Source organism: Paenibacillus sp. ACRSA, from assembly GCF_022346845.1.
GTDB lineage: Bacteria > Bacillota > Bacilli > Paenibacillales > Paenibacillaceae > Paenibacillus.
The window spans coordinates 230,687-288,357 of record NZ_JAKRNP010000002.1; the positions used below are offsets into that span (position 1 = coordinate 230,687).

The 57,671-nt window shown below is 42.8% G+C and carries 47 protein-coding genes and 1 riboswitch (2 of these 48 running past the window's edge); of the genes, 10 read left to right on the plus strand and 37 right to left on the minus strand.

Annotated features, from left to right (window positions below):
- The 16 genes from MH215_RS05930 to MH215_RS06005 all read right to left on the minus strand — a co-directional run.
- Positions 1-715, minus strand: partial view of a LacI family DNA-binding transcriptional regulator gene (locus MH215_RS05930; protein ID WP_239289075.1) — the 5' portion only. It extends 269 nt beyond the left edge of the window; 715 of the gene's 984 nt are visible here — the first part of the coding sequence; the start codon lies at positions 713-715; the stop codon falls past the left edge of the window.
- A 316-nt stretch (positions 716-1,031) separates the two neighbouring features.
- The gene (locus MH215_RS05935; RefSeq protein WP_239289076.1) at positions 1,032-2,705 is read right to left on the minus strand and encodes a ribonuclease J; all 1,674 of its coding nucleotides are present in this window, start codon (positions 2,703-2,705) and stop codon (positions 1,032-1,034) included.
- A 208-nt stretch (positions 2,706-2,913) separates the two neighbouring features.
- Positions 2,914-4,185 (minus strand): L-rhamnose isomerase, encoded by a 1,272-nt coding sequence (gene rhaA, locus MH215_RS05940; RefSeq protein WP_239289077.1) that lies wholly within the window; start codon positions 4,183-4,185, stop codon positions 2,914-2,916.
- An 85-nt stretch (positions 4,186-4,270) separates the two neighbouring features.
- The gene (locus tag MH215_RS05945) at positions 4,271-6,340 is read right to left on the minus strand and encodes a bifunctional aldolase/short-chain dehydrogenase (RefSeq protein ID WP_239289078.1); all 2,070 of its coding nucleotides are present in this window, start codon (positions 6,338-6,340) and stop codon (positions 4,271-4,273) included.
- Between the two features lie 212 nt (positions 6,341-6,552).
- Entirely contained in the window at positions 6,553-8,874 is a 2,322-nt protein-coding gene (locus MH215_RS05950) for a beta-galactosidase (RefSeq protein ID WP_239289079.1), read from the minus strand.
- Positions 8,875-9,241: 367 nt separating this feature from the next.
- Positions 9,242-9,952: a trehalose operon repressor gene (treR, locus tag MH215_RS05955; RefSeq protein ID WP_056692148.1), complete on the minus strand. Its 711-nt coding sequence runs from the start codon at positions 9,950-9,952 to the stop codon at positions 9,242-9,244.
- A 266-nt stretch (positions 9,953-10,218) separates the two neighbouring features.
- A complete protein-coding gene (locus MH215_RS05960; protein ID WP_239289080.1) occupies positions 10,219-10,791 on the minus strand; it encodes an S-layer homology domain-containing protein in 573 nt (190 codons plus the stop codon).
- Between the two features lie 172 nt (positions 10,792-10,963).
- The gene (locus MH215_RS05965; protein ID WP_239289081.1) at positions 10,964-11,614 is read right to left on the minus strand and encodes a carboxylesterase family protein; all 651 of its coding nucleotides are present in this window, start codon (positions 11,612-11,614) and stop codon (positions 10,964-10,966) included.
- 11 nt (positions 11,615-11,625) lie between these two features.
- Positions 11,626-12,648: an SDR family oxidoreductase gene (locus MH215_RS05970; RefSeq protein ID WP_239289083.1), complete on the minus strand. Its 1,023-nt coding sequence runs from the start codon at positions 12,646-12,648 to the stop codon at positions 11,626-11,628.
- A gap of 97 nt (positions 12,649-12,745) precedes the next feature.
- Positions 12,746-13,180: a cupredoxin domain-containing protein gene (locus tag MH215_RS05975; protein WP_239289085.1), complete on the minus strand. Its 435-nt coding sequence runs from the start codon at positions 13,178-13,180 to the stop codon at positions 12,746-12,748.
- Positions 13,181-13,396: 216 nt separating this feature from the next.
- The gene (locus MH215_RS05980) at positions 13,397-14,344 is read right to left on the minus strand and encodes an EamA family transporter (protein WP_239289087.1); all 948 of its coding nucleotides are present in this window, start codon (positions 14,342-14,344) and stop codon (positions 13,397-13,399) included.
- A 179-nt stretch (positions 14,345-14,523) separates the two neighbouring features.
- Positions 14,524-14,634: riboswitch (purine riboswitch) on the minus strand.
- Between the two features lie 117 nt (positions 14,635-14,751).
- Positions 14,752-16,965, minus strand: a complete 2,214-nt coding sequence (locus MH215_RS05985) for a DEAD/DEAH box helicase (protein WP_239289094.1) — start codon at positions 16,963-16,965, stop codon at positions 14,752-14,754.
- Positions 16,962-18,302, minus strand: coding sequence for an ATP-binding protein (locus tag MH215_RS05990; RefSeq protein ID WP_239289111.1), 1,341 nt, complete (start codon positions 18,300-18,302; stop codon positions 16,962-16,964). Before MH215_RS05990 ends, MH215_RS05985 begins: the two co-directional genes overlap by 4 nt.
- Positions 18,303-18,308: 6 nt before the next feature.
- Positions 18,309-19,928 carry a TerB N-terminal domain-containing protein gene (locus tag MH215_RS05995; protein WP_239289113.1) on the minus strand — a complete coding sequence of 540 codons (1,620 nt, stop codon included), beginning with the start codon at positions 19,926-19,928 and terminating at the stop codon, positions 18,309-18,311.
- Between the two features lie 144 nt (positions 19,929-20,072).
- Positions 20,073-22,619, minus strand: a complete 2,547-nt coding sequence (locus tag MH215_RS06000) for a diguanylate cyclase domain-containing protein (RefSeq protein WP_239289115.1) — start codon at positions 22,617-22,619, stop codon at positions 20,073-20,075.
- Positions 22,620-22,668: 49 nt separating this feature from the next.
- Positions 22,669-23,265 (minus strand): biliverdin-producing heme oxygenase, encoded by a 597-nt coding sequence (locus tag MH215_RS06005; protein ID WP_239289118.1) that lies wholly within the window; start codon positions 23,263-23,265, stop codon positions 22,669-22,671.
- 432 nt (positions 23,266-23,697) lie between these two features.
- On the opposite strand from MH215_RS06005, the gene MH215_RS06010 reads away from it, so the two are divergent.
- From MH215_RS06010 to MH215_RS06025, 4 genes are all read left to right on the plus strand, one after another.
- Positions 23,698-24,495 carry a Nif3-like dinuclear metal center hexameric protein gene (locus tag MH215_RS06010; RefSeq protein ID WP_239289120.1) on the plus strand — a complete coding sequence of 266 codons (798 nt, stop codon included), beginning with the start codon at positions 23,698-23,700 and terminating at the stop codon, positions 24,493-24,495.
- A gap of 237 nt (positions 24,496-24,732) precedes the next feature.
- Positions 24,733-25,158, plus strand: coding sequence for a DMT family transporter (locus MH215_RS06015; protein ID WP_145048565.1), 426 nt, complete (start codon positions 24,733-24,735; stop codon positions 25,156-25,158).
- Between the two features lie 34 nt (positions 25,159-25,192).
- Positions 25,193-25,891, plus strand: a complete 699-nt coding sequence (locus MH215_RS06020) for a Crp/Fnr family transcriptional regulator (RefSeq protein WP_239289122.1) — start codon at positions 25,193-25,195, stop codon at positions 25,889-25,891.
- An 18-nt stretch (positions 25,892-25,909) separates the two neighbouring features.
- A complete protein-coding gene (locus MH215_RS06025; protein ID WP_239289861.1) occupies positions 25,910-26,380 on the plus strand; it encodes a DMT family transporter in 471 nt (156 codons plus the stop codon).
- A 90-nt stretch (positions 26,381-26,470) separates the two neighbouring features.
- Here the strand turns inward: MH215_RS06025 and MH215_RS06030 are convergent, their stop codons facing one another.
- The 11 genes from MH215_RS06030 to MH215_RS06080 all read right to left on the minus strand — a co-directional run bounded on the left by MH215_RS06030 (position 26,471) and on the right by MH215_RS06080 (position 42,588).
- The gene (locus MH215_RS06030; RefSeq protein WP_145048685.1) at positions 26,471-27,190 is read right to left on the minus strand and encodes a YebC/PmpR family DNA-binding transcriptional regulator; all 720 of its coding nucleotides are present in this window, start codon (positions 27,188-27,190) and stop codon (positions 26,471-26,473) included.
- Positions 27,191-27,491: 301 nt separating this feature from the next.
- The gene (gene cysI / locus MH215_RS06035; RefSeq protein WP_239289124.1) at positions 27,492-29,213 is read right to left on the minus strand and encodes an assimilatory sulfite reductase (NADPH) hemoprotein subunit; all 1,722 of its coding nucleotides are present in this window, start codon (positions 29,211-29,213) and stop codon (positions 27,492-27,494) included.
- Positions 29,214-29,263: 50 nt separating this feature from the next.
- Positions 29,264-31,099 carry an assimilatory sulfite reductase (NADPH) flavoprotein subunit gene (locus tag MH215_RS06040; RefSeq protein WP_239289862.1) on the minus strand — a complete coding sequence of 612 codons (1,836 nt, stop codon included), beginning with the start codon at positions 31,097-31,099 and terminating at the stop codon, positions 29,264-29,266.
- Between the two features lie 326 nt (positions 31,100-31,425).
- Positions 31,426-32,805 carry a lanthionine synthetase C family protein gene (locus MH215_RS06045; RefSeq protein ID WP_239289126.1) on the minus strand — a complete coding sequence of 460 codons (1,380 nt, stop codon included), beginning with the start codon at positions 32,803-32,805 and terminating at the stop codon, positions 31,426-31,428.
- Complete coding sequence (locus MH215_RS06050) at positions 32,802-34,640, minus strand: ABC transporter ATP-binding protein (RefSeq protein ID WP_239289128.1); 1,839 nt, start codon at positions 34,638-34,640, stop codon at positions 32,802-32,804. The genes MH215_RS06045 and MH215_RS06050 overlap by 4 nt, the downstream gene beginning before the upstream one ends.
- A gap of 41 nt (positions 34,641-34,681) precedes the next feature.
- Positions 34,682-37,900, minus strand: coding sequence for a lantibiotic dehydratase (locus tag MH215_RS06055; protein ID WP_239289130.1), 3,219 nt, complete (start codon positions 37,898-37,900; stop codon positions 34,682-34,684).
- A gap of 33 nt (positions 37,901-37,933) precedes the next feature.
- Positions 37,934-38,704, minus strand: a complete 771-nt coding sequence (locus tag MH215_RS06060) for an ABC transporter permease (protein ID WP_239289132.1) — start codon at positions 38,702-38,704, stop codon at positions 37,934-37,936.
- Positions 38,705-38,714: 10 nt separating this feature from the next.
- Positions 38,715-39,509, minus strand: coding sequence for an ABC transporter permease (locus MH215_RS06065; protein ID WP_239289134.1), 795 nt, complete (start codon positions 39,507-39,509; stop codon positions 38,715-38,717).
- Positions 39,506-40,234: an ABC transporter ATP-binding protein gene (locus tag MH215_RS06070; RefSeq protein WP_239289136.1), complete on the minus strand. Its 729-nt coding sequence runs from the start codon at positions 40,232-40,234 to the stop codon at positions 39,506-39,508. The genes MH215_RS06065 and MH215_RS06070 overlap by 4 nt, the downstream gene beginning before the upstream one ends.
- A 118-nt stretch (positions 40,235-40,352) precedes the next feature.
- A complete protein-coding gene (locus MH215_RS06075) occupies positions 40,353-40,532 on the minus strand; it encodes an FDLD family class I lanthipeptide (protein WP_186380950.1) in 180 nt (59 codons plus the stop codon).
- Positions 40,533-41,031: 499 nt separating this feature from the next.
- Entirely contained in the window at positions 41,032-42,588 is a 1,557-nt protein-coding gene (locus tag MH215_RS06080) for an ABC-F family ATP-binding cassette domain-containing protein (RefSeq protein WP_056692196.1), read from the minus strand.
- Between the two features lie 242 nt (positions 42,589-42,830).
- Here MH215_RS06080 and MH215_RS06085 point away from each other — a divergent pair, with 242 nt between their 5' ends.
- Entirely contained in the window at positions 42,831-43,301 is a 471-nt protein-coding gene (locus tag MH215_RS06085) for an SET domain-containing protein (RefSeq protein WP_239289138.1), read from the plus strand.
- A gap of 129 nt (positions 43,302-43,430) precedes the next feature.
- Here the strand turns inward: MH215_RS06085 and MH215_RS06090 are convergent, their stop codons facing one another.
- On the minus strand, positions 43,431-44,039 hold the full coding sequence (locus tag MH215_RS06090) for a DUF1349 domain-containing protein (protein ID WP_239289140.1): 609 nt from the start codon (positions 44,037-44,039) through the stop codon (positions 43,431-43,433).
- A gap of 225 nt (positions 44,040-44,264) precedes the next feature.
- Here MH215_RS06090 and MH215_RS06095 point away from each other — a divergent pair, with 225 nt between their 5' ends.
- Positions 44,265-44,630 carry an iron-sulfur cluster biosynthesis family protein gene (locus MH215_RS06095; protein ID WP_056692205.1) on the plus strand — a complete coding sequence of 122 codons (366 nt, stop codon included), beginning with the start codon at positions 44,265-44,267 and terminating at the stop codon, positions 44,628-44,630.
- Positions 44,631-44,921: 291 nt separating this feature from the next.
- Complete coding sequence (locus tag MH215_RS06100; RefSeq protein WP_145048541.1) at positions 44,922-45,695, plus strand: M15 family metallopeptidase; 774 nt, start codon at positions 44,922-44,924, stop codon at positions 45,693-45,695.
- Positions 45,696-45,892: 197 nt separating this feature from the next.
- Here the strand turns inward: MH215_RS06100 and MH215_RS06105 are convergent, their stop codons facing one another.
- On the minus strand, positions 45,893-46,132 hold the full coding sequence (locus MH215_RS06105) for a hypothetical protein (RefSeq protein ID WP_239289142.1): 240 nt from the start codon (positions 46,130-46,132) through the stop codon (positions 45,893-45,895).
- A gap of 131 nt (positions 46,133-46,263) precedes the next feature.
- Here MH215_RS06105 and MH215_RS06110 point away from each other — a divergent pair, with 131 nt between their 5' ends.
- Positions 46,264-46,896, plus strand: a complete 633-nt coding sequence (locus tag MH215_RS06110) for a nitroreductase family protein (RefSeq protein WP_239289144.1) — start codon at positions 46,264-46,266, stop codon at positions 46,894-46,896.
- 109 nt (positions 46,897-47,005) lie between these two features.
- On the opposite strand, the gene MH215_RS06115 is transcribed toward MH215_RS06110, so the two are convergent.
- The gene (locus MH215_RS06115; protein ID WP_239289146.1) at positions 47,006-48,166 is read right to left on the minus strand and encodes a leucine-rich repeat domain-containing protein; all 1,161 of its coding nucleotides are present in this window, start codon (positions 48,164-48,166) and stop codon (positions 47,006-47,008) included.
- A gap of 335 nt (positions 48,167-48,501) precedes the next feature.
- Here MH215_RS06115 and MH215_RS06120 point away from each other — a divergent pair, with 335 nt between their 5' ends.
- Complete coding sequence (locus MH215_RS06120) at positions 48,502-48,963, plus strand: AraC family transcriptional regulator (RefSeq protein ID WP_239289148.1); 462 nt, start codon at positions 48,502-48,504, stop codon at positions 48,961-48,963.
- A 205-nt stretch (positions 48,964-49,168) separates the two neighbouring features.
- Here MH215_RS06120 and MH215_RS06125 read toward each other — a convergent pair whose 3' ends face one another.
- The 3 genes from MH215_RS06125 to MH215_RS06135 form a co-directional block, all read right to left on the minus strand.
- Positions 49,169-50,413, minus strand: coding sequence for an aminopeptidase (locus MH215_RS06125; protein ID WP_239289150.1), 1,245 nt, complete (start codon positions 50,411-50,413; stop codon positions 49,169-49,171).
- A gap of 48 nt (positions 50,414-50,461) precedes the next feature.
- Positions 50,462-52,072: an acetate--CoA ligase gene (locus MH215_RS06130; RefSeq protein ID WP_239289152.1), complete on the minus strand. Its 1,611-nt coding sequence runs from the start codon at positions 52,070-52,072 to the stop codon at positions 50,462-50,464.
- Between the two features lie 245 nt (positions 52,073-52,317).
- Positions 52,318-53,322, minus strand: a complete 1,005-nt coding sequence (locus tag MH215_RS06135; RefSeq protein ID WP_239289154.1) for an aldo/keto reductase — start codon at positions 53,320-53,322, stop codon at positions 52,318-52,320.
- Positions 53,323-53,538: 216 nt separating this feature from the next.
- On the opposite strand from MH215_RS06135, the gene MH215_RS06140 reads away from it, so the two are divergent.
- Positions 53,539-54,381 carry an AraC family transcriptional regulator gene (locus tag MH215_RS06140; RefSeq protein ID WP_239289156.1) on the plus strand — a complete coding sequence of 281 codons (843 nt, stop codon included), beginning with the start codon at positions 53,539-53,541 and terminating at the stop codon, positions 54,379-54,381.
- Between the two features lie 82 nt (positions 54,382-54,463).
- Here MH215_RS06140 and MH215_RS06145 read toward each other — a convergent pair whose 3' ends face one another.
- The 4 genes from MH215_RS06145 to MH215_RS06160 all read right to left on the minus strand — a co-directional run.
- Positions 54,464-54,865: an Asp23/Gls24 family envelope stress response protein gene (locus tag MH215_RS06145; protein ID WP_239289158.1), complete on the minus strand. Its 402-nt coding sequence runs from the start codon at positions 54,863-54,865 to the stop codon at positions 54,464-54,466.
- Between the two features lie 50 nt (positions 54,866-54,915).
- Positions 54,916-55,998 carry an AI-2E family transporter gene (locus MH215_RS06150; protein WP_239289160.1) on the minus strand — a complete coding sequence of 361 codons (1,083 nt, stop codon included), beginning with the start codon at positions 55,996-55,998 and terminating at the stop codon, positions 54,916-54,918.
- Between the two features lie 95 nt (positions 55,999-56,093).
- Entirely contained in the window at positions 56,094-57,545 is a 1,452-nt protein-coding gene (locus tag MH215_RS06155) for a sensor histidine kinase (RefSeq protein ID WP_239289162.1), read from the minus strand.
- On the minus strand, positions 57,523-57,671 hold the 3' portion of the coding sequence (locus MH215_RS06160; protein WP_239289164.1) for a response regulator transcription factor. It continues 559 nt past the right edge of the window; 149 of the gene's 708 nt are visible here — the last part of the coding sequence; its start codon lies beyond the right edge, outside the window; its stop codon occupies positions 57,523-57,525. The genes MH215_RS06155 and MH215_RS06160 overlap by 23 nt, the downstream gene beginning before the upstream one ends.

Genomic DNA, 57,671 nt, shown 5'->3' on the forward strand with positions numbered 1-57,671 from the left:
CTACGATGATCGTGGCTTTGCGATCTCGGACAATAGCCTCCGCCGTTACAACCGCCTCCGACATTTTAAAGCTTGTTTCATGATATGTAACCTGACACTCACCACATTCCGCGATAGCACGCTTGAAACCTTGCTTACGATGAATACCTACTGCCTGATCTCTCTCTGTAACGCCCATGTATACAATGTTTCGATGACCTTGTTGAACGATATATCTTCCCATCTCATACCCTGCTTGATCATCATTATGAACTAAACTATGGATATTGGGATGTTGTTGTCCAACTAATAGAACTGGAATACCAATCTCTTCAATAGCTTTGAGATGTGCTTCGGTTACTTCCGCGGCAAGAAGAATAATACCTGACACTTTCTGTCTAGCAAAATCATATATACCATCAATTTCTCGTTTCATGTCCTGACTTGTATTCGCAATTAACATCTGATATTGATTGTTGCGCAATTCTTCATCGATCCCGATTAAGGTCTGTGAAGTTGCAAATGAATCAAGCCTTGGCACAACTGTTCCAATAATACTGGTCTTCTTCGCCTTCAAGCTCTGTGCAAACGTATTGGGGACATAGTTATATTGTTTGATGATCTGCTCAATCTTCTGCCCTGTGTTCTCGCTAACCGACCCTCCGTTAAGGAACCGGGAGACGGTACTCTTCGCAACACCTGCCATCTGAGCAATATCAGAAATGGTTTTGTTCATATTTACCCCTTTGAGTTCATTAAAATGTAAAGTAATATCTGTTCATATTATACTTCGAAGCTTCGCGTATGGCGAATCTGTTCTACAATGTTCAACTGAAGCGGGTAACACTTATCTCTTCTATGACTGAATGACCTTTAAACCTGTTTTAGTTACACATCTGTGTCATCAGGTTAAACACCAAAAGCCCAATCCATGTGAATTCATACCTTGGTATGAGTACGCATCAATTGGGCGTTACTTTACGAACAATATTCAGATGGGAAACATGCTCCAACTAATCATTATAAAGGATTTTGTGAATGTTGTTTACTTCCTATACCTCGATAATGATGGGAAGGATCATCGGTCTACGTTTAGTCTGAGCATAGATGTAATGACCGATCTCGTCTTTAAGCTTTCGTTTGATCACATTCCATTGATTCACACCGGCACCCGTTAGCTCCTCCATTTTCTTAAGAACCAGCTCATGAATCTCATTCATGAATTCCTCCGAATCCTTCACAAAGACAAATCCTCTGGATATGATCTCAGGAGAAGTAACCATATTTTTATCGGTTTTACTTAATGTCGTCACAATAACCAGCATGCCGTCCGAAGAGAGTTGTCTCCGATCTCGAAGCACAATATTACCAACATCGCCCATAATAAGACCGTCCACAAGGCTATTGCCCGAAGCAATCTTAGGTCCGCGTGAAGCAACGCCATCTTTGTACTGAATCATGTCCCCGTTATTAACGATAAATACATGATCCTTCTCGATTCCGACCGATTCTGCCAGCAAACGATGCTGATACAACATACGGAACTCCCCATGGACAGGGATTAAATAATCAGGTTTCATCAATGTCAGCATGAGCTTAAGCTCTTCCTGACTTCCATGTCCAGATACATGCATGCCAGAAGCACCGCTTGATCCATAGATCACGCGTGCACCCAGAACATACAGATTATCAATCACATGGGCAAGATCTCTTTCGTTACCCGGGATTGCCCCAGCCGCAATAATCACCGTATCTCCAGTCGCAACCCTCACATGAGGATGCTTGCCCGCTGCAAGTCTAGACAATGCCGCCATCGGTTCGCCTTGACTTCCTGTACATAACACAACGACTTGCTCAGGAGGGAATTGATCCGAGTCAATCGCTTCAATTAATACTCCATCAGGAACATCTAGATATCCAAGTTCAGTTGCTACAGACACGACATTCACCATACTCCTGCCTAATAGAGCAAGTTTACGACCTGTTTCAAACGTAGCATTTACAATTTGCTGAACTCGGCTCACATTGGAAGCAAAAGTAGAAATAAATATTTTTTGCTTTGCACGGATAAAAGCATCTAAGATGTGGTCACCAACCACACGTTCAGAAGGTGTGAATCCCGGACGCTCAGCATTGGTACTCTCAGATAACAATATATTCACGCCTTGTTTACCGATCTCACTCATGCGATGCAAATCCGGGTAAGGGCCGTTAACGGGTGACATATCAAACTTGAAATCCCCCGTATGAACGACGTTTCCTCCGGGCGTTTGAAAGAAAACACCAAGGCAATCCGGGATACTGTGACTTGTTGCAAAAAAAGAAACATCGATCTGCCCAAGCTTCATACTTGAATGTGCATCGATCGTATGCATATCCGTATTGCGGAACAGTCCGTGTTCCTTAAGCTTTAACTCGATTAGCCCTCGTGTTAAACGCGATGCATACACGGGAATATTCAGTTGTTTTAATAAATAGGGAATGCCCCCAATATGGTCTTCATGTCCATGTGTAACGACCAGTCCTCTCACCTTATCCAAATGTTCTAATAAATACGATACATCCGGAATGATCAGATCAATGCCTAATAGTGTCTCATCCGGAAACTTAGAACCACAATCAATCACGATGATATCCTGGTCATACTGTATGATATACATATTTTTCCCAATTTCATTCACGCCGCCGAGCGCTGCAACGTACAATTTGTTGTGTGCAAGGTTCAAATCAACAGATCCTCCTCTACAATAGCTGTGGTGGTTGGTCTAAACAAAAGATCGAATTCATTACGCTTCTTCCTATTATGGAAGTTCTCCCTTCTCTTATACATGAGATGCTGAATTCGATGTCACAATTAAATATAGAAAAGAGCCCCTGATGAACATTGAAGTTCAACAAAGGCTCTTTCACATCTAACTCGCTAATGCAAACGAACTACACAAGCAAGGTTTGACGTTGAAGCAATACATTTTGCTCATAGTTTTTGATCTCAGTAATCCATTGTTCACGTACCGGCACACCTTGCTGAGCACAGTAATAATCCCAGATCGCGCCGAATGGATAAGATTTGAATTCTTCTGTTAACGCCAGACGCAGCGTGTAGTCCCCTTTAAGTTCAGCATCCTTCAATGCTTCAATCGGTTCTAACATCGCACGAAGCAGTGCTTTGATCGTGTTCCGCGTTCCAACCACCCATGCAGCCACCCGATTGATACTTGCGTCAAAGAAATCCAGACCGATGTGTGTTGTAGATAACAGATCATGACGCACAAGTTCACGTGCAATCTCCAGCAGCTCATCATCCATAATAACGACGTGATCACTGTCCCAGCGCATAGGGCGGCTTACATGAAGCAGAATGCCACTCGTGAACAGAGCTAACGAAGACAATTTATTCGAAATGACTTCTGTTGGATGGAAATGTCCAGCATCCAGACAGATTAATGTATCATTTTGCAAGCCGTATCCCATGTAAAACTCATGTGAACCTACCACATAAGCCTCAGAGCCTAGACCGAACAATTTGCTCTCGACTGCATCCAGATTATGCTTCGGATCAAGCTTCTCAGCAAAAACCTCATCCAGAGCGTCTTTCAACAGTTTGCGCGGAGTCATACGATCTACTGGGTTATCCTTAAAGCCATCAGGAACCCATACATTGGTCACACAGGTCTGACCTAACTGTTCTCCGAAATAGGCTCCGATGCGACGGGAAGCCTTACAATGATCAATCCAGAACTTACGAATTTCCGAATCAGGGTGACTCAAAGTGAATCCATCACTTGATTTTTCATGGGAGAAGCATGTTGGATTAAAGTCTAAACCGAGCCCTTGCTCTTTAGCCCATGTAACCCAATTCTCATAATGCTTTGGCTCAATTTGATCCAACTCAACGCGTTCATCCGTGTCTGCATAGATTGCATGCAAATTCACTTTATGTTTACCAGGAATGAGGGCAAAAGCTTGCTCCAGATCTGTTCGAAGTTCAGTTGGTGTCGTAGCAGCTCCAGGGTATTGACCTGTAACGGAAATTCCCCCTGTTAACTCGCCTTCTTGATTCAAGAAACCTTTAACGTCATCGCCTTGCCAACAGTGCACAGAAACTTTGATCTCTGCGAGCTTCTTCAGAACTTCATCGGTATCAATCCCATGCTGTGCATATAGAGACTTAGCCGCTTCGTACGCTTGTTTGACTTGATTATCCATCAAGAACCCTCCCTATTACTATTTGTCCATGTTCATAAGATATATGGGTTATCCAAAGTGTAGCTATGAGATGATTTCTATCAATTTAACGTGTAAATGCTGCTGGTACACCGCCATCAATAGTCATCATGCATCCAGTTGTTTTCTCCGATTTGGAAGAAGCAAAGAAAGCAATACCTTCTGCGATATCTCTTGGATAGATATTAACAAGTAGCGTGGTGCGCTTACGGTAGTACTCTTCTAATTGATCCGGTTCAATGCCGTACGCTGCCGCACGTTCATTTCTCCAAGAACCGTTCCAGATCGCTGAGCCTTGCAGAATAGCATCTGGTAGAATGGTGTTTACACGAATGCCATACTCTCCGCCCTCAGCCGCAATGCAACGAGCAAGATGCGCTTCAAGTGCTTTAGCAGAACTGTATGCAGATGCGCTTTTCCCAGCATATACCGAGTTTTTGGAACCAATGAAGACCATACTGCCCCCGATTCCTTGCTGCTTCATCAGTTTAAAGGCTTCACGTGCAACGAGGAAGTAACCTGTACCCAGTACGTTCATGTTCAAGTTCCATTCCTTCAAAGATGTCTCGTCAAATGGGCTGGATGTCGCTAGCCCCGCATTGTTTACAATGATGTCTACACCGCCATATTGAACAGCAACTTCCGCATAAGCCGCTTGAACGGCCGCTTCATCGGTTACATCCATTTTAAGTGCATAAGCACGATTGGCGCCATATTGATCATTAATCTCCTGTGCAACCTTCTGTGCACCCTCAAGATTCAGATCAGCAAGGACAACATGCGCTCCTTCAGATACGAGTCTACGTGCTGTTTCACTTCCGATGCCTCCTGCGCCTCCTGTAATAAAGGCAACTTTACGAGAGAATTCCGTTTCCGCTGGTGCAAGAGAGAGTTTGTACAGCTCAAGTGGCCAGTATTCTACATTGTAAGACTCATTGGCACTCAGCGATACGAATTGTCCGAGACTGGTTGCCCCACGCATCACGGCGATAGCTCTATGGTACAACGCTCCACTGACTTGGGAAAGCGCCCAGCTCTTACCTGTGTTAATCATACCTACACCCGGAATCAAAATAACCCGTGGTGCAGCTTCAAACATAACATCGCCTTCATTTTTGTTACTTTCAAAATATTGTTGATACTGCTCTTTATATGCTGCTACGCCATCGACTAGCTTCGCTTGAAGACCTTCAATATCGTCTGCATTAGGCGTCCAATCAATAAACAATGGAACCACTTTGGTATGTACCAAATGATCCGGGCACGCTGCTCCAACTTGGGATAATTGCGGTGAGTCTACCCCGCCGACAAAGGCAAGAACGTCATCTTGATCGTCAAAAGACAAAATCATTTTTTTGCTATCGGATACTGCTCCTCGAATCGTTGGCATCACACGGGATACGATCTCACGACGAACCTCAGCCGCAAGTGCTGGATGCTTCACACCACCAAACAGGCTTGCTTCATCTACCCGTGCTTCAATGAATGCTTCTGCTTCGTTAATGATTTTGATCGTCTGTGCATAACACTCTTCTGACGTTTCTCCCCAAGTAACCAATCCATGCTTCTCCATGAGTACGAGCTCTGCATTGGGATTTGCGAATACGCTTTCAGCAATCATTTTAGATAATGTAAAACCAGGACGTACATACGGTACCCATACGAATCGGTCTCCGTAAATTTCTCTTGCTAATTCTTTTCCGTTATCTGCACAACACAAACTGATTATGGCATCTGGGTGTGTATGGTCAACATGTTTATATGGAAGGAACGCATGCAGTAGTGTCTCAATGGAAGCACGTGGGTGCTTGGAATCAATCATGCAATGTCCCAAATACTCAACCATCTCTTCATCTGTCATCGATTCCCGTTCAATTAATGGACGAATGTCCTCAAGGGCAAGTCCTGTAAAATGCTTCGCTTGCATGGAGCCCAAGTCAGAGCCACTACCTTTAACATACATAACTTCGATCTCACGACCACGGAAATCCTGTACTGTCGTTTTGGTAGATGTGTTACCGCCGAAGATATTGCACACACTGCGATCAGCACCAATGAGGTTGGAGCGGTAAACCAACTGATCTAGTCCTGTTGTTTTCTCTGAAGCCTGCGCTGAATTCCATAAACTCTGTACCATTCGTTTCCCTCCGATAATGTTTGTTTTATTCCTAATCAGAGTTTAACATCTTTGTTTTGTTTTGAAAACAAAAAGATTTTAAATATAAACGGAAAAATTCAAAAACACATAGAAGTGATGATCCTTTCCACCTCGAACGTACTCTGCTCTTCCTCATTTCGCACTTTAACAGGAAAAAGCAGAGCAAGATGTCCTTGCTCTGCCTGCATATCCTACTTCAAATTAAGTGAAACTCGATAATAAGGAATTGCTTCGATCTGATGAAACACACCGATTTCGGTACCTTCGAATTTTTCGATAAACGCTTGATTGACATAAGATGTCGTCGTTCCTTTACGAACAGGGGTTAACATAATGCGCAGTGCATGATCGCTTAGCTTCAGTAGAGATTCCTTAAGGCCGATTCTCCACGGCTCACCATACTGAATATGATCTGTTAACATGCGGTTATGAATATACGCTTCAGCAACATCGCCTTCGTAATCAATCTGGACAAATACATCATCGACATATGTCGGCCAGTCTGTATCGATATTTATTATGGCTGTATGCTCCTTCGGATGCTCGACCTGTAAGGAAGGATCATAGGAAGGAATGTTTAATTGAAATGTTTTAAAGATGCCATGCTGTGTTTGTGAGAGTTGCGCAAGGTTCGATAACACAGTACCGTTAGGCGCCGGATACATGGATACCTCTATCTGTGGCACACCTTCTGAAGTACACACCAGACGGTCATTGCTGATCAAGAGACGACTACGACTTATCAGTATTCGCTCTTCCCCGCCCCAGTTCAGACGATAGGATTGTAGCGCTTGCTCACGAGTTAAGGTGATGATGCGGATTTTCACTCCATCCTGTGAAGTAAGTTGGATATCGCTTTCTAATCCCACAACAGGATGGATCACATATCGTTCTTCGTCTTGGTTTACCACTCCATTGGCCGCATCAATATCTTCCACGGAAGAAGCTGCAAGAACATATTCGGCTTGTATGCCTTCAAGTTCATAAAATACTACTGTAACCTCATCATTTGTGACAAACTGTGTTAAAGGTTGAACCGTTGCACTAATCACTTCTAGTCCACTCAGTGGCATATGAAATGGTAAAATCGCTGCTCTTCGCGAGCGAAGCTTCAGTGAGCCTTCGTTTGGAAAAGAGACGTTTCCCTTCGTCGTAGATAATTCAATCCGTACATCACGATCTGGCATCTGCACATGATCCTGATAATTGTTTAGGAAGAGAAACCCTGATCCGCAATGCTGGCGCACAGCCCAACGTAGGTTTGTTGTATTATCCGATGTGATCTCTGCTTGATCCTCGGGAATCACACTTCCCATTGGAGCCAGCATCTCTCCGTATGCATCCAGGAACATGGATAAGATACGAATTCGATCGTATGATGCGGCAATCCGTCCAAACTCTCCAATGGGAGATTGATAATCATAGGTTATTTTGGGTAAAGCCTGCTCATTCATGTAGCTCTTCTTACCAATGGGGTTAGAACCCCCATGATACATGTAATACCCAACTAAGTTGCTTCCACTTGCAAGCTTCACCACGGTCATGGCTTCTACACTATCTGCATCTACAAGAGGACGTGCGTGGTAACTCACCTGCATACCACCAGCCAATTCACAATAGGCTGCCGGATACTCCTGACTGTTATAGTCCACGGATTCAACAGGATTCACATGTAAATCGCGAAACAAAAACTCTCGGCTCGGCGGCTGATTAGGAATCCAAGGCGTATATGCATATCCTGCTAACATTGGCAGTGTCCCTTCACTTGGCACAGCCGCACCTCCCCAAGCAGTAGCCGTGTAGAACAAGGGCTTAATCCCTACCTGTTCAGCAATGCGCCGTAACTCGGTCAGATGTTCCTTCCCATCTCGTCCTGCGGTTAAGTACTTCCCACTTTTGTATCCCCATGCATCTAGTGGTGCACCAGCATGCATGTACTCATTCTCCAGCTGAACACCAATGATCGGCCCACCCTCTTGGAAGTATGCGCCCTTCAGCTGATGTGCAATTTCGCGATACAATCTCTTCGCATAGTGAAGATAAGCGGGGTCATTTGATCTTACTTCTAGCGGATAGCTAAACAGCCAGTCAGGTATGCCTCCGTTACGGACTTCTCCATGACAGAATGGGCCAATGCGCATGATCAAAGGCATCTTATGTTTACTGCATAAATCCACGAAATGTCGTAAATTCAGATTGCCCGACCAGTTGAATATGCCTTCTTCTTCCTCGTGAAAATTCCAAAAGACATATGAAGCGACGATATTTACACCGCCCGCTTTCATTTTGAGCAATTCCTCTTCCCATTGCAGATAAGCAAACCTTGAGAAATGGAATTCTCCCACCACCGGAATATACGGTTTATCGTTTCGAGTCATATAGAAATTCGTAAAATCATAAGACTCTCCTTGTGGGTTCTGACCTCCATTGCCCGTCATACGACCTGCTTGAATCTCTTTATTCGCTTCATTTAGGCTTAAGTGAATATGGTTCTCGGCTATGCTATTACGCATGAACATTCCTCCATCGTCGTGCAAAATTTAGTTCTACGTATACAAGCAACTCAGATTAATCTCCTGTCTTCGCTTCTTCGTTCAAGTGTCGTCTAGTATCAGCTCGTTGTTCCCGTTGCTCGTAAACTCCAGTTTCCCTCTTCTATATCATTGGATATTTATTACCCTATCTAATGTTCTCATCATACCTACCAATAAGCATGATGCACATTCACATTAAGCGGTTTATGATGGACGATCTTCGGATAACCCCGTCGAGCCACACCATAGTCTCGTCACCACGTTGATTATTAAGTATGACAAAAAAGCACCCATTCACATCCAAAGATGCGAACAGGTACTTCTCAAATCTAGATCTCAACCCTACTCAACGACGTCGGGCAAAATCAACAAATTTAAACTTATCAGGACGATGTCTAGATTCCGTATACTGGAACGGACTTGCATCCTCAAGGTACACTTGGCTCCTCACTACAACTACGTTATGGAACCCATCCAGATCCAGCCATTTCCGATCCTCTTCCGTAGGCTCTTCAACCAATATCTCCTTCTTAGCAAACGAGATGGCGAGACCCAGCTCTCCTTCAATATACTCGTAGATCGAGTTATTGCAGATCTCCTTGCTAAGTCCTGGAACAAGCTTCTGGCTAATATAATCCTTATCCAGTATGACATGCTCCCCGTCTACATTACGTACACGCACGATCTCCCAGACGTTCTCGTTCAGCGCGAAGCCAATCTGCTTGAATAAGTTCTGATCTACTTCTCGATCTTCGAACACGTTCACATACGTCTTCGCACGATGGCCCATTTTTTGGGCTAATTCTTTGAAGCTCACAAGACCCGATATAGGAAAGTCGATTTTGCGAATGTCCAATACAATGGAGCCTTTACCCTGAATCTTCTGAATGTATCCTTCTTCATATAACATTTTCAATGCTTTACGGATGGTCTCTCTGGACGTTTGATATTGCTCAGACAGATCCAGCTCAGATGGGAGCAGCGTTCCTGCCTCAATTTCCCCTGTCCGAATATCCGCTGCGATATCCTCATAAATTCGGATAAATTTGTTATTCATTCGTCATCACCACTGTTCATTACCCTTATTATTAACTTATATAGCAACTCATTATAGCATGAGCGTTTCTGTTAGCAAAGGTAATGAAGGATTATGCACTGAAGCTCTTCCTGCGTTGCCTGATATTCTTCCCCATGCCAGTGGTTATGTTAAGACTCAATTCATCTCAAGCGTACTTAATAGCTTCTGCAATCGATAAATTAACGCAGCGGCTTCTGCTCAGTTTAAATGCTGCAAGGGACGGAAGCTGCCATCTTCATATCCTGTTAGTAAGTATACGCGAGCTCTTTCACTTCCTCTGTCGCCCAATGGGATACATTGACTTGGTCTGTGAAGGCATTCCGACCCGATTTCGGTTCTGTACTCGATTCTGAATTCAGGCTGCGAACTACATTGGCAATGATCTTGGATGCTTGTTCACGGGTCACAAGTGCATGGGGCGCAAATCTTCCGTTACCCATCCCATGAACCATATCTTGTCTGATTGCAGCTTCAATCTCCGGAGCAAACCAATCTTTTTCGTTAACATTAAGAATTTCAGTTCCTTTTTGATGAGTAGTGGTGTTTGGTTGTCCTATTCTTGATTCTTCTCGAAGTCTGTTTCTATAACTATAGGTGCTGTATTTGCTCACACTATTCATCTCCACCTTCACTTTGGAGGACTGACCAGCCTTCATAGAGGTATCTGATTCAATTTGGATCGTCTCTACAGCTTCCACCATCACAGCGGTTGAACCGATCTCATACATCAAGGCATGAGGAGATAATAAAGCAAATGCAAGCACGACTTTGGTAAGCTGTTCTGCTTGTTTCTTCACACGTTTATTCAATTTAGCCAAGCGTCTGCTCTCCTTTGGGTACACGAAAAAAAGGAGGCACTCCAACAAAGGACTACGTCCTCTACTGGGGTGCCTCCCCTAACCAGTGTCATTTTTTCTTGATATAACGATTCACTTAATGAATGTAAATACTTAATCGTTGGGTAGTCAACTCATATATAACTAGGATGGGTTACAACGAATGTCGAAGAAACCACTTGTATAGATCAGGATTGTTGTACGTTTCAGTCCAAGCATCGTGGTCACCTTCAGGGTAAACGGTAAGTTTAACATCAGCGTTCAAAGCAAGTAGTGCATCCACAATTCCTTGTGATTCCGACAGCGGTACCACATCGTCCTTGGCGCCATGAAAAGCCCAGATAGGAAATCCCCGTAATGCTCCCGCTTTAGCTGGATTATATCCTCCACAGATTGGTGCTACAGCCGCAAAAACGCCTGGATAGTCCGCCGGAAGATGCCATGCACCGTATCCTCCCATGCTTAAACCGGTGAGGTATACTCGCTTGGGATCGGCTGCATAATTGGCCAGCACATATTCCACAATGCCTATAACAGCTTCTTTTTCATTTGCCCAGAATTCGTCCTCTGGACATTGAGGTGAGATAACGATAAAGGGGAAACCTTCATCCTGTTCTACAATGTGAGGAAGGCTGTGTTGGCGAAGCTTGTTCAGATCCGTTCCACGCTCACCGGAACCATGGAGAAATAAAATGACGGGCCACAGCTCGTTTGTCTCTGTAACAGAGTGGGGAACATGCAGTAAATAATCCATCGTTACAGTCTTCTTAATTTCTTTGATTAATCGATGGCTATTCTGGGTCATGTCTATCCCCCTCACAATTCGTTTCTGATCTTCAGTAACGCTTCATCCAGTACACCGACAACCTTGTCGCACCATGCATCGAACTCGGGATCTTCCGTTTGAAGCTCAGGATGGGCAAGAATATGCTCAACAGTATCTCTAATGCCTTGATCCGCGCGCGTAGTTGCTACGAACTCGGGAACCAACCTTTTCAGCTTGCTGTTATCAAAGACAACGGTATTCGCCTTATCGCCAAGTAATCCTCCTCGAAGATCCTGATCACTGCAGGCAGCCAAGAACTCAGAGGATATATGAACGGCATGAAGCTTAACGCCCAGCGCATTCGCAATGATCTCATAAATCTGATTCCAGGTGACGGATTCGTCTGACGTAATATGTACCGACTCTCCGATCGCATGGATGTTGCCCATCAGACCGATGAAGCCTTTAGCAAAATCGCGATTGTGCGTTATAGTCCATAATGACGTGCCGTCGCCATGAATAATAACCGGCTTATTATCAAGCATACGCTTAAGCACCTGCCAGCTTCCTTGCGCACCATGCACACCCAAAGGTACGGATCGCTCGTTATACGTGTGACTTGGACGCACAATCGTTATAGGGAACCCGTGCTCCCGGTATTGCTTCAATAGGTATTCCTCACAAGCAATCTTGTTGCGAGAATATTCCCAATACGGATTGGATAATGGCGTGCCTTCCGTGATCCGATAATCTGCAAGCGGGGTCTGATATGCTGATGCGGAGCTAATAAATATAAATTGTTTTGTTTTATCCTTGAACAGACGATAATTTCGTTCCAACTGCGCGGGTACAAATGCAATAAAGTCTGCCACCACATCGAAATTCAGATCGGCAATCAGCTCTGCTACTCGTGTTTCGTCATTAATATCTGCTTGCAATACCTTCACTTCCGCAGGAAGGTTTGCATTGCGATTCCCTCGATTGATGAGATATAGCTCCCAGCCCTGCTCAGCAAGTTGAGTTGTAATGGCCGTACTGATTGTTCCTGTGCCTCCAATAAACAGCGCTTTCATATTTGCACCTCCAGATGGAATATATGACTCTACCATGATATCATGCATGCAAAAGAGGAGCAAAGCTCCGGGGTCTCCGAAACTTTGCTCCTTCATTCTAGACAACTTTGATTTTCCCATAAATCATATACATTCCGCAATGAATCTGGTATTCACCTGGTTTTAGATCAGGATCGACCGTGTAGTAGTTATCTCCCTTTTGCATGTATAGGTCCATGCCAAGATCACTGGATAGCAATGACTTAACATGTGTAACTTGTCGGGTAAGGATAAAATTAATTTTGGTCGGAACCCCTGCCTTTACTTCAATGACATCAGGGCCAAAACCGTCGTTACTTACACTCACATCAATAACTTCAAATCCCTGCAGATCTTCTGCTGTCTCGACTTTAGCTGCACTCGCAGCTTTGGCGCTTTCCGAACCCGGGGACATATCTTTACCCATAAAATACACTAGAAACGAACCAAGTAAAACAACTACAGCAAGACCCAATGTTAACATTGGCCATGCTTTACGGATCCAACTATTCATATCAACGCTCCTCTTTCCATCATTCATAGCTCAAGCATACGTTCTAAGCATACCTGATTCATCTCAAAATTAAAATGACTCCAGTGGGCTATAGCCAGCTTCAATGCCGAAGCAGTCACACATTTCCAATCAAATTTTAAATTTATACATCAAAAAAAGCCTGATTTCTCAGGCTTCGTAAGAAAAAATCGTTTCATTTTAATAAAAATGACTATTTCATGAATATGAGGGCGAGGTTCGTTTTACCCTTAGCTTGTGCAATTCAGGTAAGGCAACGCCAAGTAACACCACAATAACCCCGAACCATTGCAACAAGCTAACGTGCTCATGAAGTACGATGGCTGAGAGCAGCACCGCAACCGGAAGTTCTACCGCACCTAGTATGCCTGCCATGTCCCCTCCAATATGCGGAACGCCAATGGCGAACAGTACTGGTGGGATAAAAGCTCCGAAGAATCCGAGCAATAAACCGAAGACGAGCAATTGGCTCCAGATCAAGCCATTAAACAAAAACGTCGGCGGGAACAGGATGCATAGCAGAACCAAACCTCCAGTCACCATCCATGCGCTGCGAAATGCAGGATGCGCCGACGGAACTGCTTTTCCACTGAATAGAACAAACAAAGAGTAACTTACAGCCGCCATAAGTCCCAGCGCAATCCCTAGACCACTAAATTCACCAAGTCCCTGTTCGAGGAAACCTGCAGCCAGAAATGTTCCCCCAAAGAGTATAACTAGTGTGAATAGGGTGACTTTATTCGGACGCTGCCGCTTGCTTACTGCCTGAATCAATACGCTAATCCATGTGAATTGAAACAATAGAATAATGGCAAGCGATGCCGGAATATATCGTAGTGATTGATAATACACCAATCCTGTAATTACGGTCGGTGTGCCGGCCGCCATGAGCATTAAACGCTGTTTCCACGTTAATTTTTGAAAAACATGGGCTGGTGCAGTTGATGATTTACCTGCGTTATTTTGTTTGCGTTTTATGTTGAATCTTGTGTATAGTGCCAGCATCCACGAAAGGATGAACCCTGTAATCAGTTGTGTACCCACAACCTCACCTAACTTATAGCCTTCACCATAAGCCAAAACCACGATCGTGGATAATATGCCGTAACTCATTGCTCCCGCAAGAACAGATACATAATATTTCATTGATGAACAAACCTCCTGATGTTCCAACAATATCGATTTCAAAAGAATGAAGTCTCTTTACACTTGTCACTTGGGACAGAACAACCTTGAAAGGCATCTGTTCTCTCCAGATCCCTAAGAACCCCTGCTTAGAAAGAAACATCCAAAAATGCAAAAAATCCTAACTACGTGCAAGGAATACATGAATCCCTTGGCATCGTAGTTAGGAAGTATAGGCTTCCCGTAGAGACCCTCGCCCTGTGTACACTTTCGGCCTGCGAGGTTATACGAAATGAATATGCTTTTGTGATGTGTTCTTCTGTGACGACTTTTCATATATTACATGGGAGGTGAGATGGTGTCAACCCTGTTTTACAAATTTAGAAATGGATACTGAATGTTGTATAACCTCTTTCGCCCTACATTTGTTATATATCCGTTGTATCCCATTCCAGCGTTTGCTGTAAGCCTGCTTGTAGTCCACGCAGATCCAAACCATCCACCGCAAAGGCATCGCGAATTAATGGCGGAGCTACAAACTCATCGTATTTACCAAGGTATGGCGATTCATCCTCAGCAAGCAACGCAGATGCATCTTCAGCTGCGCGACATTCGCTCATAATTTCAGCTAACAATGTGCGTGCATCTACTTGACCAGAGACTACAAAATAATAAGGCTCCATGGGCACCACCGATCTTAACGCTAGCTTGGTTGATAGATTATGCTTCATAAGTCGCTCCAATGTACGGAATGCTTTGCTACCCACCCATGGCAACACATAATGAGAATCGCCGCCAGCCGGGATAACAACTTGCTTCAGTAGTCCAGTCTCGCGAGCCAATCTACGCGCCCGTTCTAGTCGATTCACCGCTTGCGGAGACAGGTACGGATAGATGACTGAACTCGACAACACTTCTCTCATTTTCTGAATCACCATCGTATGAATATCGCCGCCTGCGCCAAGCCATAATGTATCCACTTTGCCTTTTGCAGACTTAACATATACAGACTTATGTTTACGATCCACCTCTTCGACCTTCCACAGCTTACCTGCAAGAGAGAAGCAGTAGCCTGGTGGCGGTACAGTCGTAATGGATCCTATTTCTTCAGAGCCATTCAACACTTTATGTTCTTCATCATCCTTGAAGACGGCGTAGAAACGATAATTGTTCACCGTTTTCTCGCCGGTTAGTCCAATAATTAACGTCTGCTCTTCTGTCCACTGCAAATGATCGGTATCAATCAGATAATTTAGAAATACATCATACTGACTGTGGTTGATTTGAGCAAAAGGTGCAAGCGAGAGGACAGCATCTGCCAGCTCGCTTGGTTCGGCTTCCCCCATGCTTTTGAGCATACTCATCGTTTGGTGGTAGAGTACCCCCATCGGCATTTTACGAGCCTCAAGTGGCTCAACCCACTTCGTCTTCACATATAATTCAATGACTGCAATGGCACGAAGTAACGTCCACGGCATACATGCAGGAAGCTCAGCATCCTCCGCCTCTTCCTCTGGGCATACAAATAACATCTCTGAAGCCATATCATCCCGCCGACCAGATCGCCCCAGTCGTTGAACAAAACTCGACGCACTGTAAGGCGCACCAAGCTGCACAACTCGTTCAAGTTCCCCAAGATCTATGCCGAGTTCCAGTGTTACGGTTGCAGCGGCCACCGCCGGCCCTGCTCCTGTCCGTAACGCAGCCTCCGTCTCTTCTCTCAGCATCGCTGAAATACTGCCATGGTGTACGTGGAATACGTCACGCTCCTGCCTTCTTGCTGCAACTCGCCGTAGCTCAAGAATGGTAACTTCCGCATCTGTCCGGCTGTTGGTGAAGACTAACGCCTTCTTGCGATGGGTACTCTCGTAAATAAAATCATAATAGGCTTTACGAGCATTATGCAGATGTTCTGCCTGCTCTTCATCACGTGCATCCGGGAACGAGAAATGTTCAACTCGAAGGCGCAATTTTCGACCACCGGGTGAAGAGACAACATCTACGCCCTGATCTGTTCCAGCGGCAAGCCAGGCAGTCGCTGCATCATAATCACTGAGAGTTGCGGACAACCCAACACGGCGAGGCTTACACCCTGCCATACGTTCAATGCGAGCCAGCTCACTCAGTACCTGTATTCCCCGATCCGCTCCCATGAAGGCATGCACTTCATCAATAATGATATACCTCAGGTCATGAAACAAAGCTGGAATCGCGTTCGGTCGATTCATCAACAGACCTTCTAGTGATTCCGGTGTAATCTGGAGTACACCCGACGGATTTCGCACCAAACGTGTTTTCTCCGCTTGAGCAACATCTCCATGCCAGTGCCACACTGGAATATGACCTTCAGACAACAAATCCTTCAGCCGCTCAAATTGATCATTAATCAAGGCTTTCAGTGGCCCAATATACAAAATCCCAACCGATTTGGATGGACGTTCATACAATTCGGTTAACGCAGGAAAAAAAGCTGCTTCTGTCTTGCCAGAGGCTGTGCCCGCCGCAATCAACATATGATGTGGAGTATGAAAGCAAATATTGCACGCTTCGATCTGCGCTGGGCGAAGAGACTCCCATCTTTTTTTATATATAAATTCCTGTACAAACGGCGCTAATCGATAAAAAGGGTTCGCTTCGCTCATAACTCAAATTCCGCGAGAAAGTCATCCAGCTCATCCGTAGATGATGAACCGTCTGCTTTACCCGATCCTTCGGGTTTAACAGCTCGCTCTCCAAGCAATTGAGTGTACGTCACTTCCGGATTCTGATGCAGCGTGTGCAACACATCCATAAAATCTCTCACCACTTCACGGGTAGTGAGCATCTCATCGGCACCAAGTCGGTTAACTGCCATTTGCATAAAATCAACTAATTCTTCATCTCGCAAACTTGCGGTATATCCAAAATGTAAGGCATGAATCTGGCGAAGCTTCTGTAGCAGAATTAGAATTTCCTCATGAGATAACATGGATAGCTTCAAAATGGGCCCTGTATAATTCGCATAATCTCTTGCAGCATACCGGCCGTCAATAAGTCGGGAACGAAGTGCTTCATAACTGAACAGTCCTCTACGTTCATCCTCCACAAACTGTGGAGTTCCTCCTACAAAAATGCCCAGATGCTCGGCCTTACCCTGCATCGTATCATTAAACATCGTGAGCAGCTTCTCATAGTTACTCTGACGTGATACGCTATTTGTAATTTTGTACAGATTAACTGCCTCATCAATAAACAGCAGCAAACCTTTATATCCGATCTTAGCAATAAATTCAGACCATAATTTGAAGTAGTCATACCAGTTATCATCGTCAATGATCACCCCAACAGACAGTTCTTTCTTAGCTTCTGTCTTGGTTGCATACTCCCCTCTTAACCAGCGGAGAGCTGCTTGCTTCCGGTCATCGTCACTGAGCTTATAGCCATTCCAGTACGAAGCCAAGACTTTAGCAAAATCAAAGCCATGAACCAGATTCTGCATCTCATTCGTTACAGCATATATCTGTTGCTCTACTTGTAGGGCAAGTGCTGGATCATCTGGCCTTAATCCGTTATTTTGCATCGTTTGTTGTTGTAATGCTGCAATCCATTTCTGTAAAATTGGCTCCAAAGCGCCGCCATCCGGTCGTGTACGCGTAGACAGGCGGGTCATCAGCTCACGATATGTAGCCAGTCCTTGACCTTTGGTTCCCACAAGTCTTCGCTCAGGGGACAGGTCGGCATCTGCCACGACAAACTCACGATCCATCGCATAATTGCGAATCATTTGCAGAAGAAAACTTTTGCCACTACCATATCGACCTGTAATCAATTTAAAAGCAGCTCCGCCTTCTGCGATATTATCCATATCTCGCAAAATAGCCTCTACTTCAGGCTTCCGACCAACCGCAATCTGCTCCAATCCAATCCGCGGCACAACACCTGCCGTTAAAGAATTGACAAGAGCAGTTGTGATTCGTTTCGGTATTTTAAGTTCTGTCATTACATATCACCTCTTCACATGTTCAAACACGGTTATATAATCCGGAACAATCCGGTCGTTATCAATGAGTAGATCGCCGATCGTTTCCATAGCTACATCGTTGATCTCATCAAGCATAAGCGCAGGCATTGTACCATTCCGCTCAGCCACCTGCATCAGTTCACGGTCAGGTTCCTCACCTAATAATGCATATATTACCTGCACATGTCGCGGAGCTATCTCATTTGCAAAAAGAATCCATTCACCATCCAATTCTGCGATGAAAAAATCCTCCCATTTTAAAGTAAAGTCTTCTTCTTTTGTCTCCATATCGGTACTACTATCGTCGGGTTCCATAGTTTCCGTTGTACGCTGTACGTTGGCATCCTCTGGCTGAGGAGAAGTACTGAATTCGTCTTTCTTAGATGTGACTTGTTCCCCGATTGCTTGCATCCCTTGGTGTTGATTCAGAAGTTGATTATCTAGCGCAAGCTTGTCATCTGAATATGCTTGCTCGTCTATCATAAGAGCTTCTCGAACATAGTCACTCTCCTGCTGCAGAACGGCAAGCTTCTCCATATCAATCCGAACCGTTGGCTTCTCCTTAAGCTCTTCTTGCTCAGCAGCAAACACCTTATCTAAATATCGCTCAATGACTTGAGCAAACTCCGTATCGAGGGTCTTGCCACGCAATCTACCTCTGAAACCGAGTAATTCCCGTAATTTATTTTCAGTGCAACGGAAAATCCTCGTAACCAATGAACAGAATGGAGCACTTTCACCAACAGGAACAAAGGTAAGGTCAATCGATTTCCCATATAACGTATCATCATAAACAGCTTTGCGAAATAACGTACGTTGGATGCTCTTCTCCTTCGTCAACTGCAAATGATCAATCAAGCCTATTCCACGCGTTCGTTGCAGATAGGATTCCATTACAACCATCACTTGTGGAATATATCGTTCCAATGCAATCTGACCTTTGTCTCTATAAAATTTACTGAGTGTGATGTCATACTCATAATATCTGCTAAGTAATTTTAACGACAATTTCGACATGTCGCTCGTCAGCAACCGATGAAGCTCCATATCTGATATCTCCATTGGAAGAAAACCACTCGTGATATCCATAATCTCAGTTAACGACATATGCACTTGATGCACGAGCCCATAGTCGACAAGCCAATCTTGCATGTACACATCAAGTTGAGGGAACCGTTCCCGATAATTAACCCATAATCGTTTTAATTGCTCATATCCCCACTCTGGATCTTGCCATCCAATACCATTAATCAACTCGTAGATGTGTACAAATAGATACGATAAGTCCGTATCTGGATATCGTTCGGCACGTACTTCAGTTCGCCAGTAGAAGTACCAGCTTCGTTGTGACTCGCTCATCACACCATAGGTTGGCCAGTAACTCATAAAAGGTACAAATGGGGTCTCTTCTCCGCGTAATTCAACATATTGTCGTGCTTCCTCAGCGAACCTTCGCTCCGAGGACAAAACGCCCCCGTTCTTCACTTGTTTATCCAAAGGAGCGCGAGCCAAAGTGGATCGATCAGGGATAGGAACTTCAGTTGTACTAACATCCTCACTTAAGTCAATCTCGGTAAATTCCAATTGTCTTGAATTGTCTTCCATTGCTTCATGCTTCACCCCATCCTCTAGTAGAGAATACGAACAAGTGTATCCATACCGCTCATTATAACACTTGTCCTATTCCAATGGTGAACAAAAAATGACGCCTGAACTGTTGCCAGTTCAAACGCCATATCTCATAAGATTCTAAACGACTACAGCACGGTTTTTGCCTTCCCTTTTGGCTTGTAGCAGCGCCTGACTAGCCCTCTCGATCAGATCAGATATCGTTAACTGCTCCTGAGGAACCAAAACCGCTCCTCCAACACTAACCGTTACGATTTCATTAGGATCCGATAAATCACGCTGGATTTGCAGCGCGAGCACATGTTGTCTAATCTCTTCTGCAAGTTCTGCAGAACGCTCAGAAGTGGTTCCCTTCAGCTTCAACATAAAGGTTCCCCCTTGTAAGCGAGAGATTAAGGCATCATATTGCTCGCATACCACGGTGAGTACTTCACCAATCCATTGCAGACACAGATCCCCGCCTTGTAAGCCATACGTCGCATTGTATGAACGAAAATCATCAATATCAATAAACAGCAATCCTAAGCTACAGTTATCACGTAAGCATTCATCCCAATCATCCTGGAGCTGCGATTTAAATATCGCTTGAACCGGCATGTCCGTTAATGGATCCGTATTGAGGACATTCTGTAGCTGATGTGTTGTTTGATTATAATGATCCTGATCATGATGCGAAGCACCGCTATTAAGGAGCACCATTAATGATGGCTTCCCTCCATGGGTTACCGAAGCAAGAGTGATCTCAAGCAGCAGCGATGTTCCCGTAGCTGTAACGAAATACAATTGGTTCGTGAACAGCTGTGTGCTGTTGAGTTGTAACTCATCAATGCTTTTCTGCAGCGTTCCTTGCGTCTTCTCCGGTACCAGTTTCTTAAAGTCCATACCAATGAGGCTTTTGGTCGTCTCAAACCCAAGTAGTTCGGCGGCACGGCTATTACAGTATATTATTTTCCCATCTGTTAACGTGAGAAAAGCCATTGGGGAGAAATCCATCAACTGCAAATATCGCTGCTCGTTCTGACGTAAAATACGTGCGTTCTGCAATGCCTGTTCCTCAGCTTGTACCAACTGGTTCTCGGTTTGACGGCGTACGATCGTTTTGAGCAATGGCAGCACATTAAGTTCTTTAGCTGTCCAAGGATAGGATGTTGATTTCACAATTTCCCTCCACTTCTCAAACGATTTTCGCGGAGACAATCGAATCCCATCATCCGTTTTGATCACCGCTTTGGCCGGGTCTCCTGCCCAATCGACCAACTGCACAACTTCTGGCCGGAACCAGATGATGTAATGATGCTGGCCTGGTGATATAGCGACATATACAATCCCGGATGCTTTTTCCTTATACGCCTTAGCTGGCTCATATTCCAAACTAAGCTGGGACGTATGATAACTATAGTCCTCAGACTCACCCGCCAGCCATGCTGCGAGTCCCCTCACCTGCTCCCAAGTTGGTGTATCCCCATAGAGCAGTAACTTGTCCTGATAACAAACGGCTGCTCCCGAAGCTCCCATAAGATTAAGCAAGGTTTGCTGTTCACCTTGTAATTCCTCCACCACTCTTGCTGGGCTTGTATTGCCTATAAAAATATTCGAGATTCGTGCAGCTTGCTCACGTGTATGAATCTCAGCCTGATACTCGTCTAGTTGATGCCGTTGGAACAATTCGCTGGAGAAAAATGCCCCCAGGAAATTACACAAGTTACGAATGCGATGCGGTACATACCTTGGTGAATAATGATGACACGTAATCAACCCCCATAACTGGTTGTCATTGATGAGAGAGATCGTCACCGTAGCACCCACACCCATATTTTGCAAGTACTCAATGTGTAGAGGTGATACACTTCGAAGCACGGATAAGCTTAAGTTAAGAGGTTTACCTGTCAAAGGTTGAAGCAGTGGTACAATCTCTACCGGTTGATAATTCACGTCTACAATAGTACGCAACCAATTACGCAGGTACAGCTCCCTAGCTTGCTTAGGGATATCCGACGCAGGATAGTGATGTCCGAGGAAAGGTTCGAGATGTTCTTCGCGTGCCTCAGCAATAACTTTTCCGTTCCATTTTTCATCAAATTCATATATCATGACTCGATCATAACCTAGCATTTCCTTCAATTGCTCTGCTGCAATCTGACTAGCCTGCGTGCGGTTACTTGTGCTCTTGATTCGTCCAAAAAAACGTGAAATCCACAAATAATCACTGGTCTCTACATCAGCCTTCTCGTCAGGATTGGATGGTTCCAGCTCCAAAATTAATAAACCTTCACTCTCATGTATAACTGTCAAAAAAGTTCGTAGCTCTCCAAATACATCCACCGTTACGTCCATGTACTGTAGGTCGGATGTAACCGCGGCATTGAAGGTGCAGCTCATCAAATCTCTTAGACTTTCCTTACCAATCAATGATTCAAGTGGAAGTCCCAAAATCTCATCTGTAGTTAGACCAAGATATTCTTCGGTATTCTGGCTACATTGAACAATAGTAGGTGCATGAGAGGTGTTCACCGCCAAGAGCACACCATGCGGCTGGATAAAACCCGGAATGTGAATGGGCTCTTTATCGCAATTATTTAAATCTATAGGATCATTCGTATACGTGCCCTGGCTCAGCAGCGTACGGTTTAACCGTTTGTTTTCTTTGCTCGAATTCGATTCGGTCATGAATTATTAATCCCCTCCATTACAGTTGTTCTTCTACGATAACTGTCACTTAATCTGCTGTATTAATCCACTGATCCAATAGGCGGAATGTCTCAGAAGCTGTATGCACCATCCCGTCATGCTCTTCCGTCTTCGACACAGATTGAAGCAGAAGCTCCATGAACTCTTTCCATCTCGTTCTGGTGTCTTCACCATAAGCGTTAAAATAAGCAAGACCACGATCAGCCTCAATGGGCAAAAACTGCGACAATCGCTTGGTCATAATCTGACCACCATTCGTAGAACCTTCAATTACATAGAAATAGCCGAACAATTGAGCAGGAGAAGAAATGTCCGGCAATTGCTTACACAAGGGCAGATTTCGGATGTCCTCTTCACTTGAACCTAAATTCCGCAAATCGTTCTCTAGAAGAGCCGTTTTACCTCTGACTTCGATATCAAGACCTGTATTATTCCAAAAAGGCATGTGCACAGCCTGTTCTTCAATCGGTTTAATAAACCCATAGAATTTCTCCAGATATTGCTTATACTCTCCCAAGCTTATCGTTTGATTCATAATCTCTTTGGCATAAGGGTTAAGTTCAATTTGTCTATGATAATGAGCGGTCTCTGTTTTGAGACGTTCCATAAGATTGCTTGTTGTCATGAAAATCATCATCCTTTTTTATAAGTTCTCTTCATCCATAAACAGGACTTATTGCAGGTAATATCAGTTTAGATAGGATTAGATATTCCATTTTATCCGACAAAGATACTATGCTAGTATACTTTTTCTTGCGTGAGAAAACTACACCAATTCCCGGCATGTCAGCTGACATTCGATTCAAGGTTGTTACCGTAAGCTAAACCTAAATTCGGATCTAACCTGCATCTCCAAAATGCAAATAACATCCTTAACTCATTCATTATCCAAGGATCTCCGCATTGAAACAAACCTCCTGAATTCTGGACTATGAATGCTCACGCTCATCTATGTAAACCTAACAAACGGTCTCCAGTTCGTCTCATTTGAGGGTAGTTGACTCTAACCTCAAATGATACACTGTTCATATCACCTGTCACTGGAGGAATTATACATATGAAATTAACCATTCAAGATGTAATCCAACATCTCACGACAGACATAACGTTACCGGAAAATACAGTTGATCAACTATTAATTGGTTCAGCTGATCAAGACGTACAAGGCATTTTTGTCACCTTTATGCCAACACATCATGTGATTGAACACGCCGTTCGATTGAATGCCAATCTGATCATTTCCCATGAACCTCCCTTCTACAACCATCACAGCCATACGGATTGGCTCATGAATGACCCTGTCTATGAAGCCAAAAGAACCTTAATTCAGGAAGCAAATGTTGCGATATATCGCTGTCATGATGCTATTCATAGATACCAGCCAGACGGCATTACGGAAGGATTGATTCAGGCGTTGGGATGGTCAACTTATGTCGAGCAACACAGACTGGAAGCTGACATTCTTTCTTTTCCGGGTGGTACAACGGTTCAGGATATCGCTCACCATATAAAGAAAACCTTAGGTCTTGAATACGTGCGCGTTGCTGGTAGCTCAACCATGGATTGTAAGCGTGCAGCAGTCCTTGTCGGATTTCGCGGTAATGCTCCTCTGACCGTCCCTCTATTTCAGAATGAACAGCTTGATCTTATCATTGCAGGCGAAGGTTTCGAGTGGGAGACCCCAGAATATGTACGAGACGCTGTACAACAAGGGAAGGACAAGGCACTTATTATGATGGGACATGCGGAGAGTGAAGCATCTGGTATGAAACTTTTGGCTGACAGATTATCTACAGTGTTCCCTACAGTACCGATTCATTTTGTAGCGGATCAACCCATATTTAAAGTGTTATAACAAGTTGTTATATGTAATTCGATTCATCTTCAATTGAACTAGAAAGTTATCCAAAGCCCTTCTTGTGAGTGGCTTTTTGTTTTCTCTTCGTGTAATCTAAATGCTGTAACTTTGAAGCTCAGGACATTTGTCCTTGGCTTACAGAGCTGATTTGTCATTTAATAGAATTCGGAAGTTTATCGACAGTCTACATTGAACTGGAACTGTTGCAACATGCAGGATAAGGAGAGTACAACCATGAGAGGAATTATTTTTGCAATATTAGGCGGCGCTTGTATTACGCTACAAGGGGTTGCGAATACTCGGATTAGTACAGACATTGGCACATGGCAAGCCGCTACAATTACCCAGCTCACCGGATTCATTCTGGCGGCGCTTATTTTGATCGTTGTACGTGATGCTAACGTACAGGGACTCAAGCAAGTGAAGCCGTTATATCTCGCCGGCGGAGCATTCGGTGCTGTCATTATATTCAGTGAAGTATCAGCGATACAGCAAATGGGTGTGACCTTCACCATCTCTGCTCTGTTGATTGCACAATTGACGTTAACGTTTCTAGTCGATAGTAATGGATGGTTTGGTGTGGTGAAGCAAAAGATGAAACTGCCACAGTTTCTGGGCATTGCACTTATGATCACAGGAGTCATTATCATGAAGCTATAATTAGCTAGTTTAGGTCGGTGGGGGTGCATACCTAATGGAAGAAATCCATAATAACGAACAATTACTTCATTATCTTAAACAGTATCAACTGGAGACGGTATTTTACGAGCCACTGCGTGAACATATGACGTTATGTCATTTTGAGAAATGCGAACTCATCTGTCGTGAAGGAGAGGCCTCCGAATACTTATATGTGCTGGTTGAAGGCAAAATCAAAATCTTCACTACATCGTCTCAAGATAAAACATTAGTGCTCTGTTTCAAAACACCCTTGGAAGTCGTCGGTGATGTCGAATATGTTCGGGAGAGTAACATTGTTAACACGGTTCAAGCGGTCTCACCTGTAGTTATGCTGCGTATCCATTATCGTTATCTGGCTGAATACGCTGGCGAATACGCACCCATGCTCAAATTTCTACTAAAGATTATCTCCCATAAGTTCTATATCGACTCCAACTTCTCTAACTTTAATCTGATGTATCCTGTGGAAGTTCGATTAGCAAGTTACCTTCTCTCCATCTCTACCGAGGAGGATGGTACCGTATTTCATGAAGAATTGGATGCTTTCAATTTAACGGATATCGCGAATCTGATCGGCACAAGTTATCGGCACTTGAATCGTGTTATTCAAAAACTGTGTACGGATGGTCTCATTGAGCGTAACCAAGGCTTTATCCTCGTCAAAGATCGGGCAGGTCTACGGGAAGTGGCGGGTCATAACATTTATGAATAAGGAGCATTACAACCTATGATGATTACAGGTATTTTGCTTGCTCTGCTAGCAGGCGCACTTGTCAGTTTACAGACGATCTTTAACAGTAAAGTCAATGAGCGTACTGGCTCGTGGTCTACAACGACTATGGTACTGTTTACCGGCTTTTTGGCTTCGTTTCTAATCTCTATCCTAGTGGAGGGCAAAAATACGTTTAGCCTCCAGCATATGCAGCCTTGGTACTGGCTTAGCGGAGCGATCGGCGTTGGTGTGGTATTTTGTCTTGTGCAAGGCATGAAGCTTTTAGGCCCAACGTATGCCATTTCAATTGTGCTAACTTCCCAGTTAAGCTTCGCACTTCTATTTGATGCCATGGGATGGTTTGGGCTGGAGCAGATCCCATTCTCGTGGAATCAATTAATCGGTGTGCTCGTTATTGTAGGCGGAATTGTACTCTTTAAGTTTGGCGGTTCAATGAAGTCCTCGCGTGCTTCAGCACCAAGGACATGAGTAGACAGACATAGGTAAACAGAAAAAGGACGGCTCATTGTAATCAATGAGCCGTCCTTTTGAATATACAACTTTCCGTGAATCTGCAGCTTACTCTGCAAACTCCACGTTATGGTACACTTGCTGAACATCTTCGAGGTCTTCCAATGCATCGATCAACTTCTCGAATTGAACCTGTGCATCCTCAGGAAGTTCAATGTGGTTTTGTGCCAGCATCGTCAGCTCAGCAACCGTGAACTCGGTTACGCCCGCAGCTTTGAATGCTTCTTGAACGGCGTGGAATTGGTCTGGCTCGGCATATACGATTACCGCATCTTCTTCGTCCACAATGTCACGAACATCTACGTCAGCTTCGAGCAGAATCTCCAGCACTTCCTCGGAGTTCTTTCCTTCTACACCGATTACAGCCGTTGGATCAAACATGTATGCCACGGAACCGCTGACACCCATGTTTCCGCCGTTTTTGTTAAACGCAGAGCGCACTTCTGGTGCTGTACGATTCACGTTGTTGGTCAGTGCATCTACAATTACCATTGCACCATTAGGACCGAAACCTTCATAACGCAGTTCTTCATAGTTTTCATCCCCGCTGCCTTTTGCTTTTTCCATCGCACGGTCAATGATGGCTTTGGGTACATTATACGTCTTCGCACGTTCCAGCACGACTTTCAGTGCACGGTTCGCTTCCGGATCTGGTTCGCCTTTTTTGGCAGCTACATAGATCTCAACACCGAATTTGGCGTAGACCCGGCTCGTGTTTGCATCTTTTGAAGCTTTTTTTTCCTTAATATTATTCCATTTACGACCCATATCGTTTCCGCTCACTTTCAACATGTAATCTGCTTTCTACTTTGTCATTATATCTTGTTGAGCGTAGTTCAACAAGTTAATACCCACGAAATAATGGGAAAAACGACGACTGTTATTGATCTGAGTTTAAAGTTTAGCCATGGTTGTTCCTCTGATTCCACGCTTTATAGCGGTCATATCATCTTTGTTTATTTTTCTAGATTTAGTTAAACACAACAAGAAGCACCCCGTGAAGGAATGCTTCTTATGTTTCAAGTGACAAGAAAACGCTCGGATCTATCGTGCAATATTTCGGATGCAGTTAAGCATGAAATTGTCGGCCATCCAGCACCTCAGTAACATAACCTGCACGAATAACAAAGTCACCGAAATGCTCACCTTCATTACGCTGTGTCGCATATTGATTAATCATCGGAGTCAGCGTCTCCAGTATTTCGGTTTCGCCGATGTTTTCTTTGTACAATTTATTCAAACGATGTCCAGTGAAGCTGCCACCGAGATACATGTTGTATTTACCAGGCGCTTTACCAATAAACGAAATCTCTGCAAGCATGGGTCTTGCACAGCCATTCGGGCAACCTGTCATACGAACAACAATCTCTTCGTCTCGCAGACCAGCTTCATCCAAAATCGGCTCAAGCTTATCGATCAAGGATGGAAGATAACGTTCGGATTCAGCCATAGCAAGACCACAGGTTGGCAGTGCCACACAAGCCATCGAACTTCTCCGCAACGCTGAGTAATGTGCTCCGTCAGTTAGATGGTACTCTTGAATCAATGCTTCGATCTTTTTCTTCTTCTGGCTGCTGATATTACCGATAATCAGGTTCTGATTGGCAGTCAGGCGGAAATCTCCTGTATGAATCTTAGCAATCTCGCGAAGACCCGTCATGAGAGGATATCCATCGATATCTTTCACCCGACCATTCTGAATGAATAGCGTAAAGTGCCATCTACCGTTGCTGCCCTTCACCCAACCATAACGATCCCCATTATGATCAAAATGGAATGGACGTGCCGCTTCCAGACTCCAGCCCAGACGGCTTCTTAATTCCTCGACAAACCATTCTACTCCGCGGTCATCAAGCGTGTATTTGAATCGCGCATGTTTACGCACGGCACGATCCCCGTAATCGCGTTGAATTGTCACTGTTTTCTCAGCAACATCAATCATCTGCTCCGGTGTACAAAATCCAATCACCTTAGACACCTGCGGATACGTTTTGGAATCACCATGAGACATCCCCATGCCACCACCGACAGAGACGTTGAAGCCTTGAAGTTTTCCATTTTCCACAATCGCGATAAAACCAAGATCCTGTGAGAATACATCTACATCATTAGATGGTGGAACGGCAATACCAATTTTGAACTTACGTGGCAAATATACTTTTCCATAGATTGGCTCTACTTCTTCGTCGTTCTCCTGGGAATCAATGATTTTCTCTCCATCCAACCACAACTCGTGATATGCACGAGTACGAGGGTCAAGATGATTACTCACCTGACAAGCCCATTCGTATACTTCTGCATGAACATCCGACTGATTAGGATTCGGATTGCACATCACATTCCGGTTAACGTCCCCACACGCAGCAAGTGTGCTCAGCAAGGAGTCATTTACTTCACGAATCGTATTTTTGAGATCCCATTTCAATACGCCATGCAACTGGAAGGATTGACGTGTGGTCAAACGAATCGTGTTATTCGCATATTTGTGCGCGACACGATCCATCATAAGCCATTGTTCAGGTGTTACAATCCCGCCTGCAGCACGGACACGCAGCATGAACTGATAAGCAGGCTCAAGCTTCGACTTATTACGTTCATTACGAAGGTCACGATCATCCTGCATATAACTACCGTGGTGTTTCATCAAACGGTTGTCGTCCTCAGGAATTGCACCAGTAATTCGATCTGCAAGCGTTTCAGTAAGACTTCCGCGCAAGTAATCACTTTTGATCTTTATATCTTCCACATCACTGTTCGTGCGCTGTGGGTTAAGTAAATTATTATAAACCATGCTGCTTTCTCCTCTCGTTTCTACGGGGTGCCCTTGTGACAATGGATGAATTAATACACGTCCCGCTGATAACGTTTCTCCTGTTGCAATCTTGTCAGATATTCCGCTGCTTGCTCAGGAGTTAGACCGCCCTCTTGCTCCAGAATAGTTGCAAGTGCTCTATGAACGTCATGAGCCATCCTTTTCTCATCTCCGCAAACATACACACTCGCACCTTCTTGAAGCCACTGATACAGCTCTTTGCTGTGCTCCAACATGCGATGTTGTACATAAACTTTCTGCTCCGTATCACGCGAGAAGGCTACATCCATCTTCGTGAGAACACCGTCTTTGAGCCAGCGTTGCCACTCCGTCTGGTAGAGGAAGTCTGTAGAGAAATGCTGATCACCGTAGAACAACCACGATTTACCCTCCGCTCCAGTCTCTTCACGTTCCCCAAGGAAAGATCGGAATGGAGCCACACCTGTACCGGGGCCCACCATAATAATTGGGGTATCGGGATTCTGCGGCAGTTTAAAGTTAGGATTGTGCTGAATATATATTGGCAGTGAGTCGCCCGCTTCAATGCGCTCAGCCAGATGTACGGAACATACACCGTAGCGTTCTCTTCCCCGTGATTCATAACGAACTGCACGCACTGTAAGGTGTACTTCATCGGGGAATGACTTCGCGCTGCTAGCAATTGAATACAATCGCGCTGGAATCTTCCGCAATACCGCCACAAACTGCCCAGCCGGAATGCCTTGCAGTCCATAGTCCTGAACGATATCGAGCAGATCACAGCTGTTCATCACTTTGCGGAACTCTGAATCATCTGCAAGCAGATCAGACAGACCGCTCTCTGGTTTTAATTTAGCTAATTGCTCAACTACCGGTTTGGTCACTGCAGTAATCTCGAAATGACGCAATATTGCTTCACGAAGTGATACCTGATCACCTGCTCTGTTCACAGTAACACGCTCATCTGCGTTCCATTCCATCGCAGCAATCAATTCATCAACAAGGCGAGGGTGGTTCTCTGGGAATACGCCTAGACTGTCGCCGGGCTCATAATTCAGATTCGAACCTTCAAGTGACAATTCTACATGGCGTGTTTCACGATCCGATCCTCTACCATTCAAATTAAGATTTTCCAGCACTTCTGCCTGAAAAGGATTCGTACGACTAAATTGAGATTCACCGCCGCTAACTGCTGCTACGACTGCTTCACTCGTCACTGATCCGGTCGAAGTCGCTGCAGTACTTAATGAAGCCAATACATCGTTCATCCATTCTGCAGCCAGTTCGTCAAAATCAACATCACAATCAACACGTGGAACGAGTGGTGTACCACCAAGCTCCTGCAAACGAATATCAAAATCCTTGCCTGTCTGGCAGAAGAATTCATATGATGTATCTCCCAATGCCAGAACCGAGTATCTCAAGCCATCAAGCTTAGGTGCTCGTTTGCTATTCAGGAATTCATGGAGTGGAATCGCATTATCAGGTGGTTCACCTTCACCATGAGTACTCACCACGATTAGGAGATTCTCAATTTTTTTCAGTCCGTTCGGTTTGAAATCTCCCATTGAAGATAAGGTAACTTGCAGCCCCTGTTCTTCGAGCTTTTTAGCCAATTTCTTAGATAGTCCACTCGAATTCCCCGTTTGAGAGCCAAAGAGCACGGTCACTTCTTTTGACGCAACAGGTGTATTTTCAGTCACAAGGCTTGTCGTCTGAACAGTCTGAGTTGCAATCGAACCTGACGCCCCTACTACGCATCCTTGTTGTGCAGCTATATATCCGCTCAGCCAAGCCCGTTGACCATCGGTCAGAGTCGGAAGAAGGCGATTGAGCAATTCCACCTGTTCCTGATTAAAAGGGCTGTTAGTCACTTGTAGTTCCACCATTGTCCACCTCACGCATTGCTTCGATTTTAATTCCTACTAAAATGATCATATTAATAAATTTCTACTACATTGAACCTATCACACCCAATGGTGAGGGTCAATTTCAATGATTTTATACCATTTATCAGTTTCTCTAATAAAGGACAAAAAACAACAAAACCACCCTCTCGATCTGAGGATGGTTTTATGCATCATTTTAACAAGTTATAATCGACGTTGAGGTATAATCACTAAAACGATTTTCAAGAACTAGTCAGCTATGCAGCAGATATTCATGATCCATTGCTGTCCCCATTTACTCCGGTGACAGCTTACAAACTTGCTCATCGTATTAATAAGATCTGGTCCCACTCTGGGCTTTCATTGCCTAACAATGACGCCAATACAATAGCAACTCCGGCAGCACCATTTAAAAGACCTGCTTCATCAAGATTTAGCAATTTACCATCAATCAAGTTTACATCATGATATCCAAATTTAGATGTAGGATCGTAAAAATCTAATACACTCTCAACAAGGCGATCACGCATTAATCCTAATGTTGGTTCACCTGTGTCGGAATACATCCGTTGGATCAGCTGCAGCCAGCCAGCCAGTCCATGACACAATGTTGCTGATATCATGCCCCCATTGTTCTCGATCCGAGCTTCCATGTCCATATAGGCCTGAAGGGCAATTCGTGACCATTCATTATTCTGTAAGGCTTGACTTGCTAGCCAAATGGAGCGTGCAATTCCTGGTACACCGTAACACCATGAATCTCTTGGGAACAATAGATTTTCATTATTCAGGCTACCGTGCTTCCATTCCTCATATGAAACTTTCCCAGGCCAGTATACTCCTTTGTCTCCTTCAACCTTCCAATTGACGAGCCAATGAGTAAGTTCATGAACTTTATCTCCTAACTCTTTAGATTGTACTCCATTAATTATGGCTATACTCATTAACGCTATTGGTCCTGAAATTCCATGGGAAATACCGAGGTTAAAGTTACCATTAGGATATTTGTCTTTCTCATATGCTAAAAATTGATTCTGTGAAGAGATATGCCAACCTGGTATTTTTTCTGTACCCAAACTCTTGGGAACGCAAAATAGTTGAAACCAAGTTACAATGTGGTGCCACACATCTCTCATACCCGGACGATCATAAAAGGATAATACGATTCTGCCTATTCCACTTAAGCCCATAATCGTATCATAATCACCCATTTGTAAGTGGCTTTGTTCCCAATGTGTTATTAGCTCCTTCACTCTTTGACTAGCAAGCTCTTCCATCCATGTGGCAATTTGATCGATCATGGACTGATAACGTGTCCCATTACGAGATAATGAGCGAATAGCCAACAATATGCCTGATAATCCTCCATATAACGAAAGGTCACGAAGTCCCGTTTCCTCCAGTTTACGCTGTATTTCTTTTAAATACTGATGTCCTATTAAATCCCATCCGGCATTCGGCTCAAGTTGATCCAGTTGACCTATCAATAAGCATATGCCAGGATAACCACTACTTAAGCTTTCTCCAATCCAACGTTCGACTTCTAATCCATCAACCTTTAATTTAGCGTTCTGCGATTTCTGCAATACCTCATTTGGGTCTCTGAAGTGTTCAGCGATGTCTTTCAGAACATCACTTACTCTATCTCGAAGATTCCCTTCTAGTGGAAGCCATCTCAAGGTATCATTCATTGTTTTGTTCAAGACTGGTATACTTCCTCTCTACTACTTTCGTCACTGAAAGATTTAGCTTGGATTTGATACATCTCGGCGTAAGCACCATTACGTTGAAGCAATGCCTCATGTGTTCCCTGCTCAATTACTTTGCCATCCTCCATAACAATGATCCGATGAGCAAGGCGAGCTGAAGACAGGCGATGAGTGATAAAAATCCCTATTTTATCTTTCATTAAATCTAGAAATAGCTCCAGCAAATCTCGTTCTGCAACTGGATCCAAAAAGGCACTAGGCTCATCTAAGATATACAAATCTGCATTACGCATAAATGCTCTAGCTATCGCAAGTCTCTGCCACTGACCACCAGATAATTGCTGTCCATCTTCGAACCATTTTCCTAACTGAGTATCCAGACCTTGAGGTAAAGTACGAATGACCTGATCAATGGATGCATACTTCGCAGCATCTAATATGATGTCATCTTGATCCATTTGTTCTAATGAACCAAAACCAATGTTTTGTCTAACTGACATTTCATAATGAACAAAATCTTGAAAAACGGCTCCTATTTTCTTTTGATAATTCATTAAATTGTATTCTTTAATGTTATGTCCGTTCACCAAAATATTTCCATTAAAGTCGTCATACAGTTGCATCAATATTTTCATCAGTGTAGTTTTTCCCGATCCATTTTTCCCAACAATTGCAACCGTCTCTCCTTTATTAAAAGTGAGTGATACATTGTTCAACACTTGCTTCTCCTGACCTAAATACTGGAAGGATACATTCCTTAGCTCCAGCTGCTCAATACTAAATGAACTGCGTTTGTCGGCAATCATTCCTAATTCATTGCTTTGCTCAGACGAACGCATTAATGGATCTGATGTAGGGAGATCAATGAACAAAAATAATTGCTCCATGTATAGATGATTTTGAGAAAATTGCAATAAATTCCTCATGATGCTCTGCACTTGACTTTGGGTGAGCATTATAGCTTGAATATATCCATAGAGACTGCCAATCATTAACGTGTTACGTAGCGTTTCTTTGATAACTAACCACACTAACCACAGCATCACTGCAAGTTCAACTAAATTGTAAACCAAGGTATACTTCGTCAGCTTACCCAGCATTTTTTTATCGACTTTGTAAAAACCTTCGAGTAGCCCGGAGTATCTGTTCAATAGATACGAGCTTAATTGAAATATTTTCACTTCTTTCACGGCGCGATCATTAGTTAATAGATACGTAAGATACCAAGATTGGCGATAATATGGAGTTCGTTCCATATAAATCTCGAATTGTTGTTTATTGATTTTGAATAATGAGTAGAGTGATGCTAAAGAAACAACAAGGATAATAGGCACAGTCCACCATTTCCATAAAAATAACCATGTTGAAGAAGATATTACCGTGATAAGACTTGAGGCAATCCCTGCCAATTGACTATACAATTGATAGGGGCGGAACCCAGCTTCCTGACTTGCACGTTTCAACTGATCATTAATGGATGAGTTCTCATAGTCCGCGAGTCCAAGTTGAGTTGATTTTTGGCAGATCATGATATTCAATGACTTAGCGAGCGAATTTTCCAAGTTTCCTTCTACAAATGTTTGTCCAGAATTAATAACCAATTTCGCTAAATATAGCAATACAAATACTGCAAAGGGGATCAACACGATATCTACACCATTAATCATAGTAGATGATATGGCGTTTAATAGATTTTGCATAACGATTAGACTAAAAAAAGGAACGAGACCTTGCAGGATATGCAAAAACGAACTCGCAAAGAATTGGCCTTTGTTTGTCTTATAAATTAATAGAAATAACTTGCCACTGTTTTTAGTTGAGTTCCACATAAAGACTCCATGTTCTTATATTTATTTATAATATACAAACATCAAACTTTACTAAGTGATCCCACTTTCTGATGATACTGAACAATGCTGTTCATTGCGTGACGGGACATAATCATGATTTTATGTTCCAATTTGCGGTCAATACCGATGAGTCGATTCAAATGCATATGAATAATACTGAACACAATATCATCTGGACTGTTGGTTAAACTCTTCTGCTGTTCACACGTTACAAGTTGTTTGAAATAGGCCGATGAATCCTGATTTCTTATTCTTAATACAGAGAAAATATCATGATATAGCTGATCTGCTTCAGATTGTATTTGTGTAGTACTCCATTCAAAATAGGTATTCAATAGCCCCATGACACTTTTTCTTATATTGCGGTACTCATCCAAATATTCCTTAACATCAAACTTTTGATTCAGAGTTTTATAACATTCTGCCGGGCTGTACCCTAGCTGATTCAGAAGGTGGACAACGCTCATAATAGCTACCTGCTCAATTTCAATATTGGGTTTCTCGAATCGAATCAGACGGATGAGTTTGCTCACAATCAGGCTATCAGATGAAAAAACTTCTTCTGCCAATTTCATCAAGCCAACGCCACCATATCGTTCGATCTCAGGTTCATACGCATCAACAATGAATTTTGTTAAAAAGCCATCCTGAAACCATGTTGTACTCCATTCGTGAAACAATTCCGCAAAGGCTTGTGATTTATCTCTTGACTTGATTCTAAACCTGACTCTAATATGCGGTTCAGGATCCGCGTAGCGTATAAAATATCCAAAATCTATAAGTCCGAAAGCTCTGGCCTGCTCAATACAATCAGCCCAATGCAAGGCAATGAATTCGTTTTGTCTACTATCTAATCCATATAACTTGGCATAGAACCAGTCGCCGCCGGGAAAATGTACTTCATAATCTGAATTTTTTCTTGTTATTGCGGTTCTGTAAGCAAAGTTAGATTCTTTATCACTTTTTAAGACATTTTTATTCACGAGTGGAAATACAAACTCTGCTGTTAATAAACCTTCTTCTTGCCGAATAGGTAGCTCTTCGAAGCCCCCCACATGTTCAATGAGATCAACTTGTTGAGTTTTGCTTAAAATCTTCAAAATCTCATTCATGTGTAAAGGGTGTTCTATATCTAACAATATACGATGATCCGAATCAATTAAATAAACGTACCTCGGAACATTCCATTGTTGGATAAAATCCGTAATCCATTCTCTTAATCGAACCGCATCCTTGCCATTCTTGTGTTCTTTATTGTTATACCGATTTGGCAAACGAAGTTTCCATTTTGCTGGAGACAAAACAATTCTTTTATATTGAATTCTTGGTGTAAATGGAGCCTGCAACATAAATCCAAAATTCGGAGCAGACCATTGTTCAAACTTCATTAACCCAACCTCTATTAGAAATCGATACACATTAGGAGTTTGTTGATAATTTAGCATATGACCTACAGTAGGTATAATCTCTTTGTCATGATGTATGGATTTAATGTATAAGTTATCTCCATCCACTCCAACGACAAGGTCGGATACTTTTATTTGCTGTGCAGCCGAGAGTGAAGAAGTTGTACCAAGCGCAATCTCATAGTTTCGATAATTTTTAGTAAGCATTACATTTGTTGTTTTTCCGGAACTCGGTAAATAAGTAACTTCAGCCCAAACTTGATCTGGGCATATTTTTTGTTCTTCTTCTGAAATGATCTTGAATTGCTCTTGAAAAGCTGGATCGAAAATATCCATGAATCGGCCAAATGTTTTTCCTGCTCCATTAGAGCCTGAATTGGGCCCGAGCACTAATGTGTACTCACCTTTATCAAGGGTTTTACGATTCTGAGTGTATAGCGAGAAATATAACTCCATAGATGGCAATGTTGTATTTGTGTTATTAGAAGAATTATTTATAGTAAGAAGCTCTTGAATTTCATTTTCAGTAAGCTCCAGTTTCTGATTTCCTTTATGTAAGGCACCCAGCAATAATTCCATCAATCGTTGTTCTTGTTTCAATCGTTTGCGAGAATTGTCCATACTAGTATGTTGAACTCTTCTCCGACTCTCAGGATGACGATATGTTGCTGGAGCACCCAAACCTAATTCATCATCAATAAGCTCTAGAAGAGGTACCTCTTTATGATCTCCGTATTTCTCCAAAAACTCATGGACATACTCCTTTAAGTGCTGATTGGAGGAATAGGAAAGTCCATTAAGAATGCCGGCCGTTTGCTCAACATCTGCACGTATATGTTCATTCAGTCGTAAAGACTGATCTACGAGAGATACATCAACTTGCAATGCAGGTGTATGAATTGGAATGAGTTCGTTCATTAGGTTAGAAATATGTGCAAAAAGCTCCAGCCCTGCTCCAATCGTAGACTGGTTATATAAATCAATTTTAGATTTTATCTCAATTAATTTACCTTTTATCTCATCGATACCAGACAAGTCAGTTACAACACTCAAAATATACTGAAAAGGATCTTTGTCAATCGTGGAAGGCCGCATTTCAGTAATTAAAAATTCTTGTTTTAATAACTGTTTCACATAGTGAATAACAATCTCGGAATCAGTTCCTGGAAATTTCATTTTAAGTCGCTCAACCAAATCGAAACATGTAATTGGGGTATCTAAACATTCCATAATAAAATCAAAGACAATCGTTGCTTTAATGGATATGCTATCATTTTCACCATAGTCCATTTTTCCAAATCGCGTTACATACGGGATTTTTGCTCTATTGCCTTGTCGATATACTAGGGAATTAGGAAAAATACGAAGCTGCTCCACCACGCCTGGTACCTCTTCGAGTAACTCTATTAATTTTAGGACCCATTCCATGTCTGGGCGTGCTCTTTTTTTGTAAGATGGGATTCCGTTAAGATTAAGTTGTGACTCAGAGGCGAACTGTCCCACCATAACTCCTGAGAATAGACCGAATGGCGTTGGTCTACTCATCATTCGGATGACATACTTCATAATACTTGTTATTAACTGCTCATGATTTTTGGTTACTGCCTTCCCGTCCAACTTTAAGAGAGATCTATAGAGGCTTGGACTTGCAACGAGAAGCGCTTCTCTAATAACCGGCTGCTGAGCTAACTGGATCAAACGTTCGACAGAATAACCTTCAGTTGAATCACACTCTTTGTTGCTTGAGGGAAAGCATTTTAGAAATGTATCAAAAGGTAGAATAGGGGTTCTTATCATAAAAAAATCTAACGCTCTATATGAATTCCGCTCCATTATCATTATGTCCCCTCTCATCCATGAATAGTTCTATATCACTTTCTTTTGCCAGCCCACAAAACTAATGCTTCCAAATACCACCATAGATCCAATTAAATAAATCAAAAATTTGTATGAACCTTCTGGTCTAAGAGCCAGCAAAATTTGTTGAAATGGATCAAATAAAAATACTAACTCGGTAGCTAAGTAGTGATAAATGACAACGGACAATCCCGATACTGCCAAGAACGCTATGAGTGGTCTTGAGATGAATACACAAATGGCACTGCAAAATAATAATTTAGCTAAACAAGTTAGTAGAAAAACGGCGTAAAACTTCACAGTGTACCATTCGGCAGATAACCTGCCGACCTCACCTTCAGTTCTGTACAGAGTAGTTGTGTCGGTGCTAGGAAAAAATATTTTTGATCCAATCATGGCGATCCCATACGTAACTAGAATAAAAATCAACGTAGTCACAGCCAAGGCAAGTATTTTACCCAGCCATAATTCAAATCTTCGGTAAGGACGAAGACCGTAAATTCTGTATCCGCCGGAGTAAAGTTCGCCGCTTAAGTGATCGATATAAACAATAGGTAAAAGTGCAGCAACCATCAGTAATGAAATACCATTCATTACAAACCACGGGGCATTAAGAGTGTTAAGTGTTATACTGCCTTCCCCAAATCGAAACTCTCCCATTCCAGAGGAACTTGCGCCTAAAATATTTAGAATAACTAAAACTAAAAATGCAGCATATAGAACAATCTTAGATTTTCTTTTCCAATTTCGTTCTAATTCACTTGTCCATATACCTAGCATTATTGACCTCCTAGTACAAATAATCGGTTTTGACAAAGCGGCGATAAGCGCTCCATGTAAACACCACAAAATGTATTGTTATAACAATAACAACAGCTATCGCTGCGTTAGATCTGTCCGTTATAATTTCATCTAATCCAGTATGCTGTAAGAATGGGATCATCATATACGTAATGCTTAACTGTAAAATAGGAACCGAATCAAATGATGCTGCAATACGCACAAACAATCCGTCAATCAACAATGAAGTTAAAATATATAACATCCCGATCCCCATCGCATAGGTAACATTCTTACTATACATAGCAAAAAAAGAAAACAAGCTAGTAATGCCAACTAGTGATAGAAATGCCCAAGCATAATATTTAATCGTATACGCGACTATTTCGATAGAGGGAATCCTCAGACTTTCACTATGTGAGAACATAATATATCCTAAGATGTACAACGAAACGGAGAACCAAACTAACATAAGAAAAATCAAAATATAAATCAGTAACATCTTGCTGATAAAAATCTGTCTCCGTGTGTAATGTCTCAAAAATACATAACGCAACTGTCCCCCACGGTATTCCTCTGTAAAAACAGTTGCGACTAGTGCAGCTAAGATGATATTCACAGGAAAATACAAATTGTTTCTCAATCCTGCCAGCACAAACGTATCAGATAATAGTTCAGTGCTAGACTGAAACGATTCAAAATAATCTGCCGATAGATAAGCAAGACCAGGTACCACTAAAATCAGCAACCATGTCCAACGCTTCGCCCACAATCTTTCCCATTCAGTTCCCAATAACGTAATCATGCTTTCATTAACTCCACAAAGGCATCTTCCAGTCGTTCACCGTCTCCAATCAATTCTTTCGTTGAACCTTTCCAAACAATTCTTCCTTCTTTAATAATGATTAGCTCATCACACATTTGTTGAAGCTCATCCAGCAAATGACTTGAAATAAAAAAAGCATATTCAAATTCATCCCTCAAACCAAATATGATGTCTCGCAGACCCCTCATCCCCATTGGATCTAGGCCATTTGAAGGTTCATCAAGCAACAAAAGCTTCGGATTCCCAAGCAAAGCTTGTGCAATCCCGAGACGCTGCTTCATCCCTAGCGAGTATCCCTTAACCTTATCGTCGCCTCTTCCCTGTAGCCCTACTCTGTCAAGAAGCTTACTAATATGTGATTCCCGTTCTGTCTTAAGGATGTTAGAGTGCATACGTGCCAGATTACGCAAAACTTGTCTACCTGTCATATATTCAAAAAAAATAGGAGATTCAATAATCGCTCCTACCTGTGATAGTGCATTCTTACGATCTTTATTAACATCATAGGAGTCAATCGTGACTTGCCCACTAGACGGATGCATCAATCCTGTCATCATTCGCATCATTGTCGTTTTCCCCGCTCCATTAGGGCCAATAAAACCATAAATCTTACCTTTTTCTAACTTGAAGGATGTATCCTGAACAATTTCACGTTTGCCAATCGTTTTCGTTATATTGCTCACTTCCATAACGATATCTTTCATTATGACTCTCCTTATGTTCGTAAATTACCAGCCTAAATAACAAGAAGAGACTTATTCAGTCTCTTCCCGTTTATAAATCATTCATGAACTAACTCTAAACCAAAAATATGTTTGTGTATTAACACAATGCTCCAATATTGGAGATACAACCTTTACCTGCAGTCGGTGCACAGGTATTAGCCGTTCTAGTTTGTGGACCGCAACCCCCAGTACAGTTCCAAACACTAGTTAATTGGGGTTGAACAGGATCCTTAGATTTGTTAATTTGCACATCAAGATCAAAAATGCCTTTTTCCATTTTCATTACACTCCTCAAAATGAATTATTTAGATCTTGCCAATTCTTTTGTAAGGTCTTGGAAGTCAAATTTATATGAAGGAGTGCTAAAAGATCGTCACCTTTTAGTATCCTCATACACAAATCATTTTAAGCAAAAATGTAATTTATAATAAAATATGTAATCTATCTTCTTTATTAAAATATCACACAACACCGATATTGTAAACAATAAATTACATATAAGTTTTATTATATACCTTTAGTTAAATATTTATATAATTACTTAAATAATGTAAATATAACTTTTTCAACACAAATAGATTGGATGATTCGAGCAACTCACCTATCATTTTACATTTTGTTTCAATAAATTCTATTTTTGTTTTTTTGTAAAAAAACAAAAAAAATAAACCATCATTGGCATGGAATGATCCATTTCCAATGATGGTTTACGTTGTTCATCAACTCTAATATGAATTGAACGGTTATTTTCTCAGACAGCTTTACTGCTTCAGATTCTAGAATACCTTTGTTGTCCATGATTCGCAGTTCCACGTTTCGGTAACAACGTCACGGTAAAATTCAGGTTCGTGAGAGATTAGCAAAATACTGCCTTTGTATGCTTTGAGTGCACGTTTCAGTTCTTCCTTCGCATCAACGTCCAGATGGTTCGTGGGCTCATCGAGTACAAGTAGATTGGTTTCATTGTTAATCAGCTTGCACAAACGAACTTTGGCCTTTTCCCCACCACTAAGCACGGCAACTTTACTCTCGATATGCTTCGTAGTTAATCCGCATTTCGCTAGAGCAGCACGCACTTCAAACTGCGTATATGAAGGGAACTCCTGCCAGATCTCTTCAATGCAGGTATTGTAGTTTGCGTCCTTCATTTCTTGTTGGAAGTATCCAATCTCCAGATGTTCTCCACGTTGTACAGTACCTTCGAGAGCTTGAATCTCTCCCAGAATGCTACGCATCAGTGTCGTTTTACCGATTCCGTTTGCGCCGACAAGTGCAATCTTCTGACCACGTTCCATCCGCAAATCAAGCGGTCTGGATAAGGGTTCATTATAACCAATTACAAGCCCTTTCGTCTCGAAAATAAGCTTGCCGGAAGTTCTTGCATCACGGAAGTTAAACTGTGGCTTCGGTTTTTCCTTCGCCAGCTCAATTACGTCCATTTTATCAAGCTTCTTCTGTCTGGACATCGCCATATTCCGCGTGGCCACACTTGCCTTGTTGCGAGCAACAAAGTCTTTGAGATCAGCAATTTCCTGTTGTTGACGCTTATAAGCAGACTCCAGTTGTTGCTTCTTCATCTCATAGACTTCTTGGAAATGGTCATAGTCTCCGACATAACGAGTCAGATCTTGATTTTCCATATGATAGATCAAGTTAATTACACTATTCAGGAATGGAATATCATGCGAGATCAGAATGAAGGCATTCTCGTATTCCTGTAAGTAACGTTTCAGCCATTCGATGTGTTGCTCATCCAAATAGTTCGTCGGCTCATCCAAGAGCAAAATGTCTGGTTTCTCAAGCAGCAGCTTAGCAAGCAATACCTTCGTACGCTGTCCACCACTTAGATCGTTAACGTCTTTATCCAAGCCAATGTCTGTAAGACCAAGACCACGTGCTGTCTCGTCCACTTTAGCATCGATCATATAGAAATCCTGATTCGTCAACGTATCTTGGATTGTACCCACATCCTCAAGCAGTTGCTCAAGTTCTTCTGGAGTCACATCTCCCATTTTGCCATACATGTCGTTCATTTCCTGCTCCATATCAAACAGATACTGGAACGCACCGCGAAGTACATCACGGATGGATTGTCCTTTGCTTAATACGGCATGCTGATCCAAATAACCTACACGCATCCGTTTGGACCATTCCACCTTGCCCTCGTCTGGCTGGAGTTTGCCCGTAATAATGTTCATGAAGGTTGATTTACCTTCACCATTGGCTCCGATCAAACCAATGTGTTCGCCTTTTAGGAGGCGGAAAGAGACATCGGTAAAGATAGCACGGTCACCGAAACCGTGACTTAATTTTTCCACATTTAATATACTCATTCATGACACCTTTTCTATATAGACTTATTCTTGTATATTATAAGCGTTCTATCCTGTACAACTCAACGTCAACTTTTTAAAATTTTAAGTTAGATGTCTACTATAGGACAGTTTCATCTTATGAATTCATCCGATCATAACGTACACAGGTTAGCATTTGCCATATAAGATGAGATGGGGTAAAATTTGACCTTAAACTATTAATAAGAACGGAGCTCTAGGCAGAGCATTAGGTGAACATAATGATTGAAGTAAAACAATCCAAATTAGGTGATGGCGAATTCAACCGCGGAGTTTTTGCTACCGTTAATATTCCTAAAGGACAGTTGTTCCATCAGGCACCGGTTGTCCCTTATCCTAACGAAGATCATGAACATATTGAGAAAACAATTCTTGAAGATTACGTATTCGAATATGGGGCTAATCACACAGCCATCCTGCTTGGATATGGAAGCTTGATTAACCACTCTTACGAACCAAACGCGACTTATGAGATTAACTTCGAAAATCATACATTTGATTTTTATGCGTATACGGACATTCAAGCTGGTGACGAAGTACTAATTAATTATAACGGTGAAGAAGACAATATGGATCCACTATGGTTCCTCGATGATTATGAGGAGCGCATGCGTGAGTTGAACGAAGCAGAGGAAAGCAATGAGGGTAACGCAGACTCCCATTCCGAAGCTAAAGATACGAATCAAAAGTAGTGCAGATTGTGTACACTCTTCTTCATGTTCGTTCATGTTCTATTGTTATAGATAAGTAACGATCATGCAAACACAAAGACGGGGCTATCCAGCACCGTCTTTTTTTGAGTTTACCCACATTCCATTCATTCAATCTAAAATAGGCGGGTCGGTGTGCAAATCCTCATCAGGTGCTGTTGATCTCCACTTCGTAAATGTAACCTCAAATCCTGCACGCTTCGGTGAGCACAAAAATGGCCCTGCTTGTTTTTTCTCAGAGTACGCGAATCTTGCAACCCGAATCGTTCGCCATGCATGCTCATCCGTGCGGGCACGAATTACAACAGCTTCGTTATGATACGATGCGCGAATCGTAACAATCCTTCCACCCCATTCGGGCACAGGAGATAACGACCAATCCGAGTAGCCATCGGTGACAACCGCTCCAACATGAACCACGCCGTCGTTTACTTCCACACCCGCCTTGATCCATTGATTCGAACCATGCCAGAGCATCAGCCCTGCTTGATCATACAACTCCGTAAATGAGCTCAAATCAAATGAAACCTCAATCGCCTCGTTGCCCTCCCAAGGTTCAAGTAAGGCATGTCCACTTTGATGAACGAATCCATAATAGGTTTTCTCCCAAAAGTCACTTCCTTCTTTTGCTTCTACAATAAGTCGTTCACCTTCCATCCGACTAGCGACCGGTTCTGTTGTCCATGTCCCTGCCTGACGCTGAAGTAAATTTAATGTCATCAATCCTCATCCTTTCTATGCTCTCCATCCGTTTACTCCATACTTCGGCAAGCAAGCTTGCTGAACCTTTAATAAATATCAGACTCAATACTAAATACCCTCCTTTTCACGCTCATGACCAAAAAATTGCGTTGATTCTTTGTCAAAGTGGTATAATGAAAGAAGAAGTAAGTTTCAACCATTTACATTCATGACTGCGGTCAACCTATAAAGGAGTGTAACGATATGCATATTCAAATTACAGATCTTGCTGCTGCTCGGCTAACTGAGAGCTTGAATGATCAGCCCGGATATTTCAAAGTATTTTATGATACCGAAGGATGCGGCTGTAATGGAATCATTGTTATTTTGCTTATCGATGAACCCGCTGCACTAGATGAACAGATTGAGACCAACCTGGTTCCATTCTATGTTGATCCGAAACAGCAATTGAACCTTGAACAGCAGATGAAACTGGACACAGAGCAGAATTACGCCTCATTCACATTAAGCAGTGATGCTGGTGTACTTAGCAGCAACGTGCGTGTGAGAGATATCCGTGCTGTAGCCGCTGGCAGTTCAAGCGCATCCGACGCTTGTTCATTGAAATAACCACTCAGTCCATTAAGCGAAGTGCGATGATGTGCATTCGCACCCAAAAGACGTTGCAGTTATTGCAACGTCTTTTTATATCTTTCTGCATCTTTTTATCCACTTTTCTTTTCCTCTACTCAATGTGGGAAGTCTTCAATCCTATCAAATGCAATTTTATCTCTACTCTCAGAACAAAATAGAAGATTAATCATCTTTGTTTACAACTCGGAAACAATTGGAGAACCTATGGATATAATCCTCTAGTATACTCGGTATATAGATTGATATAACCGAGGAGGAACACACATCATGAAATCTTTGTCTCGCAAATCCATTATTTCTACTATACTTGTTGGCTCTGTAGTAGCCGGCTCCGCATTTACTACGTTTCCACTAAATCATACACTGACTCCAGTAGCATCAGCTGCAAGCTCTAGCTTCACACAGTTTCTGCATGATAATGCACCAGGGCGTACGATCAAAACCGTTAAAAATGTAGCTACTGTAACGAATGTTTCTAGCACGGTTGTGCTTGTTAACAAAAAGAGAAATCTACCTTCTACTTACACACCTCAAGATCTAGTTGTGCCTAGTATTCCTTTTAGCTTCTCTGGTTCCAGCCCGAAGAAGCAAATGCGTAAAGTTGCCGCAACTGCAATTGAGAAGTTGTTTGCTGCTGCAAAAAAAGACGGCATAGATATCAAAGCTGTGTCAGGATACCGTTCTTACGCAACTCAGAAGTCTATCTTCGACCGTAATGCGAGTATTAAAGGTGAAGCCGTTGCAAATAAAACAAGCGCTCGTCCAGGTCAGAGTGAGCATCAGACTGGACTTGCCATGGATATATCCAGTGCCTCTGCTGGTTACGATCTACAGCAAAGCTTTGGCAATACCAAAGAAGGTAAGTGGCTGAAAGCTAATGCGCACAAATACGGATTCATCATTCGTTATGGCAAAGATCAGGAAAAATTAACAGGTTATTCGTATGAGCCATGGCATGTACGTTATGTCGGCGTATATATCGCAGGTGAAATTACAAGTCAGAAACTGACGCTTGAGCAATATTTAGAGCGTGCCAAATAAGTCAGCAACTCCAGACACTTTCATTAATATCATCCAAAGGGATGGTTGTATGATATTCCCCCATGCTAATCATCTCATATAGATCGGCTATGATGGGAGCAAGAAGAGTTTTTGATAGCTCTTCTTGCTCTTCTAATTCATTTTCATACATACACCAAATCACGCACTCCTCGTTCATCCTTTGTCATCACAGCAAATCATGCAAAAGCAAGTCTTTTGAACACTACGGGCAATCGTTTCACACTTTCAGTTCCTGCCCAGGAACCAACACCAGCTAACAATGCATTATGAGATAAGTACAGAGCGAGATTATATACAATGGTTCCTAAGATAATTTCCAAGACGAAAAAACGTTTTATGGCAGAGGATTCAATGACATACACCCGGAATTCAGGATGAGCATTCATTGTTTTTAGACGTGTAATGAAGGTTTTCATGAATCACCTCAGACTGTTTTATTTTACAATATGGCAAACCCACCTTGTCTTATTCGAAAATAATACTTACATAAAGTAACTAAGTGTGTTATAGTCAGTTTATAAAACATACATAAGCGAGGTAACCTACCATGAGTGAGCTGGAGAGATTGGTCAAAGAACGTAGATCCGCCGTTATTTTTGAAGAAGGTATTGAGATTTCTGAAGCTGAATTGGAAGAAATGTTCGCGTTAAATAAATTCGCACCCTCTGCCTTCAACCTGCAGCATACGCATTATTTGGTGATTACAGATGCAGCACAGAAAGAGAAAGTATATGAAGCTTCCCAGCAATATAAAGTAAAAACAGCCTCAGCTGTTATTGTTGTCTTAGGCGATGTTAACGCACACCATCATATCCGAACAATCAACGAAGGTTTGTTGAATCTTGGAGCTCTCACCCCGTTCCAATATGAACAGGAATCGCAGAGCGTCATCGAATTTTATGAAACGCGCGGCAAGTTCTTCCAGCGTGAAGACGCGATCCGCAATGCCAGTCTTTCTGCCATGCAATTGATGTTAATCGCCCAGGATCGTGGCTGGGACACCTGCCCTATGATTGGCTTTGATGCTGAAGAGCTGCAACGTAGCTTGGATATTCCTGCACATTACGTACCTGCGATGCTGATCACCATGGGCAAAAAGTCGGAAGCGAAGCAGCGCCCGCGCGGGTATCGTAAACCGATTCATGAATATGTTAGCTTCAACAAAATGAATGCCGAATAAGGAAGATTGACCACCGCACACTACTCTGATTTCTAACTTATTCGAATAAAAGGCTATTCACCAGATCCACGAATCTGAGAATAGCCTTTTTGGGTATAGAAAGATCATTTTAATACGTTTCATAGACTAATTCATTTGCAATCTCCAGATCATCATTAAACTCGACATAGATATATAATTGCCCGGCTGGTGTATCTCCCGCATCATAACCTAAACGTAAAAAACGGTCTGGCTGGAATTCGGCATCAGCCAACACTAATTCATTCACATCTTCATCAGGATGTGCCTCAGCAATCATCTCAAGTGCACGGGCACAGAGCAGATCCCACTGTTTCCATACTTCTTCAATATAAATCGATAAGTCTTGCATCTCGGCCTTGGTTGAGACTTGCACCGTAACCACAAGCTCATTTTCCTGAATAAGCACAGGCATCTGATAGTTAATCATTGTACCGTCATATTGGAATACACCCATACCATGAATTTCATGATTTTCTTCCACGATTAGATTATCTGCATATTGGAGTCTCTCTAGCTTTGGATTATGACTATAATCCAACTGTTTTAATTTATTTTCAGAACAATATAGTTCAACCAAATGCTCATTCTGGCTAAGATCTAGCTCGTCAATGTGGTTATTAAAGCACCGAACACTCTCCAAGAATAGATTGGATCGAAGATTCAGCTTCTTGATATGATTATGATTACAACGGAGCTCTACCAGATTAGAACATGTGGTTAGATCAAGCTCCAACATATAATTATGTGCACAATCGACCTGCTGTAATTGTTTGTTGTGTGCAAGTTCAAGGGAAAAAAGTGCATTATAGCTGCAACTAAGCTCCTTTAACTGGTGTAGAGCATCTAAGTTTAAATTAGATAGCATATTCCAATGACATTCGACAGCGACGAGTTTGTGATTATGAGATAAATCCAGCTTCCGAAGTCGATTAGAACTAACATGGAGCACTTCCAAATCTGTGTTGGCGTGGAGATCCAGTGCGAGCAGCTGATTCTCTCTACAATCTAACCTATTCAGCTTGTCGTTATGACTTAGATCCAGACTGGTTAGTTGATTATACGAACAATCTAGCTCTCGAAGCTCTACAAAATATTCAATCCCATGAAGATTACTCACGCCAATTTTGGACAACTTTAACGTTTTCACCTGAAAAACATCACTTTCTTGTATATATCCACGCTGATCACAAAAATGATTTAATATGTACTGTCTAAACGGTTCATCCGTGAACGCCTTGGTAATATCCATAGCTGGATTCTCCTCTCAACTATAATCCTATTAATCCTGAATAACATATTATCCCTATTCTATGATGTCCCTTGAAAGGAAGCAATGTGTGAGAAGTCTTAAATTATACTTCAGAGCATCCTCTTCATTTGTCAAAAATAGTTGAATCAATTTCATAACTCATTTAAACGGATTTTTTGTAACTAGCTATAGACAAATTAAACCGTTTTGATCGATATCCAGCCTTGATTTAAGCAGCTAAAGGTATTATGAAATTGATTCAGTTATGTAATTTTTTTTATAACATGTTAACATCCAACATGTAACAGAAAACAATATAGAGAGGAAGTTATCCAATGGAAATGTATTTCGAAACGCTACAATCGTATCGCATTGCTTATGTCCGTCAGGTCGGCTCGTACGGGGCAGCCAATGTAGAGGCTATGGATAGGTTGAAGCAATGGGCGAATGATCAGGAGCTACTTACCGAAGCGGCTATTTTACTCGGCATTCCGCAAGATGACCCGGCTAGCACACCTGCACAGCATTGTAGATACGATGCAGCTATTGTCATGACTGAACTTGAGCCTGTGCATTCTGATGCTGTCGAAACGAGTGAGCTGTCTGGCGGAGAATACCTGATCTGTAAGGTCAAACACACGGCAGAGGATATGCAGCAAGCATGGAATGAGATCATCCCCCACTTGCAAAAAAATAATCACACGCTTGATCATACCAAACCGGTTATGGAACGATACCGCTATCAGCTTCTGAAAAATCATTTCTGTGAAATTTGTGTGCCTGTAAAGTTGGTCTAAACTCTTGTATGTCAGCAGGACGGTAACTCTATTACATTGCTTTTTCATTAAGCTCACAAATGAATAGAAATAGAAGAAGTGACTTCGTTTACCGAAGTCACTTCTCCCTTAACAACGTTATAGCAATACCCTTATACAAAAGCTCTTATATTAATAATCTTTTATCAGTACTCTTGTACTATCATGTAATTAGTTCATGAATCAATTAGAATGCCCAGTTACCTTTGCGGAATACCGGTTCTATCGTTCCATCTTGCAATTCACCATCAATATCAAGCTCTGCAGAGCCGATCATGAAGTCCACATGTGTCAGACTCACATTGCATTCATGTTGAAGCAATTCTTCATTGGACATAGATGTGCCATTCTTCATGTTGAACGGGTATGCACTTCCGACAGCCAAATGACAGGAAGCATTCTCGTCAATACCAGTGTTGTAGAAGATGCGATTCAGGTTAGAGATTGGAGAATCATGCGGCACCAGTGCTACTTCACCTAGATAGCGTGCACCTTCATCCGTAGCAAACAGGTTTTTCAGATGCTCTTCGCCAGATGCTGCTGTATAAGCAACAACCTGTCCATCCTTAAACGTAATTCGCATCTGGTCTACAAGCTGTCCGTTCAGATTCAGCGGCAAGGTACTGCTAACATAACCGTTCACACCACTTCGCTTAGGCATTGTGAATACCTCTTCCGTCGGCATATTTGCTACGGTGTAGACCCCTTGTTTATTTTCGCTGCCGCCACCGCCCCAGATGTGGTTGTCGACGAGTTCAATCTTCAAGTCGGTTCCTGGTGCTCGGTAGTGCAAACTCTTGTAATTTTTCTTATTCAGCAAGTCGCTCATGGTATTGAGTGTATCCAGGTGCACTCTCCAGTTCTTCACAGCATCACCGCCATCCACACGGTTCATTTTGAAGATCGTTTCCCACATCACGTTAATGCGATCTTCTTCTGGAATATCGGCAAATACTTTGTTTGCCCATGCCTTCGTCGGCGCTTTGATCAGACACCAGCTAATTTCATGGTTACGCGTGTATTTGGAATATCCTTTGCGTGCCTCCGCAGCAGCCTTTGTCGAACGGGAAACCTTGTCTGAGTCAATACCTTTATACAGCTCAGGGTCAGGTACTTTAATCGTCAATGTCGCTCCACCTGCTTCGGCGAATCGTTCCATCATGTCGCCTTTCCAAGCAGGATAGTAGTCAAAGCTATCATCCGAACCGCGCTCGAAACGGCTGCGAGTAATATTGTCGTCATCAAAGTCTACTTGCACATACTTCGCTCCGGCCGCATATGCCTTCTGTACGATCAAGCGGGTGAACTCTAATGTCTCGATTGGTGCAGTGACCAACAGGTCTTGTCCTTTCTGAATATTCACACCGACTTTGACTACCAACTCGGCGTATTGTTCTAGGGATTTTTCAAAAGATTGTTCAAATGCGCTCATGAATATATTCACTCCTGTTTCAAGATTTTAAAGTGTCCTAGATTTCAGTTATACGTTTCGTTTTTCCTGCTCACGCAGTTCAATTCGGCGAATCTTACCTGAGCTTGTTTTCGGCAGATCAGTGACGAATTCAATTTTACGTGGGTATTTGTAAGGTGCTGTCCATTCTTTGACATGGTTTTGCAACTCACGTACCAGTTCTGATGAAGCCAATGATTCATCTCTAAGAACGACAAAAGCTTTCACCACATGTCCTCGGATCTCATCTGGGCTCGCCACCACCGCACATTCCTTCACGCTGGCATGCTTCATAAGGGCTTCTTCAACTTCAAATGGCCCAATCGTATACCCTGAGCTGATAATAATGTCATCACTACGACCTTCAAACCAGAAGTAGCCTTCTTCATCCTTACGTGCGCGATCTCCTGTTACAAAATAATCGCCCCGTTGGCTGGCTTCCTTGCGTCCTGCATCTTGATAATACTCGTGGAACAAGGCAGGCATATCTTTGTGCACCGCAATATCTCCAACTTGTCCTGTTGGCTGCGGCTGCCCATCTTCATCAATAATCTCAATCAGCCCTGGTGTGATGGATTGACCCATGGAGCCAATTCGAGTAGGCGCACCGCTTAAGCTTCCAATAAGCAACGTGCTTTCCGTCTGTCCATATCCGTCACGAATCGTGAGGTTGAAATGACGTTGGAAGATCTCAATAACCTCCTGATTAAGCGGCTCACCAGCAGATACGGCACTACGGAGCTTGGACAAGTCATAATGTCCCAGATCATCTGTTTTTGCCATTAGTCGATATTCCGTCGGTGTACAACAGAGCACACTGATCTCATGTTCCTGCATTAGATGTAGGTATCGCTTAGGCTGGAATGATCCGTTGTAGACCAGACCTGTTGCACCTCTTCCGAGAACAGAGAGAAATGGACTCCAGATCCATTTTTGCCATCCAGGTGCTGCGGTTGCCCACACTGTATCTGATGGTTGGATATCCAGCCATAATGAAGAAGCGATCCGCAGGTGAGCATATCCCCAACCATGGCTATGTACAACTCCTTTGGGATTACCAGTTGTTCCTGAGGTGTAAGCAAGGATGGCGATATCATCTCGGTGTGTTTCTACCGCAGCCATCTCATCCGACTGACCTTGCATTAACTGCTCCACATTCAGCCAGCCTTCAGCCGGTACGTCAGTTTCACCATGAGGTGATGCAACGATCCGGTGTGCGAGTGATGGCAGGTCTGCGTTCATCTTCTCCACTTCTGCTGTTGTCTCAGACCACACAATAACTCCACGGGCTTCAGAGTGCCGCAGACGATATTCCAAGTCCTTAGCTCGCAGCATCTCGGAAGAAGGGATAACCGCAATGCCCAGCTTCAGGCAAGCAATGTAAATGACATAGGCGATAATACGACGTGGTACCATGACCAGTACTCTATCACCCTTCTCTAGTCCTAAGTCACGTAATCCACCAGCAAGACGGTTGGCTTGCTTAAACAAATCACCGTATGTGATCTCTTCCAACTCTTGATGATCGCTGAGCCATCTAAGTGCAATCCGATCTGACGGGTGGTTCTCCATCTCGGATGTCAGGTTATAGCTTTCAGGCGAAATCCACTGTTCAAAGTTCAAATGGAGCCTCTCCTTCATGTTTCAAAATGTAAAGCATCTATATATTATACCTCAAATCCTAGGACCAGGTGCTATGAACTGAATTCTCATTACAAAAATAAAAAATAACAGCCTATTTCTCGGCTGTTATTAGCTCTTTATTATCAGGTTACACCAAATTCCAATGTTTATAACCAAAAGCGCCTTTCTCTTCATAGAAAGGCGCTCTCCAATTACGAACTTACTCATTACGACTTACTCATTACGATCTCACTTTGCTATCATTACCAAGGGTAATTCCCAATTCCCTCTAAGATGCGATCAATCTCATTCAACTCTTCTGTTGTTAATTCCGGTGCCTTGAGAGCTGCCACATTCTCTTCGATCTGTGACACCCGACTTGCACCGATCAGAGCTGAGGTTACACGGTTGCCACGTAGAATCCAGTTCAGCGAAAGCTGGGATATCGTCTGACCTCTACGCTCAGCAACCGCCTGAAGCGCCTCGAACTTGGCAATGCGTTCGTCCGTATAGGCTTCTTTCTTCAGATTGCCTGTTGGATTCGCTCGTTCCGCTGTAATCTTCTCAACATACTTATTCGTTAACTGTCCACGGCCAAGAGGGCAGAATGCAATCGAACCCACGCCTTGTTCGTTCAATACATCCTGAAGACCATCCTCAATCCAGCGATTCAGCATGGAGTAGTTCGGTTGGTGAACCAGACACGGTGTACCCAGACGGCGAAGAATGGTAACCGCTTCTTGGGTCTGCTCAGCATTATAGTTGGACAAGCCCACGTATAGGGCTTTACCTTGTCTTACTATATGATCAAGAGCAGCCATTGTCTCTTCAAGTGGTGTCTCAGGATCTGGACGGTGGTGGTAGAAAATATCGACATACTCAAGTCCCATTCTGCTGAGACTTTGATCGAGGCTAGCAATCAAGTTTTTGCGAGAACCCCATTCGCCGTAGGGACCTTCCCACATATGATATCCCGCCTTGCTTGAGATGAGCAGTTCATCCCGGTAAGGACGCAGATGCTTTTTGAAAATGACACCAAAGTTCTCCTCTGCCGACCCCGGAGGTGGTCCATAATTGTTGGCCAGATCAAAATGATTAATGCCCAGATCGAAGGCACGAAGGATCATTTCTGTCTGAACATCCATGGTGCGATTGCCGCCAAAATTTTGCCATAATCCTAATGCGATCTGAGGCAGCCTAATTCCGGATTTACCGGAGCGGACATAGTTCATTTCACTGTATCGTTCACTACTTGCAGTGTAGGGCATGCTTATCTCTCATTTCTGCTTATGCGTTATTGTTGATCACCCTTTTATCTTAGACAATCCCTACCGAAAACCATATGGCATTTCACTACTTACGTATGGCAAAATGATTGTTATATCATCATCAGATGCCATGCCAAACAAAACAATTAAGCATACATTACTCATATATATATGTTAAAATGCATGATATAGCCTTTGGAACAGGAGTGACCTAAAGTGATTACATATATGTTCAAAAATAATCAATTCCAGGAGCTGCAGCTGCTCCATTATGGCACCGAACCTTGCACACCAGGGCACAGCTTTGGCCCAGCGATGCGTGATTACTACAAAATTCATTATATTCTGAATGGCAAAGGCACCTTCCAAGTTGGAGGGCAAACCTACAAGTTGCACAAAGGACAAGGATTTCTCATTGTGCCTCACTCCGTCGTTCATTATGAAGCTGACCAAAACGAACCATGGGAGTATAGCTGGGTGGCTTTTCAAGGTAGCAATATAGTTTCTCTCTTACAACAAGCTTGCCTGTCTGAACTGTGTCCGATCTTCGAACTTCATAATGATGATGAGCTGCGCTCGTGTCTGCATCGCATGATTAGCTCTAGAAATACACACAAAGGCTGGGAAATTAGTATGACCGGCTTGTTATACCAATACTTCGCTGTGCTGATTGATCAAGCTAGTGAAACCACTCATCCTATGATGCAGGACTATACGAAAGATACGTATGTTACGCAGGTCATTGATTTTATTGAGATGAACTATGCTAATGCGATCACGGTTCAAGCGATTGCCTCGCATGTTGGCTTACAGCGAAGTTACCTCTGCTCACTCTTCAAAGATCTGATCGGAAGCAGCATTCAATCCTACCTGGTGAATTATCGCATGCGTAGAGCAGCTGAACTGACGCTTGATCCCAGTCTAAGTATTGGTGACATTGCTCGATCCGTCGGGTATCTGGATCAATTGCTCTTCTCCAAAATGTTCAAAAAGGTCATGGGACAATCTCCAACCCAGTATCGGCAACAAAAAACAGCACCTTCCCCACTTCATAGTTAAAGGGAACGTGCTGTTTCCGTATTCGAGCGAATACTTTAAAATTTTAACTTTAACCGGATACCAGATCACAATTAAATCTCGTTTACACCTGCTGTTCCTGCATGGATACACCCACTACATGAACCTTAATTTCGTCAACGAATATTCCTGTGAAATTCTCTACAGCTTGCTGCACATTATGCTGCAATTCACGGCAGACCTCATGCATACGACAACCATATTGCAAAACAATTCTTAATTGAATCGATGCACGCTCTTCTTTTACAACCACATCAATTCCTTTTTGCAGGCTCTTGCCACTAATGCTCTTGGCAATGCCTTCCGTTATGCCTGCAGACATAGACGATATTCCCACGGTTGTCTGTGCAGCTATGCCTACAATTTTGGATACAACATCTGTAGCGATATGAACTGCACCGATCAGAGCTGGCTGAGGTTCAATATATTCGGGTTCATTATAGGTTACAGGTACGATTTCAGTCATGCGGATCGCTCCATTCTTATGAATTTGAATTAGGTCGTGTCTGAAACTCCCTAGGCATTTTGCCACTTTTCCTTAAAGAACAAATTGTAGATACGTACCAACAAGATTTTAAGAATCATATAGAACGGAATAATGATAAGAATAGCTATAATTCCGCCCAAGTCCCCCGCACCGAGTACCAAAATGATGGTTGTGAGCGGGTGAATATCCAGCTTTTTACCAAATACATACGGAGCAACTAGATTATCTTGAATCTGCTGTGCAACAAGAATGATAATGAGTGACCAGATCGCCACAGACGGTGATACGACCAGTCCCATAATTACAATGGGGATCGAAGATACGATCGCACCGATAAATGGAACAAAGTTCATAATGACAGCAATAACAGTCAACAGCAGTGCGTAAGGTAAACCGATGATAAGAAAACCTATATACATTAATACACCTAATGCCAGGTTTACAAGCACTCGTCCTACGATAAATCCACTGAGTGCCTGATCGATCTCCAGTACCACTTCACGACTGTCCTTCTGAAAACGCTTGGGCGCAATCGATGCGAGGATACGACCAAACTTCTCTCCTTGTTTCAGCATGTAGAACAGAATGATCGGGAAGGTGAACAGGATAATTGCAAAACTGGAAAGGAGCGAGATGAGACCACTAACGTAGTCCGTTACGAAATTAAATCCTTTATTGATGTATTCGGTAATTTGAGAGAACGGCGTTGAATTATCCGGGAACAATGTTGTAATTACACCATTTTGTTCTAATGCTTTGAGCTGAACACTTAGTGAATTAAGCAGGTTTGGCGCATTTTCTACCAGATTAATCAATTGCTGACGCAATGATGGCCACAGCCCCACGACAAACAGCACAATCAGAATGCCAAAGATCAGATAGATCAGCAGGATACTGGCCGTTCGGTTAAGCTTCTTTCTCTCCATATAATTGACCAAGGGCCTGAGCAGATAATAAAAGAACACGGAAAGCATCATCGGCACAGTAATTACCGTAATCATCGTAACTAATGGCTGGAATATGAAGCTCACTTTGGATAATAGATAGATGTTAATCAGCACAAGAGCTAATGCAATGCTGAATCGTACAAATGAGTTTTTCACTTTAAACAATATGTCCCCTCCAAATTCCCATTTCTAATGTGCGAGTATATGGCGAGCCTTCTATACATGATGTGGAAATCGTATACGGATCGGCTACATCTCTTTTATTTTGGTATGACAATGGTGAAGATGGTTGTTTCCCGTCCTCGCTGTGATAACGTTAGGTGTCCACCCATTTTCTCTGTATTGCGTTTGGCAATAGCGAGCCCTAGTCCAGTTCCGCCCGTTCCCGATCTCGCTGCATCCCCTCGGACAAACGGATCAAATATCGTTGCCCATAATTCCTGAGGTATACCTACCCCAGTATCAGCGACTTCAATGGACACATACGTTTCCAGCGGGATCAACTCTACGCGTAATTCTGTACCTCTTGGATTATATGCAAGTGCATTCGTAATCAAGTTCTGGATGACTCGAGATAACAGCTCCGGATCATACCGGGCATAGATCTCTTCATCTGGTACGAGGACATGCAGTACGAACTGGTTTTGCTCAATTTCCCCATACGTATCGGCCATAATCTCACGCACAAATTCCCCAATCTCCCGCTGCTTGATGCTCATATGGAAGTCGGGTGAATCCACCTTGAGCAGTTCCAGCATATTTTGAATCATTCGTGCAACTTGTACAGATTTATTGTGAATGTAGCCCAGATACCGTTGTTGTCTCTCTGTATCACCAACCCGACCTTCAACCAGCGCCTGAGCATAACCTTGAATAGAAGTAATCGGTGTCTTGAGATCATGCGAAAGATCCACGATAAGTCGTTGCTTGCTTTCTTCCGCGTAACGTTTCTCTGCCGACGTCTTCTCAATCACATCTGCCATAAAGTTAAAGGTCTCACCAATCTGTACAAACTCCTTCTCGGCAGAAATGGACATACGTGTACTGTAATTTCCCCGAATCATTTGGGTAAGCCCCAGCGATAACACTCGAAGTGGTTTCTTAATTCGCTTGGCAACCCAATAGCTGTATACAATCGTCAGTACGAGCAGAAGTACAATACCCACTAAGATGTAAAAGGGCAAGGGATGCTTCAGATTCGTAATCAGTTGGTTATCATTCATGCGAATACTTACCAGATCGCGTGGAAGTTTGAGCAAAAGGTATGTTGCTTCTCCTTCAGCCATGAATGGGGAAATGGAATAATAATAGGGCTGGTCGCTGCGGTTTTCTAACTTGGCGAATAATTCGGATTCTGCGTACTGGTTAATTGTGTCCTTCTTATTGCCTACCGAACGGATTACGGAGCGGTCTGCATTCAAAATTTCTAACCATCCACCGCTATCCTCCAGCCGCTGCGTCTCAATACTGGATGTTATGCCGGTACCATCTTGATTGCTTGCCTTCTCCAATTCAGCCACATACACATGTGCTTCTACATTCAGATCGGGATCAACGATATGATCAGAGATGCGAAAATCAACGACATCAAGGGATACGATAATGTATACAACCAGTACGAGTAATAGCAAAAAGAAGTTAAATAACAGAAAGTCCAGTGTCAGCGACGTATGCAGCGGTCTCTTTTCTCTAGTTTTCCATAGGCGCTTCAATTTTGTATCCTAATCCCCTTATCGTCTTCAAATATTCGGGTTGTCTGGAATCACGCTCAATCTTCTCGCGAATGTTGCTGATATGTACCATGATGGTACTGTCTTCATGAGCATAGTACTCTCCCC

Coding starts and splice junctions, on each gene's coding strand:
- rhaA (WP_239289077.1), bottom strand. CDS start 4,185: ATGGATAATCAAGTCAAACAAGCGTACGAAGCGGCTAAGTCTCTATAT.
- MH215_RS05945 (WP_239289078.1), bottom strand. CDS start 6,340: ATGGTACAGAGTTTATGGAATTCAGCGCAGGCTTCAGAGAAAACAACA.
- MH215_RS05950 (WP_239289079.1), bottom strand. CDS start 8,874: ATGCGTAATAGCATAGCCGAGAACCATATTCACTTAAGCCTAAATGAA.
- treR (WP_056692148.1), bottom strand. CDS start 9,952: ATGAATAACAAATTTATCCGAATTTATGAGGATATCGCAGCGGATATT.
- MH215_RS05965 (WP_239289081.1), bottom strand. CDS start 11,614: ATGACCCAGAATAGCCATCGATTAATCAAAGAAATTAAGAAGACTGTA.
- MH215_RS05970 (WP_239289083.1), bottom strand. CDS start 12,648: ATGAAAGCGCTGTTTATTGGAGGCACAGGAACAATCAGTACGGCCATT.
- MH215_RS05975 (WP_239289085.1), bottom strand. CDS start 13,180: ATGAATAGTTGGATCCGTAAAGCATGGCCAATGTTAACATTGGGTCTT.
- MH215_RS05980 (WP_239289087.1), bottom strand. CDS start 14,344: ATGAAATATTATGTATCTGTTCTTGCGGGAGCAATGAGTTACGGCATA.
- MH215_RS05985 (WP_239289094.1), bottom strand. CDS start 16,965: ATGAGCGAAGCGAACCCTTTTTATCGATTAGCGCCGTTTGTACAGGAA.
- MH215_RS05990 (WP_239289111.1), bottom strand. CDS start 18,302: ATGACAGAACTTAAAATACCGAAACGAATCACAACTGCTCTTGTCAAT.
- MH215_RS05995 (WP_239289113.1), bottom strand. CDS start 19,928: ATGGAAGACAATTCAAGACAATTGGAATTTACCGAGATTGACTTAAGT.
- MH215_RS06000 (WP_239289115.1), bottom strand. CDS start 22,619: ATGACCGAATCGAATTCGAGCAAAGAAAACAAACGGTTAAACCGTACG.
- MH215_RS06005 (WP_239289118.1), bottom strand. CDS start 23,265: ATGACAACAAGCAATCTTATGGAACGTCTCAAAACAGAGACCGCTCAT.
- MH215_RS06010 (WP_239289120.1), top strand. CDS start 23,698: ATGAAATTAACCATTCAAGATGTAATCCAACATCTCACGACAGACATA.
- MH215_RS06015 (WP_145048565.1), top strand. CDS start 24,733: ATGAGAGGAATTATTTTTGCAATATTAGGCGGCGCTTGTATTACGCTA.
- MH215_RS06020 (WP_239289122.1), top strand. CDS start 25,193: ATGGAAGAAATCCATAATAACGAACAATTACTTCATTATCTTAAACAG.
- MH215_RS06025 (WP_239289861.1), top strand. CDS start 25,910: ATGATTACAGGTATTTTGCTTGCTCTGCTAGCAGGCGCACTTGTCAGT.
- MH215_RS06030 (WP_145048685.1), bottom strand. CDS start 27,190: ATGGGTCGTAAATGGAATAATATTAAGGAAAAAAAAGCTTCAAAAGAT.
- cysI (WP_239289124.1), bottom strand. CDS start 29,213: ATGGTTTATAATAATTTACTTAACCCACAGCGCACGAACAGTGATGTG.
- MH215_RS06050 (WP_239289128.1), bottom strand. CDS start 34,640: ATGTGGAACTCAACTAAAAACAGTGGCAAGTTATTTCTATTAATTTAT.
- MH215_RS06055 (WP_239289130.1), bottom strand. CDS start 37,900: ATGGAGCGGAATTCATATAGAGCGTTAGATTTTTTTATGATAAGAACC.
- MH215_RS06060 (WP_239289132.1), bottom strand. CDS start 38,704: ATGCTAGGTATATGGACAAGTGAATTAGAACGAAATTGGAAAAGAAAA.
- MH215_RS06065 (WP_239289134.1), bottom strand. CDS start 39,509: ATGATTACGTTATTGGGAACTGAATGGGAAAGATTGTGGGCGAAGCGT.
- MH215_RS06070 (WP_239289136.1), bottom strand. CDS start 40,234: ATGAAAGATATCGTTATGGAAGTGAGCAATATAACGAAAACGATTGGC.
- MH215_RS06075 (WP_186380950.1), bottom strand. CDS start 40,532: ATGGAAAAAGGCATTTTTGATCTTGATGTGCAAATTAACAAATCTAAG.
- MH215_RS06080 (WP_056692196.1), bottom strand. CDS start 42,588: ATGAGTATATTAAATGTGGAAAAATTAAGTCACGGTTTCGGTGACCGT.
- MH215_RS06085 (WP_239289138.1), top strand. CDS start 42,831: ATGATTGAAGTAAAACAATCCAAATTAGGTGATGGCGAATTCAACCGC.
- MH215_RS06090 (WP_239289140.1), bottom strand. CDS start 44,039: ATGACATTAAATTTACTTCAGCGTCAGGCAGGGACATGGACAACAGAA.
- MH215_RS06095 (WP_056692205.1), top strand. CDS start 44,265: ATGCATATTCAAATTACAGATCTTGCTGCTGCTCGGCTAACTGAGAGC.
- MH215_RS06100 (WP_145048541.1), top strand. CDS start 44,922: ATGAAATCTTTGTCTCGCAAATCCATTATTTCTACTATACTTGTTGGC.
- MH215_RS06105 (WP_239289142.1), bottom strand. CDS start 46,132: ATGAAAACCTTCATTACACGTCTAAAAACAATGAATGCTCATCCTGAA.
- MH215_RS06110 (WP_239289144.1), top strand. CDS start 46,264: ATGAGTGAGCTGGAGAGATTGGTCAAAGAACGTAGATCCGCCGTTATT.
- MH215_RS06115 (WP_239289146.1), bottom strand. CDS start 48,166: ATGGATATTACCAAGGCGTTCACGGATGAACCGTTTAGACAGTACATA.
- MH215_RS06120 (WP_239289148.1), top strand. CDS start 48,502: ATGGAAATGTATTTCGAAACGCTACAATCGTATCGCATTGCTTATGTC.
- MH215_RS06125 (WP_239289150.1), bottom strand. CDS start 50,413: ATGAGCGCATTTGAACAATCTTTTGAAAAATCCCTAGAACAATACGCC.
- MH215_RS06130 (WP_239289152.1), bottom strand. CDS start 52,072: ATGAAGGAGAGGCTCCATTTGAACTTTGAACAGTGGATTTCGCCTGAA.
- MH215_RS06135 (WP_239289154.1), bottom strand. CDS start 53,322: ATGCCCTACACTGCAAGTAGTGAACGATACAGTGAAATGAACTATGTC.
- MH215_RS06145 (WP_239289158.1), bottom strand. CDS start 54,865: ATGACTGAAATCGTACCTGTAACCTATAATGAACCCGAATATATTGAA.